A 55,507-nucleotide genomic window follows, 5' to 3' on the forward strand; every position below is an offset into this window, starting at 1 on the left:
ATCCTGCTGGTTGAAGGTTTTCCGCCTTCACATGCCGGGACCATCACCGTGTATGAAGATTCTAAGCCGGGGACGCTGAATGATTTTCTCGGTGCCATGACGGAAGATGATGTCATGCCGGAGGCATTGCGTCGTTTTGAGGAAATGGTGGAAGAAGCGGCACGCAACGCTGAAGCCGCCTCTCAGAGCGCAGCGGCGGCAAAGAAATCCGAAACAGCAGCGGCATCATCGAAGAACGCGGCGAAAACCTCAGAAACGAACGCAGCTAACAGCGCACAGGCGGCAGCGGCCTCACAGACTGCATCGGCAAACTCCGCGACTGCAGCCAAAAAATCAGAAACCAACGCGAAAAACAGTGAGACAGCCGCAAAGACGAGCGAAACCAACGCGAAGTCCAGCCAGACGGCAGCGAAAACCAGCGAAACGAATGCCAAAGCCAGTGAAACTGCGGCGAAAAGCAGTCAGGATGCAGCAGCTGAAAGCGAGAGTGCGGCGGCCGGTTCTGCGACTTCAGCAGCCGGATCAGCAACTGCTGCGGCTAACAGCCAGAAAGCTGCGAAGACGAGTGAAACTAACGCAAAGTCCAGCCAGACAGCAGCGAAGACCAGCGAAACGAATGCCAAAGCCAGCGAAACTGCGGCGAAAAGTAGTCAGGCTGCAGCAGCCGAAAGCGAGAGTGCTGCAGCTGGTTCTGCAAGTGCGGCGGCTGCTTCTGCCACTGCATCAGCTAACAGTCAAAAAGCAGCAAAAACCAGTGAAACCAACGCAAAGGCGAGCGAAACAGCGGCTGCGAACTCAGCGAAAGCATCGGCAGCAAGCCAGACGGCAGCTAAAGCAAGCGAAGATGCAGCCAGAGAGTACGCAAGCCAGGCTGCGGAGCCGTATAAATATGTCTTACAGCCGTTACCTGATGTGTGGATACCGTTTAACGATTCACTGGATATGATTACCGGGTTTGCTCCTGGATATAAGAGCATCACAGTTGGTGACGATGTTATTGCATTGCCGTCTGAAAAGGTTGTTTCATTTACCAGGGCGTCAACTGCAACGTATATAGATAAGTCTGGGTGTTTTGCTGAATCAGCGATAAATGAACCACGTTTTGAAAAAGATGGTCTGCTCATTGAAGGTCAGAGAACGAATACTTTTTCTTATACGAATACACCAGTATCGTGGAACTATGACACTGCTAACTTAACTATTACCACGGGAGTTGATGAGTATGGTTTCAGTTATGGTTTGTTTGGCGTTAAAGAAACATCCACAACTGAAAGGGCGACATTAATTTCTACTGGATATACCAGGGTTATTTCAGTTTCGGCAAATGAATCAGTTACTTTATCCTGCAGAGTTAAAAAAGTAAGTGGGGATGGTATTATCACGTTGCGTCCAAGAATATCATATGTTAACGACGATGGCTCAAGTAACACACTGACCGCTGGCGCATATATTGATTGCGAGACTGGCGATATGTTGAGTTATTCTGGAGGTGAGGCGGCAACTTATAACATATTCAGAGAGTCTAATGGATGGATTCGTGTTGAGTTTACCTACAAATCACCAGAAGCAAAAAATATGTATGGGCGTTTTGAGTTTGGAGCACATCAACGATCAATCAAGTCTGGCGATAAATTAATGTTAACAACCCCTCAATTCGAAAAGGGACTAAACGCGTCATCTTTTATCATCACAACAGAGGTCGGTGCCACGAGAGCAAGTGACCAGGTAATCATACCTATACCTTTCAATTGGGCAACTCCACCAGTTAGTGTTCTCATGGAAGTTAATGTTAATTGGGATTCTGAAATGCCTAATTTAGAAGGCTCTGCGCGTTTGCTTAATATCTCAATTACAGGGGCGACGACTGAAGTTTCTGATGAAAGTTATATGTATTTTGGTTTTACCACTCGTGGTAAAAGGCTAATTATCACCAATGGCAAAGGAACAAAAACAGAATATAAAGCATATGGGAATAGAGAGAAAAGGAAATTTGTTACTGGCTTTAAGTTTACAGAAGATAAACAGTTGCAGGTTGTTGTTGATGGAATTTTAGGTGGCAGCTCCCCGTCTCTGCATACATTGCAACGTTATACTGCCGGTAATATTAATATCGGTGGACAATCATCCAGTGGCAACAGACACCTGTTCGGTCATGTGAAAAATTTACGCATTTGGCATAAAGAATTAACTGAGGCACAAATGGGGGAGAGTATTAAATGAAAGATTTAACACTCAAATTTGCAGACAGGACCGACTTTTCGGCCTTTATGGATAGCACTGGCTATTATGACGAAGAGTCGATGCAGGATGATATTCTTATTGACGTGATAGGTAATGTGTACAAAGAAACCGGAGAACTGACTGAAGATGGCGAACCGGTATGTGTTAAGGAAGATGGATATTTTGTAAACGTACGCATCATTAATGATACGCAAATATCGTCATTATTCGATGAATACGCGGTTGTTGTTGAACATCAACTTCGTGGCTGGATGTGAGGGAGACAAATGGCTACATCGACAGTAATTCCGGGAGATATCACCACGCTGAAGGGAGATGTCAGTAAAGCTAAGGAAGATATTTCCTCAATTAGCGGAAAAGTATCAACGCTTCAGACTGAGATGACCAGTGCAAAGCAGGATATCAGCTCCAGATACACAAAAACTGAAGTGGATAATAAGCTGAAAAACAAACTGGAAGTGAATGCTCTGGAAAGCGGTAATTATGGTGGAGATTTTTACCCGCTGACTGGCCGTGAAGCGTTTTATTTATGGGGATTGGGCACGACTACAGCGGCGGCAAACCTTTATCTTAATCCTGACCCCGCAATTTCGTCTGTGCTGCGGTCAACATCGTCTATCCGCTATAAACATTCAGTAGAGACGATAGATTCAGAGCACGCCGATCTCATTTTCAGGATGCGCCCTGTGTGGTACAGGTCGCAATGCGAAAATGACAGGCGTGACTGGGGATTCTACGGATTGATTGCCGAGGAAGTGGGAGAAATTGCCCCTCAGTTTGTACACTGGCGACCAGCTAACGAGAATGATGCCCCCTGAAGCTATTTCCAGCAATGGCCTTGTTGCCGAAGGCGTAATGTACGAACGTCTGGTTGTTCCACTGATTCACCATATCCAGAAGCTGACTGAAAGAGTTGATGAACTTGAGTCAGAATTAAAGTTGTTATTAACTTCCCGAAGCGATATTGGATAAAGGAGGAGTAATGGATATAACACCTTTCCTTCACGCGCTTTGTGCTGTGGCTGCGCAGGTACTGGTTGGTCTTTTTACCGGGAACTGGGCTTACGGAGCGATAGCCGGTTGTACGTTCTTCATTGCGCGTGAACATACCCAGGCAGAATATCGCTGGATTGAAATGTTCGGGCATGGCAAGCGAATGAATATGCCGTGGTGGGGCGGTTTTGATCCGCGTGCTTGGGATGTGGCAAGCCTGATGGATTTTGCTGTGCCGGTGGTGGCGTGTCTGCTGGTCTGGCTGTTGGTTAATCGTGGGTGAAAAAAGGTGAGCTGTATATGCAACGGAGGAAGAAACCCCGTTGCTGGAAGCCAGGAAAAAGTATCGGGTGTTGCTGTCCTCGGATGTTGTGCTAATTGGGTGATAACAGATCCTGTGTATGGGCGTTTCCCTTTGTGCGTGCGTTGATGCTGGTAACGGTAAACGTCATGATGAACGCGACCGCGAATAAGACGACAATCGTCGGAGCTGGTGCGCTGTCGATAAAAAAGGACAGCCAGACACCGGTCATTGACACTATTACCGATATGCCAGTCGCCAGTAGGAGCGCAATATAAAAGCGTTGTGTCAGGAGTACCGCAATGGCGCCAGGCGCAATGAGCAGAGAAATGGAGAGAATGATACCTACCGCTTTCAGCGTCGCCACAATGGTCAGAGAGACCATGCACAGCAGCCCATAATGCAGCCATCTCGTATGCAAACCGCTTACCTGCGCCTGTTGATAATCAAAGCTGAACAGCAAAAAATCTCGCCATTTTACGCTAATAACAAGTGTAACCAGCCCAGCAATAATCACCGTCTGGATTATATCGCCGATGGTTATCCCGAGCATGTCGCCGAAAAGAATATGGTCAAGATGTACGTCTGGTTTGACTGCAATATACAAAATCAGACCTGCGGCAAACATGCCAGAAAAAACAATCCCCATCACTGTATCTTGCTTGATTCGGCTGTTGTCTTTCAGGTATCCCGTCGCCACCGCGCAGAATACTCCGGCGACGAATGCCCCTGTAGCCAAAGGTAACCCCAGAATCCAGGCAAGCACGATGCCAGGAAAAACCGCATGACTCATCGCGTCACCCATCAGTGCCCAGCCTTTCAGGACCAGAAAGACCGACAGCAGCGCACAGGGTATGGAAACTACCAGTGAAATCAGCAGTGCGTGACTCATAAAGGTGAACTGCAGTGGCTCCAGTAATAATGCCATCATGAGCGATCCTCCAGCGCCTTATGCGCACGCCGACGATTTGCCAAAAGCCCATGGGTGGGCGCAAAGACAAATGCTAAAAGAAACAGCAGTGTCTGCGCCACCACGATGATTCCACCTGTCGCGCCGTCCAGAAAGTAACTGACCCACGCGCCGAGGAAACTGGTTACACTGCCAATAGTTACAGCAATCATGAGCAGGCGGGGAAAACGATCGGTTAACAACCATGCTGTTGCTCCGGGAGTCACCACCAGACAGATCACCAGAAAGGCACCAACCGTTTGCAGCGCCGCAACGGTCGAAACCGACAGCAGGGTGAAGAAGAGGAGTTTTAATCTGCCCGGATGCAATCCAATAGCACGGGCGTGATTCTCGTCGAAAAAGGTCACCATAAGATCTTTCCATTTGAAAAAAAGCACGATGATCGAGAGAATGCCAATGATAGTGAGTTGCAGGATATCCGCCGGATCGATTGCCAGAATATTGCCCAGGACGATGGTCTGAATGTTCACAGATGTCGGGTTCAATGACACCATAAACAGCCCCAGGCCAAAAAAGGACGAGAAGATCAGACCGATGATGGCATCTTCTTTTAAGCGGGTGCGTTGGTTAAGAAACAGCATGCTGCCCGCAGCCAGTCCGCCGGAAAAGAAGGCTCCCAGAGAAAACGGAAGCCCCAGCATATATGCCCCCGCAACACCCGGGACAATAGAGTGCGACAACGCATCGCCAATCAGCGACCAGCCTTTTAGCATCAGATAGCATGACAGGAAAGCGCAGAGACCGCCGACCATCGCCGAGACCCACATCGCATTGAGCATATATTCATAGCTGAAGGGTTCCAGTAGCACGTTCATCTTTCTTCCCTCTGCACCGCTGACGGTCGATGAGCCACAAAAGGGCGTTCATCGTCAGTAATAATGCTTTCTTCCGAGCCGTTAAGTGTGACATGGCGCAGTACGCCGCTAAAAGCCAGCTCTAGGTTCTCGGCTGTAAAAGTGGTGTCTGTCGGCCCGCTTGCCAGGACGGTGCCTTTGACCATGACCGTATAATCGCAAAATGTCGTGACGGATCCGAGATTGTGTGTTGAGACAAGCATCGTTTTGCCTTCCGCGCGTAACTCCCTCAACAGGCTGATGATTTTGGCTTCGGTTTTCACATCAACGCCAGTAAAAGGTTCATCCAGCAGGATCACATCACCCTGCTGTGCAATCGCTCTCGCCAGAAAGACGCGTTTCTTTTGTCCACCGGAAAGCTCGCCGATTTGTCGATGGCGAAAATTCACCATATCGACACGTTCCAGCGCATCGGTGACAATTTGACGATCCCTCTTTTTGGCGATACGCAACATACCCATATGCCCATAGCGGCCCATCATCACCACATCTTCCACCAGTACAGGAAATGACCAGTCAACCTCTTCTGACTGAGGGACGTAGGCAACCAGGTTTTTCTGTAACGCCTGTCGCGTGGGAATACCCAGAACAGATATCTTTCCGCTGGTCAGACGCACAAATCCCATAATCGCTTTAAACAACGTCGATTTTCCGGAACCGTTTACCCCAACCAGAGCGGCAATAGATCCACTTGGTACTGTGAAGGATGCATCGCGCAGTGCTGTGTGCCCGTTATGCCAGGTGACAGCAACATCATTAACGACAATGCCTGCAGATTGCATCATTATTTCTCCCTTTTCCCGGCTTTAATTCCCTGTACCAGCGTACTGGTAGTAACCTTAAGAAGGTCGATATACGTCGGTACCGGGCCGTTTTCTGTGCTCAGGGAATCGACATAGAGCACACCGCCGTAGTGTGCGCCGGTTTCACGCGCAACCTGACGCGCTGGTTTATCGGAAATCGTACTCTCGCTAAAGACTGCCGGGATATGATTTTTCTTAACTATATCAACAACCTTACGTACCTGCTGCGGTGTTCCTTGTTGATCGGCATTAATCGGCCACAGATAAAGCTCTTTTAGCCCCAAATCGCGTGCGAGATAAGAAAAAGCCCCTTCACTGGTGACCATCCATCGCTGATTCTCAGGGAGTTCCGTAATCTGCTTACGCAGGGGGGCAAGGGTTTGGGTAATCTTGGCTTTATAAGTATCGGCATTGCGTTGGTAGGTTTGTGCATTTGCCGGATCGTATTTTATCAACGCATCACGAATATTATCGACGTAAATCAGAGCATTATCTGGCGACATCCATGCATGGGGGTTAGGTTTGCCCTCATAGGGTCCTTCGGTGATCCCTACAGGCGTCACACCCGAAGAGACAATTACTTCTGGAACCCCATTGAGATGCTGGTAAAAGCGTTGGAACCACAATTCCAGATTCATACCATTGGCGAGAATCAGTTGTGCCCCCTGCGCACGTTTAATATCGCCAGGGGTAGGCTGATACTCATGAATTTCTGCACCAGGCTTGGTTATGGATGAGACTTCTGCAGCATCTCCCGCCACGTTTTTGGCCATATCCGCGATGATGGTAAATGTTGTAATGACCTTAAATTTTTCAGTTGCACTTGCCTGAAATGCGATCGAGCAGGTGAGTGCGAGGCCCCCCAAGAGCATGGTTACTTTTTTTATTGAGCGCATAATTTAGTACCTATAGTGAGCAAAATTAGAACAAACATAGCAACGGCTATGTTTTATAGCATAACCTATACAGAATGAAAATGATTATCATTAACATCTTTGAGGCCCAAAACAGGGATTAGTTTGTTTCCTGCTGGATGAAAGGACTCTTGGGATAGCACATGCCGCACGAAGAGCAGCATTACATGATGTTTTGTCGAATGAGCTACGAATCCTGATAGAAATACGAAACAAGCTAGCACATGGACAATGGATCTATCCCTTCAATAATGAAGGAAATACTGTGGACCCTGATAAATATAAATTAATCAATAAAGAAAACTTGCAGTCACTCCAATTCAAATATTCATTAGCACAGCATTTAGTTGACGCTGTACATGATTTGGTTGTAAGTCCTACGACATTCGAACGAGATTTCGAAAGCCATTTTTAAAAATTATATCAAGTACGAACAAACTTAGTGACAAAAGACTACGAAAAATATAAAACAATTTTAGTATTAAGTAGAGAGAAATTTCGTTCTGCTAGGACGCAGCAATAGGTTCATGAGATTCTCTGATACTTGTTACCTTAGTAAGCCTTAAATTTTTAAAAATTCTTTTACGTCCACTCCTCGCTCATAACAGGCATTAACTACATTTATCTTCATTGGCTATGCAAGTCGTAATAAAAGGTGGGACAAAACTGAGACACATAAGCTCTCACAAAGGTCTGCAAGGCCTCACATGTATTGAGATGTTAATAAAATGTAGACTTGTAATTTTGATATAAATGGTAGATAAAACCTTTCCCCAAAATAAAAACGAACGTCAATGAAATCAAATGGTTGAATAAAGTTGATTTTGGCTAATAAAAAAACAATAAAATAATTTTTATTATTAAATATCAATGGCTTAAACTTAATGTTTTTATATACTGCTGCGCCATATGGGCTGGACTGAAGCCGCAGACCTGATTGTTAAAGGTATGGAAGGCGCAATCAACGCCAAGACCGTAACCTATGACTTCGAACGTCTGATGGAAGGCGCTAAACTGCTGAAATGCAGCGAGTTTGGTGACGCGATCATCAAAAATATGTAATTACCACATGTGTTAAATATTATAACGGGCGTATAACACGCCCGTTGTTTTTATAAATATGTTAACCGTTATAAAATAACGTATCAAAAGTCAAGTGAACACATTTCAAATATCAATTTGATCGTATTGGTCTGGTGATTATTTATGGGGAGCAATAAAAAGACAGTATTAATCATCCATAGGGATAGTCTCTGCACTTTTATTTCCATTATGCTAATGCCTTACTGAATTATGAAGCATTTTTTAAGCTCCCAACTTTAGCTAGATTAATGGTTTATTATTTTCTACATCTTCAATATATAAAAGCGTATTATCAATGGCGTAGTAACTGCGTTTGTTATGATTAACATCAGTAACCCACCGGAAAACGCCAGCGCCTGCCAGTGTTGAACAGTATTCCCGAAATGTAGATTTTCCGCGAATATGAAGCAATGCGGCCTCTTTTATTTTAGCTGGGTTCTTGGTCGTACTAACTTTTAACAGGTTCCTGGTTCCTCTTAATAACAAAACCGTGTCATCGTGAGTAATAATTCTGATGTTATCCGTAGCCAGATAATAAATGTAATGTGCAATACGGTGATGTTTTAATTCTGAATAAAACCAGGAGAAGTTTTGCTCTTTTCTCACTTGCTCAAACATCTTTTGAAAAACAACGACCTGATCCATCAGGATAATAACCTCTTGTTAGGTGTGAGACTGCGTAGTGTGCACGATCGGTTTTACCACTTCAATCTGGTCTGTCCTTTGGCTGTGATATGTACAAAGTGTGAAAGGGGGATTACCTGAATTCTCCCGGTGGGCATTTTGCAACGGACCAGCTCCGCTACAAACGCTGTTGTGGGTTCAGATTATAACATTCTGTCTAAGGGGCGGGATAAAGGTGAATTTAGGGGGCATGAAAGATGACTTTATAACCTTGCTCACCCCAGTGTTGTAAAAGTTCGTTTTGCCTTCTCGTTGGTGCCATGCCTGTCCAGACAATCAATGTTTGCGTTGGGAACAGTTCCGGGCGCGGCGATTCAATGGGATCAGCAAGAACAGAAATGTGCCATCCTGACAATGATAAACGCCATGCTTCCAGCCACAATCGTGCTCTCTCTTCAACATTCCACGCCATCAGAATGGCCTCTTTACCGGGCTTACGGCGCATTTCGAAAAGTGAGGCCGCTGCGTATTCAATTAATGCGCCGTCAAACATACTGCTCATAATGCGGGAGGTGTTGTGATCAAGCACGAGACGCTGGCGAACAGGAAGGTAAACATGATTAATCAATTGATCTACTGGGTACTCTCGACCCAGTGAAATAATTCGCGCGCGTAGTTTGGCTGGATTAGCCATACGAAGAATTGACATCATCTCTTCTTGCAGGCGGTTCCAGTCATCTTGCGTATCCTGGCTGGTAGTTTCCAGTAATGCTTTAACTTTGCCTACAGGAACGCCATTACTTATCCAACGCTTAATCTCTTCGATGCGTTGTATGTCTTCTTCATCAAAGAGTCGGTGTCCGCCTTCACTGCGTTGTGGTTTTAACAAACCGTAGCGGCGTTGCCAGGCCCGGAGAGTGACAGGATTAATCCCGCAACGTTCAGCAACATCACCAATGCTGTAATAAGCCACAATTCCTCCTTGCGATCATAAATCTCCGTCGCCTCTACACGACCCAATAATACTTTGTACAATATATGCTAAAATTGTACAAAGTATAAATAAGATTTCAGCTAAATTGGATGAAACATTATTTTTAATGTGGATTAAATTAAAACATAACGTATTCATTTTCACGATGATTTCCAGAAATCATGCGAAATAATGTGCTGAAAATTATTTTTTCTCCGGCCACGCAACTGAAGGGATACCATTCAATTTAGCTTTGGAAAACAGATCTCCCTGAAACATCTCAATTCCTGCAGATTCAAGCCACATCCACTCTTCTGGTGTTGCCACGCCCATAGCAGAGACTTGAATTTCAAGTGATGTACAGCATTTCATGATCGCCTGAATAATTGCCTGCCGTGGTCCGCTTTTATGAACATTGGTAATCAATTCCTGACTGATTTTAATTCTGTCAGGCTGGAAGCGTGACAGGAGTAACAAACCAGCAAAACCTGCGCCAAAATGATCAATTGCTACACTGATACCGGCCGCCTTTAGCGATTTAACCGCTTCGGCAAACTCATCAAACCGAGATATGACTTCACTTTCAGTAAATTCAACGATGATTTGTTCAGGTACCAGAGCATTGGCCTTTATTTCATCAAGTAAAAAAGAGACTGCGTCAGGTTTGTTAACCAGGGTCATAGGTAATAGATTGATTGAAATCATTTTATCACCGAGCTTAAGTGCGTGTGCCATCGCAAATGCAAGCGCCTTACTTTTGAGATCCGCTGTGTAGATTTCCTCGTCTTTACGCTGCCCAACCGCTATAGCTGACGGGCTGTCTTCATTTTTTTGCACAATGGCTTCAAAAGCGATTATCCGCCGCGATAAAGGGTCGACAATAGGATGAAAGGCAAAGTGGTCGTTTATATTTGATGAAAGGGTACAAGAATCAAGTTCTTTATCAGATCCGTCAGCGATAAAAAGCCAGGAGTCTTCAGCAGGAATCTCGAAATAGGTTGATTGTTCAGTTGCAAGGACAAAAGTACGAAAAAATTGTAGCGCTCTGTCATCATAAGTTAGCTGAAATTTTGATGTGCCTTTGTCGAATACGGCCTGTAAAACGTCATCTCGCTCGTGCAGGCGTAAATCAAATAATTCCATTCCTGCTTTGCCAAAACGGCGAGCAGGCGCGTAATCGCACAACAGTTCAACAATATTATAGTGCCGTGGATCCTGGCATATGGCCCGATATATCATTTGAACCTGTTCTTCCGGACCTTCCAGAAGCTGGAAAAAATGAGAACCATTAAACAGTAAGATCCCTGTTACGTCAGACCGCATGTTCCTGCGATTTGCTATCGAAACCATTTCTTCAATTTTTTTGACAGGTTCGTCGCCACGTATATGGCTACGATAAATAAGGGTGGTAAGCATTAACAATCCAGGGTAATGGGCGAGGCGAGAGTAAGACGGTAACAGACATATCTTCTTGTGTCTTTCTTTTAATACCAAAACATAACCGTTTCTTTACATTGATAAAAAGTGGAAAAGGTTGAAGACGGTTTGGCGAAAAAACCTGTATAGGTTGTCATTTAAATGATGCAATATGTTTTATCGTAATGCATTGTTTTATATGAATTAGCACTAATTGCGAAAAATTAATTTATCATTCTGTACACATATTTCGTACAAGTTTGCTATTGTTACCTCACTTAACATTGATTAACATTTTTAACAGAGGCGTAGCATGCATCAAAATTCAGTGACTTCAGATTCTGCAGGAGCAATCACTCGTTACTTTGCAAAAGCTAACTTGCCTACTCAGCAGGAAACTCTCGGGGAAATTGTGACTGAGATTTTGAAAGATGGACGTAATCTGAGTCGAAAGTCGCTTTGTGCCAAACTTCTTTGCCGGCTGGAACAAGCGACAGGGGAAGAGGAACAGAAACATTATAATGCACTAATTGGGTTGCTTTTTGAATAATGCAACAGCCTGATTATTTAACAGGTTAGCTATGAAGTCGTTATGAAGACATCTGATAATGAAAGTATAAAATATGAAATTACTGGCCAGGCGGTGCTCCAGATACTGCGCATGAAGATAAATTTTTCGTTGCAGACTCTTATTAAGCAATTACTCGTAATGAAATCGGCTGAGGAAAATACTTTCCGACGAGATTTAATTGACAGCATAATTCGTGATTTTAGCAACAGTGATACAGGAGGGCCAAACCGAAGAACAGCGATAGCTGACAATAAAAGTATGTTCACTGGTAAGAAAATAAACAGAATACATTAAAATTTCATAAGTAAGATGAGAGGTTACCATGCTTGAAGATACTACTATTCATAATGCAATATCTGATAAAGCGTTATCAAGTTACTTTCGTAGTTCAGGTAATTTGTTAGAAGAAGAGTCTGCTGTGTTAGGGCAGGCTGTGACCAATTTAATGCTTTCAGGCGATAATGTTAATAATAAAAATATTATCTTAAGTCTGATACACTCCCTGGAAACAACAAGTGATATTCTCAAAGCTGATGTGATTAGAAAAACACTGGAAATCGTGTTGCGATACACAGCTGATGATATGTAACTTTTAATTATAAAGTATAAGTTTATAGAAAACTCATTCATCTTATTTTTGTCTGTCGCTTTAGACTATACACAGCATAATTTTATTGGATCACTATTCCTGCGAGGCTGACATGAATAATTCAATCCCAGAGAGATTTATTTTTCAATGTGCTTTGTTTAAAAATCTCGAGAGGGAGGTGTTCATGACACATGGATATGTTGATAGTCATATTATTGCTCAGGCTTTACGCTTGCGTTTAAAAGATGAGACCAGTGTTATTCTTTCTGATCTCTATCTGCAAATCTTGCAGTACATTGAAATGCATAAGACTACACTAACGGATATCATTATTAATGACAGGGAATCTGTGCTCTCTTAAAACTTGAGTAAGGTTTTTGAATAAACATCAGCTGTATCACTATGCTGATGCAAAGTGAGCATTTCAGGCGTTATGCTTTCTTAATATATCCGCAATATCAGAGGGCAAACAGGAATGGAGAGCGCTCGTTTTCCATTCTTGACGCCTGATATCCCGCCTAATTTGTTTAATTCTGCCTACATTGTGCTAAAAAATTAATAGGCTAGATGAAGTTGGAGAAAATTTTATCTTCGGCGTGGATATTTGTGATGCTCTCTACCATGCTCTCTGTAGACCCCAGCGCGAGCGAATGAACGTCTCTTTAGCTTCTACAGACTTATCGATAAAGGCTTTGGGATTTTGATATTTATTCTGTTAATCGCCTGCGCCGCTGCCTTCCTGCTTGATAGGTATTTCAATAAAAGCGCAACGCCTGAAGAGATCCTGCGACGGGCTATAAATAATGGGGAGATCGTCCCTTTTTACCAACCTGTGGTAAATGGTCGGGAAGGGACATTGCGGGGAGTTGAGGTGTTAGCCCGCTGGAAACAACCTCACGGTGGATATATATCACCCGCGGCATTTATTCCACTTGCTGAAAAATGCGGATTAATCGTTCCGCTTACGCAAAGCCTGATGAATCAGGTTGCCAGACAGATGAACGCTATCGCGAGTAAACTGCCGGAAGGTTTTCATATTGGGATTAATTTTAGCGCCTCGCATATTATTTCGCCGACGTTTGTCGACGAGTGCTTAAATTACCGTGACAGTTTTACCCGCCGCGATTTAAACCTTGTTCTGGAAGTCACCGAGCGTGAGCCATTAAATGTTGATGAAAGTCTGGTTCAGCGGTTGAACATTCTGCATGAAAATGGTTTTGTCATCGCGCTGGATGATTTCGATACTGGTTACTCAGGGCTTTCTTATCTGCATGACTTGCATATTGATTATATCAAAATTGATCATAGTTTCGTTGGCCGCGTCAACGCAGACCCAGCATCAACCCGAATTCTGGATTGTGTATTGGATCTGGCGCGTAAACTTTCGATCAGTATCGTCGCTGAAGGTGTCGAAACGAAAGAACAATTTGACTATCTGAACCAAAATAATATCACATTTCAGCAGGGTTATTATTTCTATAAACCTGTTACATACATCGACCTGGTCAAGATTATCCTTTCTAAACCGAAGGTGAAGATTGTGGTTGAGTGAAAATTGATCAGCAAGGCCATGGTGCGGTGTAATTATAGACAGCTAATTAGCTCGTTGCCTCTTGTTACTATTGTTCATTCTTTTGTTTGCTATAATTGTGTGAAAGTTTTGACTGGATTGCCATTAGTAGCATGAACAATAGTAATAATCTGGATTATTTCACTCTCTATATCATCTTTTCCATTGCATTTATGCTGATCACTCTCCTGGTCATCCTTATTGCAAAACCCAGCACCGGGCTGGGAGAAGTGCTTGTGACGATAAATTTGCTTAATGCCCTGGTTTGGCTGGCGATCAATCTGGTTAATCGATTAAGGGAAAGACTCGTCAGCCACCGGGATCAGCACTAATCTTTCAGTTTCTCACTGCCAGTATGCGGCTGAATGGGTTGCTGGCAGTGAACCCCTGGATCATTGAAGGAAAGGAATTATTGCACAAATAGTTGTCAACCCTGGTGTTATCACAGTTGTTTTATATATCAGTGAAATAATTTCCATGGCAACTGTTGATAATTTTGATGTCGAAGAGTTATTTATTAAACAAAATAGTTACCCCAAAGTGATCAATGTCATGAAAATAAGCTAAAAATGATAATGCTGGCTTATTTATTATTTAAATATTGTCGCTGTTTATCTATTTAAATTTCTTGTGCTTTTGTTTTTATCTTTGCCTTCCGTTTTGGTAATCTGAACTCATAGGTTATTTGAGCAGGAATGTTTGTTAATCCAATGAATGGATGGTTAATCTATGAAACTGAAAAAACTCCCCGGATTTAGTTTAGGACTTATTGCTCTGGCGGTGGGTAATGCATATGTAACACAATTGTTGGATATTTATAGTATAATTTCCTATATAACCGATGAAGAATCACCGATTGAAATCAAAAATAATACTTCTACAAGTAATGGGGAGTATCTAATCACTTAAGACGAAAGCCATGCTGTGAAAGTGGATGACGATGTAACTGGATATATACATAATGCCAGTGTGATGACTAGTGGTGATGGATCTTATGGTATTTCTGTTGATAGCCAAAACAAAGTATTATATATAAGCGATAGCAATATTAAGACGCTCTGAAAGCGTATCTGACAAAGAAAATGGAGGGATAACAGCCAGCGCAGTAGTCAGTGAATTTGGTGGCACCATCGTTATGAATGGTGATAATTCAGTCGAGACGAGGGGGCATATTCAGCGGGACTTTTAAGTCAGATTAATGATTCTGGGACTGTGGAAAATAACACCAGTCTTGAAACTACAGATAAAACGAACATTGTTACCTATGGGGAAAAATGCAGTAGGAGTTCTTGCATGTTCAAGTCCTGGAGAGTCTCGAACATGTGTCGATGCTGTAGATGATGAAGTTTGTGATTCTAACAGTTACGAAGTTATTAGCCGTGCTGATTTAAAAATGAATGGTGGTTCCATAACAACTAATGGTATTAATAGCTATGGTGCTTATGCTAATGGGAAAAAAGCATATATTAATTTAGATTATGTGGTACTTGAAACTGTGGCTGATGGAAGTTATGCAGTTGCTATTCGACAAGGTAACATTGATATAAAAAAGTTCTATTACAACAAATGGCACTAAAGCCCCCATTGCAAAAATATACAATGGTAGAGAGTTATTTTTTTCCAATGTCACTTCAGAATCAACAGAAACGTCTACCCCCGTCCTGCGACCCGAAGCTGGCAGTTACGTCGCCAACCTGGCAGCCGCTAACACTCTTTTTGTTATGCGTCTGAACGATCGTGCAGGTGAAACGCGTTACATCGATCCTGTAACTGAACAGGAGCGTTCAAGCCGATTTTGGCTACGTCAAATTGGCGGGCATAATGCCTGGCGTGACAGCAACGGACAGTTGAGAACGACCTCGGCACAGGCCATCTGGATGGGCGTCGATCATAATGTGCACACGGAAGCCAATGGCTCACGTATTGAGAATGACGCAAATAACAATATCCAGAGCCGACTTGGTTTCCACACCTTTATTCGTACTCAGGAGAAAACAGCGGTCCGCACGGTGACGACTTTGAACCTTTTGTTGAAATGAACGGGATCCATAACAGTAAAGATTTTGCTGTCTCAATAAACGGTGTGAAAGTTGAACAAGACGGGGCGCGTAATCTGGGGGAAATGAAACATGGCGTAAATGGCAATCTGAATCCGGCGGCCAGCGTCTGGGGTAATGTGGGCGTGCAGCTGGGTGATAATGGCTACAATGACACCGCAATGATGGTGGGCCTGAAATATAAGTTCTGATCCTGCCCGTTAGCTAAAAAACCGCGTCGAATTCATCGACGCGGTAACATATGAAATATTATTTTTTGCCGATAGCACGCATGGTGTCATCAATTGCCGTGATCAACAGCATTTGCGGATCTTTAGCGCAAACCTGATTCAGTTTTTCTACCACTTTGGCGCTCAGTTCCGGAGATTGCTCAATTTTTAAATCACGGCTGGCAACGCTGGCATTACCCATTACCGCAACAATTTCTGCAACCTGTGCGCTGTCAGTTTTTGCCATTTCGTTGGCTTCTGCGCAAGTAATATAGGTTTCTGATGGCAAACCGTTCTTAATATTGTAGTCCTGCGCCCAGGTCATTGGTGCGAAAACAAACAGACCCGCCAGTAAAGCAAATTTTTTCATCATCATTCCTTATTTCATTTTACCCAGAATTGCACCACCCGTACCGCCAATCACGGCACCTTTAATCGCCCCTTCGAGGCCATTGCCGGTCAGAACGCCAGTGACAGCACCAACGGCGGCACCCACTTTTGCACCTTTACGCGCATTTTTACCGTCGCGGCCTTTTTCTGTTACTGCACCAACACCAGCGCCAACAGCTGCACCTTTCAGTACGCCATTAACACCATTGCCAGTAAGTAAACCAACGCCTGCACCTAGCAATGCACCTTTCGTGGTGCGATTCATATCCGCCATTGCTGGCGTGGAGCAGAACAATGCTGAGATAAGCCCGAAGGCGAGTATTTTTTTCTTCAACTTAGTTGTCCGGTATTAAGTAAGTTGCACACACAATAATTTCGTCTTCAATTAAGATCTGCTTAACTAAAGAACGCTCGCTATTATTCAGATAATTCAAAATGAGCGTGACTGTGATGATAGGAATTATGTTTTTTACGGGAATGAGAATAATCTCAAATGAGAAATAACTCATTGATTGACAATATTTTATTCAAGAAGTGTCATTGGCTGTTAATACAATGTTGTAAAGGTAAGATAATCTGATTTATCAATATTATTGTGTGATTGTTATGTGAGCAGAAGATATTCATTAGCAACGATTACATTAGTCATTTTATTTTGTGGACGGCCTCATTGTCGAAAAATAAGCGTACGACAGTATTATCAGAAAAGAGTGATTTTTTATCCAACAACACTTCAGCGCACTGCGTTTAAAAAATGCCTCTTTCTTATACGGGATATCATCATTTCATCATGATGTCTTTGATGAGCGGTGAACACAATACATTTGCGCTGTCTCTTCAGGATGAAGCCCCTGGTCTGGTGCCTGCGGACTGATGTTGCAGCAGAGCTAAGGTCACTTAGACGCTACTATCATTTATCCAATGCATGGAATCGAAATCAGTCGATACCCGCAGTATATATCGTGAACTGGGCGCAACGCTGAGTTACAACATGCGTCTGGGGAACGGTATGGAAATTGAACCCTGGCTGAAGGCGGCTATGCGCAAAGAATTTGTCGATGATAACCGGGTGAAGGTGAATAGTGACGGTAATTTTGTCAATGATTTGTCGGGCAGACGTGGAATATACCAGGCAGGTATTAAAGCCTCATTCAGCAGTACGTTAAGCGGGCATCTCGGGGTGGGTATAACCGTGGTGCCGGTGTGGAGTCCCCGTGGAATGCGGTGGCCGGTGTGAACTGGTCGTTCTGACCATCAACGATTAAACTGCGTTTCGGCGCTGTTTTTGTTTACCGGGTGCTAAAAGGGAAAATTCTGGGGCAAAAAAAAAGCCCGTCAGTTACGGCGGGAAACCTCATCCTATGGGAGAACAATGAATAATGAAATTGCGGGGTTATCATCTCCCAGAATACCCATGCTAACGATAAGGTTATTTACTCAACCAGGCGTAAACATTTTGTTCTGTGCGTGGGAACAGCCTTAAGGTGTAAAGGGGGAGGGGGAAATAGCAATGAATAGTATCAGCAAGAATACTCGCCGCTTTACCACAACGTGGATGAGAGGGATGAAAAACTCAAGGCAGAGATGACTCTGCCTTGAAGATAAATGCGCTTTTACAGCGGGCTTATTTCAGCTCTTCTGCTTCCGGTAAGGTCACGTTCAGCTCAAGAATAGAAATATCGCCATCTTTTTGCTCAAGCTGTACGGTTACCATCTCAGGATCAATTTGTACATATTTACAAATGACCTCAAGAATATCTTTACGCAACTGCGGCAGATAATGCGGTTCTGCATCGCTGCGACGGCGTTCAGCAACAATAATCTGCAACCGTTCTTTTGCAATGTTGGCTGTGTTTTTCTTCCGCGAGAGAAAGAAATCGAGTAATGCCATAATTTATCCTCCGAACAAGCGTTTGAGGAAGCCTTTCTTCTCTTCTTCAATGAAGCGGAAAGGACGTTCTTCTCCCAACAGACGTTCTACGGTATCTGCGTAGGCTTTACCCGCATCGGCGTTAATGTCGAGAATGACCGGTTCACCCTGGTTAGAGGCGCGCAATACTGATTGATCCTCTGGGATCACGCCGACGAGTTTGATGCGCAGGATCTCCAGCACATCTTCCATGCTCAGCATGTCACCTCTGCTTACGCGGCCTGGGTTATAGCGCGTTAACAGCAGGTGCTCTTTAATCGGCTCTTCGCCATTTTCTGCGCGGCGTGATTTCGACGCCAGAATGCCTAAAATACGGTCAGAGTCGCGTACTGAGGAGACTTCCGGGTTGGTGGTAATAATGGCTTCGTCTGCAAAATAGAGTGCCATTAACGCACCGGTTTCAATCCCTGCCGGGGAGTCACAAACGATAAATTCAAAATCCATCGCTTTCAGATCATCAAGAACTTTGGCGACCCCTTCACGAGTGAGGGCATCTTTATCGCGAGTTTGCGATGCCGGAAGAATATAGAGATTTTCAGTACGTTTATCTTTAATTAACGCCTGGTTTAGCGTTGCATCGCCCTGAATGACGTTGACGAAATCGTAAACGACCCGGCGTTCACAACCCATAATCAGGTCGAGATTACGCAGGCCGATATCAAAATCTATCACGACAGTTTTCTTTCCCTTCTGGGCCAAACCAGTGGCGATGGCCGCGCTGGAGGTTGTCTTACCAACACCCCCTTTGCCCGAAGTAACAACAATAATGCGTGCCATAGAAATTCCTTGTTAAAAAGGGATCAATTTAACGGTTGAACGGTCAAAGCGTTTTCGACTAACTGCAGTCGTGCCGCTTTGCCATAAAATTCTGCTGGGATTTGATCACTCAGCCAGTATTCACCTGCGATGGACACCAGTTCCGCCATCAGGTTCGTACAAAATATTTGCGTTTCCCGGTCACCACTTGCCCCTGCCAGCGCACGACCGCGCATCATGCCATAGACATGAATGTTACCATCGGCAATCAATTCGGCCCCTGCGCTAACGTGGCTTGTAACAATCAGATCACATTGTGGAGCATAAATACGCTGACCGGAACGCACTGGGGTATCAATTAAACGCGTTTTTGTGACCGGCGTTGTATTTTGCGCTGGAGCCTGCGGTGCGGGAGCTGGACGCGGCGCTTTTTCCTTTCCTTCCGTCAGGATAGGCAGCCCCATCTTTTCAATTTCGGCTTTAAGTTGCGCATCTTTGCAGCCACTTACGCCAATAACCCGCAAACCAGTTGCCGAAACCGCCTTATGCATCGCCGACCAGTTTACCGGGTCTTCCAGTGCACTGACGTTGAGTACAACGGGGGCATGTTTTAAAAATGCGGGGGCCTGAGCGATTTTGTCTTCCAGCGCCTGATGAATAACCTTAGGTTCTGCCTCATGCAGATGAACCACAGATAAAGTGAAGCTACTGCCTTTAAGCTCGATTGGCGTGTTTGACATCCTGGCCTTACTCAATTAGCTATTAATCATCGCCAGCGCGCGATGATGTTCCGAAGACTATAAGGCATGTTATAGTCTGGATTATATTGAGGCAAGTCACCCTCCCATTTATTCAGAGTAAAAGTCTATTCTGTGATAAATGGCGCTGATTCATAGCTTAAAAAATACCCTTGTCAATCAACCCATTGCCGTCGTACTTTTGATTGTTCTTATTTACGCTTCCTTTTTCCGCACCCTAATCGTGACAGCATCTTCAGACCTGTTTAAATATCCAGTGTTTAGGCGAGTGTATTTTTTCACCACGCCAGGCTTTCTTAACTTTCCATTTTTTGCAGCATCATTAAAGAACAGATACCCGTTATCTTAATATCCGCCACAGAATTGCTCTATCATAGAAACCGCAGAAGACGTCTGATACTTCTGTCAGGTCATCGTAACTCGTCCAGGTCAGCGGTTTTGATTACGGATTGATGATGAAATGAGCATAAGTGTTGTACGGTTGGATTATCAGGATGTGCTATGAATATGATGCGTATTTTTTATATCGGATTGTCAGGTGTGGGGATGATGTTCTCATCAATGGCGTCTGGAAATGACGCTGGCGGACTTCAATCTCCGGCGTGCGGCGTTGTTTGCGACCCGTATATTTGTGTTAACTCAGATGGCATTTCCCCAGAGTTAACAAGGAAATATCTCGGCGAAAAAGCCGCTGAAAACTTACAATCAGTACAAGGTTACGATCCCAGCGAATTTACATTCTCTAACGGTGTATTTTGCGATGTTAAAGAAAAATTATGTCGTGATGATCGTTATTTTGGTGTGAATGGTAAGCGGAGTGGAAAAATCAATCAAACCACCACAAAGATGTTATTTATGTGTCGTGAGTGATGTCTTGTTTACATTATGTTCTATTCGTCATTAACCTCTTAAGCGACAGAGAGGAGTGGGGCGTTAACGTTTATGACGGGGAGAGTCCCCGTCGGTTGATATTTACTTAATTTGAATATCGACGTTATATTTTTTAGTTTTGTTTTTACGGGCGTCGTTTCGGGTTTGCAGCACTCGCAGCTCATATTTGCCAGAAGCAGGGAGTGAGTATTGTCCGTGACTATCGAGTTCTGGGGAATATCTGGATAAATCAACAGAATCATCGATTCCTGGCCCGAAGAGGTAAGTATCAGCGCCTTCATTAGAGATACTCACGTGCACTTTCTGACCTTTTTTGGCATAGAAGGTATATGTATCGTAATCGTATCCCTTTATTTCGCCGGAGTACTGAGCGCTGCTATGGCCTTTTCTGAACTCAACATTGACATTCTTACCCGCAGCAAAGCTCGTGGAGGTTAGCAGTGCAAGCAACAATACAGCCTTACTGATGCCCTTAATTTTCATTGGTAGTCTCCTGTTCAGAATGAGTACGATGAACTGTTATAATATAACAATCCTTCACGGGAGAATTCCAGTGGCTTTCCTGTGTTCGGTTAAATCCCGGCGCGGCATTTTTGCCGGGGGGATTACTTATAAAGGGGGCATGGACTGAACAAACCGTAGAAATCTACAGCTGGCTGGCTTGTGGCGCGGGTTTCATTGATGTTAGCTTATGCCAAAACCTGGCATCTTAAAGAGTAAAAGTATGTTTTGTGTGATTTATCGAAGCAGCAAGCGTGACCAGACCTATTTATATGTCGAAAAAAAAGACGATTTTTCGCGTGTTCCTGAGGAACTGATGAAAGGTTTTGGTCAGCCTCAGTTAGCGATGATTCTTCCGCTGGATGGGCGGAAGAAACTGGTCAATGCCGATATTGAAAAGGTTAAACAGGCATTAACCGAGCAAGGTTACTATTTGCAGTTACCGCCACCACCCGAAGATTTGCTGAAGCAACATCTTTCCGTCATGGGGCAGAAAACAGACGACACGAACAAATAACCGATATCCGGCGGTGGCATTATCTTTGTCGGCGCGGGTTTTCATATCCACGATAAGGTGAGGGGAACGTTATGTATCAACATCACAACTGGCAAGGTGCGCTGCTGGATTATCCGGTGAGTAAAGTAGTCTGTGTTGGCAGTAACTATGCCAAACATATTAAAGAGATGGGCAGCGCAGTACCCGAAGAGCCAGTGCTGTTTATTAAACCAGAAACGGCACTGTGCGATCTGCGGCAGCCATTGGCGATCCCATCCGATTTCGGTTCAGTTCATCATGAAGTCGAACTGGCGGTGTTGATTGGCGCGACGCTGCGTCAGGCTACGGAAGAGCATGTCCGCAAAGCCATTGCCGGTTACGGCGTGGCGCTCGATCTGACATTGCGTGATGTTCAGGGAAAAATGAAGAAAGCCGGGCAGCCGTGGGAAAAGGCCAAAGCGTTTGATAACTCTTGTCCGCTTTCCGGGTTTATTCCCGCGGCGGAGTTTACCGGCGACCCGCAAAATACAACGCTGGGCCTGAGCGTAAACGGCGAGCAACGCCAGCAAGGTACGACTGCGGACATGATCCATAAAATCGTTCCGCTGATCGCTTATATGAGCAAGTTTTTTACCCTCAAGGCCGGTGACGTTGTGCTGACAGGCACGCCTGATGGTGTCGGCCCGTTGCAAAGCGGTGATGAGCTGACAGTCACTTTCGATGGGCATTCTTTGACAACTCGCGTTTTGTAATACTTTTTGCCGCCTGAAAGCGGCGGCAAAACTTGCATCGCTATGCCAGACTGGTTATAAGGTGCGTTTTAACGTAATGGCGGAACACCTGATGAGCGATGTACCTTTCTGGCAAAGTAAAACCCTGGACGAAATGAGCGATGCGGAATGGGAGTCGTTGTGTGATGGTTGCGGTCAGTGTTGCCTGCATAAACTGATGGATGAAGACACCGACGAAATCTACTTCACTAACGTCGCCTGTCGCCAGCTCAATATTAAAACCTGTCAATGTCGGAACTACGAACGTCGTTTCGAGTTTGAACCCGACTGCATTAAATTAACCCGTGAAAATCTGCCAACATTCGAATGGCTGCCAATGACCTGCGCTTATCGTTTGCTGGCGGAAGGTAAAGGTTTACCTGCGTGGCATCCGCTACTTACTGGTTCGAAAGCGGCAATGCATGGTGAACGTATCTCTGTGCGTCATATCGCAGTAAAAGAATCAGAAGTGATTGACTGGCAGGATCATATCTTAAATAAACCTGACTGGGCGCAGTGATAAATTTAATAGATGTTGATGGGGGCTTTCTTAATATACGTCTGGATGCTCGCCATTTCGTAGCCCTGTTTTTGAAAGCGCTCTGTCATAATGAGAGTTACCCGATACCTTATTATCAACAGGTAACTCTCAATCTTTAAAAAACGTCTGTATTTTTAAATGTGATAAACTTTATACCTTGAGTACATAGAGAGAATAATCGCTTATCAGACTTCAGGTATCTCAAAGAGTGTCTTCTTACCGTGTCTTTTCTGATACTCATTACAGGTGTTAATCATTTTTTTGGCCGCTTACTTTTAGTAAAGAAAGCATTAAATCATCATAATCAACGTAGAATCTGGTTGTTTCAGTTTCCGTTTTTATCACCCCGATGGCGGCTATTTCGGTAGTTAATTTTAATTTGGCGGCATCGATATCTTTATTCGCTTGTTTAACCGTGTTAGACAGGGTGGTAAAGAAACTCTGCGCAGATTTTAACTTGTTCTTCAATTCTGGAATCAGTTTCCCTTCAACTACGCCCGCAGCAATAGAACACAGTTTCTTGATGCCGTCATCCAGTACCTTAATGAGAATGCCTTTCTGGGCGAATGCTTCGATTCTATTTTAAACCAGGTGATATTTTTCCTTTCTGCTGGATGGACGCTGTCGCCAGAAGGCCGCGTGAGCACAGGATAAGAGAACGAAAAATCAGCAGTCTATGCAGCGACAAATATTGATAGCCTGAATCAGTATTGATCTGCTGACAAGAACAGACTACTGTATATAAAAACAGTATAACTTCAGGCAGATTATTATGTTGTTTATCAAGCCTGCGGATCTCCGCGAAATTGTGACTTTTCCGCTATTTAGCGATCTTGTTCAGTGTGGCTTTCCTTCACCGGCCGCAGATTACGTTGAACAGCGCATCGATCTGAATCAACTGTTGATCCAGCATCCCAGCGCGACTTATTTCGTCAAAGCAAGTGGTGATTCTATGATTGATGGTGGGATTAGTGACGGTGATTTACTGATTGTCGATAGCGCTATTACCGCCAGCCATGGTGATATTGTCATCGCTGCTGTTGACGGTGAGTTTACGGTGAAAAAATTGCAACTACGCCCGACGGTACAGCTTACTCCTATGAACAGTGCGTACTCGCCCATTACCATCAGTAGCGAAGATACGCTGGATGTCTTTGGTGTGGTGATCCACGTCGTTAAGGCGATGCGCTGATGTTTGCCCTCTGTGATGTAAACGCGTTTTATGCCAGCTGTGAGACGGTGTTTCGCCCTGATTTATGGGGTAAACCGGTGGTTGTGCTATCGAATAATGACGGTTGCGTTATCGCCCGAAACGCTGAGGCAAAGGCGCTGGGCGTTAAAATGGGCGATCCCTGGTTCAAACAAAAAGATCTGTTTCGTCGCTGTGGCGTGGTTTGCTTTAGCAGCAATTATGAGCTTTACGCAGACATGAGTAATCGGGTGATGTCGACGCTGGAAGAACTATCGCCCCGCGTCGAGATTTACAGTATTGATGAGGCATTCTGCGATCTGACAGGTGTGCATAATTGTCGCGATCTGACTGATTTTGGCAGAGAAATTCGCGCAACGGTGCTACAACGTACCCATCTTACTGTTGGTGTGGGGATCGCCCAGACCAAAACGCTGGCTAAGCTTGCCAATTATGCGGCAAAAAAATGGCAGCGGCAGACGGGCGGGGTGGTGGATTTATCAAATCTGGAACGCCAGCGTAAATTAATGTCTGCTCTCCCCGTGGATGAAGTCTGGGGGATTGGACGGCGGATCAGCAAAAAACTGGACGCGATGGGGATCAAAACCGTTCTCGATTTGGCGGATTCAGATATCCGGTTTATCCGTAAACATTTTAATGTCGTGCTCGAAAGAACGGTGCGTGAACTGCGCGGTGAACCCTGTTTGCAACTGGAAGAGTTTGCACCGACGAAGCAGGAAATTATCTGTTCCCGCTCGTTTGGTGAACGCATCACGGATTATCCGTCGATGCGGCAGGCCATTTGTAGTTACGCTGCCCGGGCGGCGGAAAAACTTCGCAGCGAGCATCAATATTGTCGGTTTATCTCCACGTTTATTAAGACGTCACCATTTGCGTTCAATGAACCTTATTACGGCAATAGCGCATCGGTAAAACTGCTGACGCCCACTCAGGACAGCAGGGATATCATTAACGCCGCTACGCGATCTCTGGATGCCATCTGGCAAGCGGGCCATCGCTACCAAAAAGCGGGCGTGATGCTGGGGGATTTCTTCAGTCAGGGAGTCGCGCAGCTCAATTTATTCGATGACAACGCACCGCGCCCCGGGAGTGAGCAATTGATGGCGGTAATGGATACGCTGAATGCTAAAGAGGGCAGAGGAACACTCTATTTTGCCGGGCAGGGGATCCAGCAACAATGGCAGATGAAGCGTGCCATGCTTTCACCATGTTATACAACGCGAAGTTCTGATTTACTGCGGGTCAAATAAACATAGCGGCAGGAAAAAGCGCTCCCGCAGGAGCGCCGAATGGATTAGCGACCGAACAGGTCACGTTTTTTCGCTTTAAACGGCTGGGAAATCACCACCAGCACCGCGACAATCAGGTAAGCGATAAAAATACCGAGCAGCCACTGCGGCATTTCCAGACCTAAAAATTCCCACTGACGCTCGGCGCAATCGCCAGAGGCGACAAACACTTGCGGCACCCATTTATCCAGCGGCAGCCATTCCGGGAAACGAGCCATAAAATCACAGGTCGCAAACGGCGAAGGATAGAGCTGAAGCATGGTGTGCTCGTAAGTTAACTGCACACCGCGGAACGCACTATACAACCAGATAACCATCGCTACATAACGCAGCGGAGTTTTCGGGGCGATCGCGCCAATCAGCGCAGCACCCAGAACGCCGAATAACGCGCAGCGTTCATAAATACAGAGCACGCAAGGTTTCAGTAACATCACATGCTGGAACCACAGCGCCGTCAGTTCCAGTGCCAGAGCAGTAAACGCCATCAACAGCCATGCGCCCCGGCCTTGTGAACATTGGTTCAAAAATCGCAACATAATCATTTCCCTGCAATATGCATAGAGTGCGCAGTTTAAACCAATTCATTCGCTGCGCCACCAGGAGGCAGCAAAAATAGGACGCAATTGGACAATTATCGGGCGAAAAGGCAAGCCGGGCATTTATATGCCCGGTAAGTTGTTATCAAAGCGTTGCTATCCAGCCCATTTGCATAAACCATTCGGTTACAGGAGCAAGCGTAAACTCGACGCAGAGCAGCCCGACGAGTGTCAGGACGAGGGTGTAAGGCAGGGCCATCCACACCATGCGGCCATAAGAGAGACGAATCAATGGCGCGAGTGCAGAGGTCAGCAGGAACAGGAACGCAGCCTGACCGTTCGGCGTAGCGACGGAGGGCAGATTGGTACCGGTATTAATGGCGACCGCCAGCAGCTCATATTGCTTCAACGTGATAGCGCCACTTTCCATTGCCGCTTTCGCTTCGTTGATATAAATCGTCCCCACGAAGACGTTATCCGAAATGGATGACAGCAGACCGTTGAAAATATAGAACAACGACAGCTGAGCATGTTCAGATGCCTGCAACACAAACTGAATAATCGGCGAAAACAGTTGTTGGTCGATAATCACCGCGACTACTGAGAAAAACACCGTCAACAGTGCGGTGAATGGCAGAGATTCGGTGAAGGCTTTACCGATAGCATGTTCATCGGTAACACCGGTCAATGATGTCGCCAGAATAATGACTGACAAACCAATCAAACCAACTTCCGCCAGATGCAGTGCCAGCGCAGTCACCAGCCAGACGCCGATAATCGCCTGGACAATCAGACGGATTTTATCCTGACGTGTACGCTGGAGACGGCTTTGATCGTCAAACTGTTGCAGTACTTCGCGGACTTTCTCCGGCAGCGTTTCACCGTAGCCAAACCAACGCAGCTTCTCTACCAGCAGGCAGGTTAACAGGCCACAAATCAGAACCGGGACGGTCACCGGCGACATGCGCAGGAAGAAATCGCCAAAATGCCAGCCAGCCGCTTTAGCGATGATCAGGTTCTGTGGTTCGCCCACCATGGTCATCACGCCGCCTAATGCGGTGCCGACACCGGCATGCATCATCAGACTACGCAGAAAGCCACGGAACTGTTCCAGAACCACTTTGTAATGCTTGTCGATATGACTATCGTCTTGCAGGTCGGTATCTTCGGCACGGGAAGAGGCTACGCGATGATAAATACCATAAAAACCGACTGCAACGCTGATCACCACCGCCACGACGGTTAAGGCATCGAGGAACGCGGAGAGGAACGCCGCCGCCACGCAAAAAGAGAGCGACAGTAGCATTTTGGAGCGAATGCTTAACAGCAAACGGGTAAATATGAACAACAACAGCTGTTTCATAAAATAGATACCCGCCACCATAAACATCAGTAACAGCAAGACTTCAAGATTTGCCGCCACTTCTTCACGAACATGTTCCGCGCTGGTCATGCCGATGAATACCGCTTCGATAGCCAACAGACCACCGGGGAGCAGCGGGTAGCATTTCAGGGCCATCGCCAGAGTGAAAATAAATTCCGCTACCAGCAACCAGCCAGCGACGAAAGGGCTGATGAGGAAAATTAACGGATTTACGATTAAGAAAATGATGAGGGCGAGTTTGTACCAGTCGGGGGACTGGCCCAAAAAATTGCGCCATAGTGCGCGGCCCCAGGAGATCTCCATGATGGTTTCCCTTACCTTAGAAATAATCAATGATGTTTTTATGTTTAAACGCAAAGCTTAACGGTCAGACAGGAGTGAGGCAAGTCTTGATAGTCAAGGGGAAAGAGATGCAGAAAATGAAGCCTTGATCCCTTTTTTCTTCTTTTTGTCTTCTATCAGCGTAGTTAGCCCTCTGGTATGATGAGTCCAACTTTGTTTTGCTGTGTTATGGAAATCTCACTATGGTCATTAAGGCGCAAAGCCCGGCGGGTTTCGCGGAAGAGTACATTATTGAAAGTATCTGGAATAACCGCTTCCCTCCCGGGACTATTTTGCCCGCAGAACGTGAACTTTCAGAATTAATTGGCGTAACGCGTACTACGTTACGTGAAGTGTTACAACGTCTGGCACGAGATGGCTGGTTGACCATTCAACACGGCAAGCCGACGAAGGTGAATAATTTCTGGGAAACCTCTGGTTTAAATATCCTTGAAACACTGGCGCGACTGGACCACGAAAGTGTGCCGCAACTTATTGATAATTTGCTGTCGGTGCGTACCAATATTTCAACTATTTTTATTCGCACCGCGTTTCGTCAACATCCCGATAAAGCGCAGGAAGTGCTGGCAACCGCTAATGAAGTGGCCGATCACGCCGACGCCTTTGCCGAGCTGGATTACAACATTTTCCGCGGCCTGGCGTTTGCTTCCGGCAACCCGATTTACGGTCTGATCCTTAACGGGATGAAAGGGCTGTATACGCGCATTGGTCGTCACTATTTCGCCAATCCGGAAGCGCGCAGTCTGGCGCTGGGCTTCTATCACAAACTGTCGGCGTTGTGCAGTGAAGGCGCACACGATCAGGTATACGAAACAGTGCGTCGCTATGGGCATGAGAGTGGCGAGATTTGGCACCGGATGCAGAAAAATCTGCCGGGTGATTTAGCCATTCAGGGACGATAATCCTTCCAGACGGATGACAAACGTATAATTGCCTGATGCGCTACGCTTATCAGGCCTACGTGTTTTTTTGCAATGTATTGAATTTGCGATACTTTGTAGGCCGGATAAGGCATTTACGCCGCATCCGGCAAAAATGAGTCCTCCTCAAACGAGGAGGACTATTTACAGATTTCCCATTCTCGGCGGGCAACGTTCCAGCAACTCGACGCTGCCGTCTTCGTTTTGCTGTTCCAGCATCACATCAAATCCCCACAGGCGATGCACATGCTTCAGCACTTCTTTGCGCCCCCGATCCAGCGGTGCGCGATTATGTGGAATGTAACGCAGCGTCAGCGAACGGTCGCCGCGCAAATCCACGTTCCAGATCTGAATATTCGGCTCCAGATTACTTAAGTTATATTGCGACGATAACCGGTTACGGATTTCCCGATAACCTTCTTCATTATGAATAGCGGAAATCTCCAGATAATTATGCCGATCATCATCCAGCACGGTGAAGAAGCGGAAATCACGCATCACTTTCGGTGACAGGAACTGGCTGATAAAACTCTCATCTTTGAAATCACGCATCGCGAAATGCAGCGTTTCCAGCCAGTCGGAACCGGCGATATCCGGGAACCAGTATTTGTCTTCTTCCGTTGGCGACTGACAAATCCGTTTAATATCCTGGAACATGGCAAACCCGAGGGCATACGGGTTGATGCCGCTGTACCACGGGCTGTTATAGGGCGGCTGGAAGACCACATTGGTGTGGCTGTGCAAAAACTCCAGCATAAAACGTTCCGTTACTTTCCCTTCATCATACAGATGGTTAAGGATGGTGTAGTGCCAGAAGGTCGCCCAGCCTTCGTTCATCACCTGAGTCTGTTTTTGCGGATAAAAATACTGGCTCACCTTACGCACAATACGCAGGATTTCACGCTGCCATGATTCCAGCAGTGGCGCATTTTTCTCCATAAAATAGAGCAGGTTTTCTTGTGGTTCGGACGGATAGCGGCGCGCTTCAGCAACCGTTTTCTCTTCCTCGCGCTTCGGCAGGGTACGCCAGAGCATATTGACCTGACTTTGCAGATACTCTTCGCGACTCTTCTGCCGGGCTTTCTCTTCTTGCAGCGAGATTTTTTGCGGGCGTTTGTACCGGTCCACGCCGTAGTTCATCAGCGCGTGGCACGAGTCCAGAAGCCGTTCTACTTCATCAACGCCATAACGCTCTTCGCACTCGGTAATATATTTACGGGCAAAAATCAGATAATCGACAATCGAACTGGCGTCGGTCCAGCTACGGAATAAGTAATTGTTTTTGAAGAAAGAGTTATGCCCATAGCAGGCATGAGCCATCACCAGCGCTTGCATGGTAATGGTGTTCTCTTCCATCAGGTAAGCGATACACGGGTTAGAGTTAATGACGATTTCATAGGCCAGTCCTTGCTGACCGTGCTTATACAGCCGTTCAGTCTCGATAAACTTTTTACCGAATGACCAGTGCGGATAGTTAATTGGCATGCCGACGCTGGAGTAGGCATCCATCATCTGTTCTGAGGTTATCACTTCAATCTGGTGCGGGTAGGTATCCAGCCGGTAGAGTTTCGCCACCCGGTCTATCTCTGCCAGATAAACATCCAGCAGGTCGAACGTCCAGTCGGGTCCATCGCTCAAACGTGTGGTGTCCTTATTCATAGAATCGATCGTCGCCATACGCGCACCTCATTGTTGTCGGCGCTCTCTGTGTGGAGCACCTCATTTCAAGCATAGAACACCTGTTAAAAACCGCGTCGCCGGAGAATTTTTTTCTTTGCGATTTCTTATTATCAGAGTGCCACTAATCCGCTTCTGAACGGAATTTTATGCTGGATAAAAAGGGCGTTCAGCAGGAGATACTAAAGACGCCATATTGCCGCAGAGTCAGGGAGATGTGAGCCAGCTCACCATAAAAAAGCCGTATGTTGAATAATATTTTCAACTGAGTTATCAAGATGTAATTAGATTATTATTCTTTTACTGTATCTACCGTTATCGGAGTGGCTATGCGAGTTGTCATACTGGGAAGTGGTGTGGTAGGCGTTGCCAGCGCCTGGTACTTAAATCAGGCAGGACATGAGGTCACCGTCATTGATCGGGAGCCGGGGGCCGCCCTGGAAACCAGTGCCGCGAATGCCGGGCAAATCTCCCCCGGATATGCTGCACCGTGGGCGGCACCAGGTGTGCCTTTAAAAGCGATTAAATGGATGTTCCAGCGCCATGCGCCGCTGGCGGTTCGTCTCGACGGTACGCAGTTCCAGTTGAAATGGATGTGGCAAATGTTACGTAACTGCGACACCAGCCACTACATGGAAAACAAAGGGCGGATGGTACGTCTGGCGGAATACAGCCGTGATTGCCTGAAAGCATTGCGCGCCGAAACCAATATTCAGTATGAAGGGCGTCAGGGTGGGACGCTGCAACTGTTCCGTACTGAACAACAGTATGAAAACGCGACCCGCGATATCGCCGTGCTGGAAGATGCTGGCGTACCGTATCAGCTGCTGGAATCCAGCCGCCTGGCGGAAGTGGAGCCCGCGCTGGCAGAAGTGGCGCACAAACTGACGGGCGGCCTGCAACTGCCCAATGATGAAACCGGAGACTGCCAGCTGTTTACCCAGAATCTGGCGCGGATGGCGGAGCAGGCGGGGGTTAAATTCCACTTTAATACGCCCGTTGACCAACTGCTTTGCGACGGCGAGCAAATCTACGGCGTGAAGTGTGGTGATGAAGTGATTAAGGCCGATGCGTATGTGATGGCGTTTGGTTCTTACTCGACGGCGATGCTCAAAGGCATTGTTGATATTCCGGTGTATCCGCTGAAAGGCTACTCGCTGACTATTCCGATTGCGCAGGAAGATGGTGCGCCGGTGTCTACTATCCTTGATGAAACCTACAAAATCGCCATTACCCGTTTCGATAACCGCATTCGTGTTGGCGGAATGGCGGAAATTGTTGGCTTTAACACCGAGCTGTTGCAACCGCGTCGTGAAACGCTGGAGATGGTGGTTCGCGATCTCTATCCACGCGGCGGTCATGTTGAGCAGGCGACTTTCTGGACTGGCCTGCGCCCGATGACGCCAGACGGCACGCCGGTTGTCGGGCGTACACGCTTTAAAAATCTGTGGCTGAATACCGGTCACGGCACGCTCGGCTGGACGATGGCTTGCGGTTCCGGTCAGTTGTTAAGCGATCTGCTCTCGGGGCGCACGCCAGCGATCCCGTATGAAGATCTAAGCGTAGCGCGCTACAGCCGTGGATTTACGCCATTACGCCCGGGCCATTTACATGGCGCACACAGCTAAGGAAACGAGATGACCCGTCCGATACAGGCCAGCCTCGATCTGCAGGCATTAAAACAGAATCTGTCCATTGTCCGCCAGGCCGCGCCGCGCGCGCGCGTCTGGTCGGTGGTAAAAGCGAACGCTTACGGGCACGGTATTGAGCGTATCTGGAGCGCGATCGGGGCTACCGATGGCTTTGCATTGCTTAACCTGGAAGAGGCAATAACGTTACGTGAGCGCGGCTGGAAAGGACCGATCCTGATGCTGGAAGGATTTTTCCATGCTCAGGATCTGGAGATTTATGACCAGCACCGCCTGACCACCTGCGTACACAGCAACTGGCAGCTCAAAGCACTGCAAAATGCGCGGCTAAAAGCACCGTTGGATATTTATCTTAAAGTGAACAGTGGAATGAATCGGTTGGGCTTCCAGCCCGATCGCGTGCTTACCGTCTGGCAGCAGTTGCGGGCGATGGCGAATGTTGGCGAAATGACCCTGATGTCACATTTTGCCGAAGCGGAACATCCTGATGGAATTTCCGGCGCGATGGCGCGTATTGAGCAGGCGGCGGAAGGGCTGGAGTGTCGGCGTTCGTTGTCCAATTCGGCGGCGACTCTGTGGCACCCGGAAGCGCATTTTGACTGGGTTCGGCCTGGCATTATTTTGTATGGCGCTTCGCCGTCCGGTCAGTGGCGTGATATCGCCAATACCGGATTACGTCCGGTGATGACGCTAAGCAGTGAGATTATTGGTGTCCAGACGCTAAAAGCGGGCGAGCGTGTGGGCTACGGCGGTCGCTATACTGCGCGCGATGAACAGCGAATCGGCATTGTCGCCGCAGGATACGCCGACGGTTATCCGCGCCACGCGCCTACCGGTACCCCTGTTTTAGTGGACGGCGTTCGCACCATGACGGTGGGGACAGTCTCGATGGATATGCTGGCGGTCGATTTAACGCCTTGCCCGCAAGCGGGTATTGGTACGCCAGTTGAGCTGTGGGGCAAGGAGATCAAAATTGATGATGTCGCCGCCGCTGCCGGAACGGTAGGCTATGAGTTGATGTGCGCGCTGGCGTTACGCGTCCCGGTTGTGACGGTGTAACTTGTTATCGCTGGATGCGACCAGCGTCGTATCCAGCGTTACAAAACACATTAAACTTAAGATTCGGCTTCTTCCTCCGCTACCCGAACACCAATCTTCAACACTTCATTATCTTCTTTCTCGGCCACCGTCCAGATCATCCCGGCAAACTCTACCTGGTCACCGACAACCGGTGCTGCGCCTAACAACTGCTGGACGATTTCACCCAGCGTTTGCTGCTTATCGCGATATTCTCGCCCGTCTTCCAGGCCATATATCAGCGCCACATCAGCATATTTGGCGCTGGCTTCGAGAATGAAGTCACCAAAGAAGCGTTGATCCAGCGCGACCGGCGGCGACTGGCTGAACAGTTTACCGAGCGCCGGGAGATCGCGTTCCCGACCAATTACACACAACACATCGCCTTCGCGCAGTCGGGTGCTGCCGGTGGGATGAAGCAACTGGTTATCACGAAACAGTGCCGCAATACGCGTCTCTTTTGGCATATGCAAATCACGCAGTGCCGCGCCCACGCACCATTTATCGGCACTCAATTGATAAACAAACTGCTCCCACGGATTTTCCGGATGAATATCCAGGCCAACGCGTGACACCGGACGTCCCACTGGCGGAACGACCACTTTGGCTTTTTTCGCCGCCCACGAGAGTGATGTTCCCTGCAATAGCAGTGAAACCAGGACCACAAAGAAGGCGACATTAAAGAACAGTCGCGCATTCTCCAGCCCCGCCATCATCGGGAACACAGCCAGAATAATCGGCACCGCGCCGCGTAATCCTACCCAGCTGATAAACACGCGCTCACGCAGATTGAAGCCACGGAACGGTAGCAATCCGGCAAATACCGAAAGAGGACGGGCGAAGAAAATCATCCATGCGGACAAAATGAGCGCCGGAATGGCAATAGGCAGCAGATCGCTTGGGTTAACCAATAGCCCCAGCACCAGGAACATGGCGATTTGCGCCAGCCAGGCGAGGCCGTCGAAATTTTGCAGGATGCCGTAGCGGTTGCGAATCGGCCGATTACCCAGCAGAAAACCGCACAGATAAACAGCCAGAATACCGCTGCCTTCCAGCGCCGTGGTTAAAGCAAAAATTAAAATACCGCCGCTTAATGCCAGCAATGGATATAATCCGGTGGGCAGGGCGATGCGATTAATCATTTGCAGCAGTAAATAACCACCGCCAAGCCCGATGACAATCCCGAGGCCAAATTGCTGCAGAATATCGACCACGAACATCCAACTGACACTGCTTTCATGTTGCTGGATCATCGCAATCAGGGTAATCGTCAGAAAGACCGCCATTGGATCATTACTGCCGGATTCAATTTCCAGCGTCGAGCCAACACGTTCGTTAAGCCCCTTACCACCCAGCAGAGAAAAGACCGCTGCAGCATCGGTGGAGCCGACGATAGCGCCGATTAATAATCCTTCAATCAAATCAAGATTAAACAGCCACGCCGCCATCATGCCGGTTAAACCAGAGGTGATAAGCACGCCCAGCGTCGCCAGCGACAGTGCCGGTCCTAACGCCACACGAAAGGAACTGGCCTGAGTACGCATCCCGCCGTCGAGCAAAATAATCGCCAGCGCCAGGTTACTTACCATGTAGGCGAAGGGGTAATTATCAAACGGGATACCGCCGACGCCATCAACCCCCGCCAGCATGCCGATCGCCAGAAAAATAACCAGAATGGGAATACCAAGACGGGAAGAAAATGAACTAAGTAATATACTGCTGGTGACAAGGATGGATCCTAAGATGAAAAGGCTAATTATTGTTGTGGCATCCAACGGTCGGTTACTCCTGATTACGCTGTCTCTTATATAAACCCTACCATATTAGCGGCAGAGACAGCGTTTTACTTAGCCCTGAAGCGTGATTTTTTTACATTTTAAGAACAGGATGACCGCTAATCGTCAACTGGGTGCCTTCCTGGGTGTTATTAAGAATGGCATGTGCGCCCAACGGCAGTGTAACCGTGCGTTGTTCATGACCAAAATCGAGGCCGGTAATGAGTGGAATCGACAGGCGGGAACGCAAAAACGCGTACACTGACTCCAGGTTGTAACCTGCGTCATAATCATTAGGCGTGCTGCCGCTAAAGCTACCGAGAATAATCGCCTTCTGACGTGGCAAAATTCCAGCATGATAGAGCTGCAACAGCATACGTTCGACGCGGAAAGGGTGCTCGTTAATATCTTCCAGCACCAGAATACCGTTCTCAATTTTTGGCATCCACGGTGTACCAATCAGTGAAATCAGCATCGCAAGATTGCCTCCCCACAGCGTGCCTTCGGTCTGACATGTCGGGCCTTCCCCTTGCCATTCAATGGTGAACGTTTTATTGCGTAACGCCAGCCAGAAGTGGTGCTCGGTAAAGGCATTTAGTTCATCCGCGCCAAAGTTTGCTACCAGCATGGGGCCGCTAAAGGTGATGACATTGCCTTGCGCCAGAAGACCGCACTGAATGGCGGTAAAATCGCTATGTCCGCAAATGAGTAACGGGTCATGTTGTTGGCGAGCCACCAGTGCCTGCCAGTCAATATCTGCCAGTAAACGACTGGCACCGTAACCGCCGCGTACAGACAGCACGATGGTGTTGGGGGTAGTCAGTCTGGCAAGAGAATTGAGATCTTCCAGACGCTCCGTTTCCGTACCCGCAAAACGCTCACAACGACGGGCAATAACCTCGACGTTATTGACCTGATGCCCCGCGTCGGTAAGGCGCTGGATACCACGCAGCGCGGCGTGCTGTTTAATGCAGTAACCCGATGGGGCAATTAAGTGAAACAGAGACATGGCAATTCCTTGCTGACAACAGAAACGAAATGTATATCATGCCGCTTAGGTGTGCCGTTGTCACCTCAACGGCGATTCCAGGCTATAAGGACAGAAGAAGTGAAATTGAGATGGTTTGCCTTTTTGATTGTGTTATTAGCGGGTTGTTCATCAAAGCATGACTATACGAACCCGCCGTGGAACGCGAAAGTTCCGGTGCAACGTGCGATGCAGTGGATGCCAATAAGCCAGAAAGCCGGTGCAGCCTGGGGCGTCGATCCACAATTGATCACGGCGATTATCGCTATCGAATCGGGTGGTAATCCGAACGCGGTGAGTAAATCGAATGCCATTGGTTTGATGCAGATAAAAGCTTCAACCTCCGGACGTGATGTATATCGTCGTATGGGCTGGAGCGGTGAGCCGACGACCAGCGAGCTGAAAAATCCGGAGCGTAATATTTCAATGGGGGCGGCTTACCTGAATATTCTGGAAACCGGCCCGCTGGCAGGCATTGAAGATCCGAAGGTACTGCAATATGCGCTGGTGGTGTCATACGCTAACGGGGCAGGTGCGCTGCTACGGACTTTCTCGTCAGATCGGAAAAAGGCGATCAGCAAAATCAACGATCTGGATGCTGATGAGTTCCTCGATCACGTAGCGCGAAATCATCCTGCGCCGCAGGCTCCGCGCTATATCTACAAACTTGAGCAGGCACTGGACGCGATGTAAATCAGTCGCGCACATTGTCCGCTTTTTTCCGGGCTTCTCGCTCGAGAGAGAAAATAATCCGCTGTAATTGCCGCTCCACCGTCGGGCTGACGTTAAGAAAACGGAAGCTCAGACGGGGAGTGGTGATGGTTTCATTTTTGCCATCAATCACTTTGCGCTCGCTGATGGAGATTAACTGGGCGTCAAAGTGAAAAACACCCCATTGCCCCATGTTGACTTCAATCTGAGCGAAGCGCATGCCTTCGTGTAATTCGGCAGGCTTTGCTGTTTCCAGTAATGCGCCCATGCCGCCTAACGACAAATCATACAGGCGGAAACGTAACGTACTGTTATCCGCCAGTTTGGTCTGGCAAAAATAAGGCGGATGGAGTGGGGCGGTGATGCGGAAATATCGGCGTCGTTGTACAAACCATAAGGTGGGAGGCGGTACGGTAATAAATGCCGGAAGCTGCAAGTATTCACTCTGCTGTAGTTGTTCAACAGTAAACTCGACTTTCGCACCCTGAGTTTCGGCGGTAATGGTAATGTGCTGCGCCTTTAGCACGGCGATGTTGTCTTCGGCCTGGCTGCCGAAATCCAGCACCAGTTTATCCGGAGTTATTGCCAGTATTTTGCTGATCAGCTGCCCGCCATTCCAGCTGATACGCAAAGGAATTGCGGCTTTGTGCAAATCGCGTAACACGCCCAGGACGGCTAACGGATTTTGTTTCAGGAACTGCTCATGGTAATGACTCACGCGGAAAAACTCCTGACTGACAAACTGTCTTTGGTTTATCGGTCGCAGTTAACAAAACTTAATACAAATGCGCGAATATTTTTTACATGTTGTTCTTAAATCAGCCGACATACGCCCAGCATCGATCCCGCCCTTGCCTATACTTAGAGCGTTGACGTAAGCATTTCTTGCGTCCGATTCATCGAAACGAGGGCCTGAACATGGGAATTATTGCCTGGATTATTTTTGGCCTGATAGCCGGTATTATCGCCAAGCTAATCATGCCGGGGCGTGATGGTGGTGGATTTTTCCTGACCTGTATTCTTGGGATAGTCGGTGCGGTGGTCGGCGGCTGGCTGGCGACCATGTTTGGCATTGGCGGCTCCATCAGCGGTTTTAATTTGCACAGCTTCCTGGTGGCGGTGGTGGGCGCTATCCTGGTGCTGGGCGTATTCCGCCTCCTGCGAAGAGAATAAGATTTTCATAAGGCGGATAGCGATACAGATGCCGCTATCCGCTTTCACATCAGAACGTATACTCGATACCAGCCCAGAAATTGCGACCTTCTTCAATAAACCCTTCACTGTAGGCATATTTGGTATCAAACAGGTTATTGACCGACGCATTAACGCTGAAGCCATGACCTAAGGTGTAATCGGCTCGAATGTGGGTCACCGCAAAACCGGCGGCTTTTTGTGAACCGTCACTGTTGCTGTAGCTGGAGGAACGCGCCTCTTCCGACAGCGTTACGCTTAACGGCTCCCACGGTTTGAGAGTCATCCATGCGGTCATTGTCTGCGTTGGCAGATCGGTTATCTTGCCGATGTCTTTACGTTTGGCATCAGCGTGGATCAGGGCGTAGCTCAATCCTACATCCAGTATATTGCTGATTTTCCCCTTAATACCGGCATCCAGACCGCTGTAATCCACCGTGCCGCTGTTCTGATTTTGAATGGTATCGGCATCGATATTGTGCGAGAGGATGGCATCACTCACCCGGTTATAGTAAACGCTGACCTCAAATCCCCAGTCGTGCGTGAAGGCACCATTCCAGGTTAAATCCACCCCGCGCGCGCGTTCCGGCTTGAGCTGCGGGTTAACAATCGCTATCTGGTTATACGCAGGTTTGGACGTGGTATAGCGTTCTTTCAGCGTCGGAAAGCGTGTGCGGTCATAGTACGAAAGCGCCAGCGTGTCTTCATTGGCAAAGTGGTATTTCCCCATCACCTGCCAGTTAAAAGCTGACTGATTGTTGTCGTCATAATGGGTGATACTGCCATCTTTCTCATGTTTTTTCGCTTCTACGCTATCGCGCCAGTCATAGCTGATTCCAGCCACGACATCGACATTATCGGCAGCAGCCCATTGATATTCACTGGCGAGCGACCAGGTACGATCTTCATAGCGATCGTAAGCGGCGTGCGGCGCACCTTTTTCCCGGTGTACGTCATCTTTCCAGTTAACGGCAAACGACAGCAGATCGTTTTCACGCACATCGGCTGCCAGTTGTAACCCGGCACCGTCGCTGTAATCGGAATAATGGCTGTAGCTGCCTTTTTTATTTTTCAAATCAGCCAGCGAGTTGTACATCATTAGCGTATTTTCAAAGGTGTCGCGATACAGCCGACTTTTCAGGGTAAAACGATCGTTTAGTTGGGTCGTTCCCTGATAATAAAAACTTTCTTTGTCATACTCTGGCCACTGCCAGTAGCGTGATTTCTGACCACTATTTCCACTGTATGGCGGGTTATCTTTTTCACCATCCTGCTTAATGTAAGTCAATGTGTATTCATCGTTTTCGCGTGGTGTAAAACCGAGCTTCACAATGCCGCGTTTATCATCAGCCGATGAATTAATCATCTTGCCGTGTTTGCCTGCAATATCATTATTTACACCATGCGGCAGGCCGAGAAAATCCTGCTTTAGCTGGCTACCGCTGACTTGCAAATACCCCAGATCGCTGCTGGCGGCAAATGAAGCATGCATATCGTAGGCATTGTCATGGCTACGGCTCCATCCCTGGCGATATCCCAGATTTGCTTCCAGAGGTTTTGTTGGCTTCTGGGTGGTGATATTAATGGCTCCGCCCATCTGATTAGGCCCCTGAAGCAGCGACGAATACCCTTTGGAAACTTCAACTGCCCCCAAATTGTTGGTCAGAATCCGCGCCAGATCGAGGTTGCCGTCATAGGGAACATAAATGGGCACACCGTCGAAATAGACCGGCACCTGACGACTATCAAAGCCACGAACTTTGACCTGTTCTTCGTTGCGGCTACCTGACTTTTGCAGCACCACGCCGGGGACGACACTTAATGCCTGAGCGACATTCTGTTTATCCAGGGCCTTCATGGTGGGTTGATCGAGAACGGTGGTCGTCGTTGATGATACCGGACTGGACCATACGGTCAGCGTGTCGCTCTCCTGAGCCGCTACGGCCTGCTGGGTAAAGGCAAGTGATAATACTGTGCAGAGATAACGTTTTTTGAGTCTCATAGAATAAATTCCGTTTAACAAAGAATTAAATAGAGGCTGCGGGTTGCAGACTGACTTTAATGTCAGCAGGTGCCGCGTAATAAGGCGCGGAGGTAATAAAAAGGCGAATGCCGCAGTCGAGGTAATTTTTGAGTGTTGTCAGATTAATTCCGCCGGTCAGAGCCAGCGTGCAGTGGGGAGCCAGCGACGGTGCTATTTGCGCAATTTCAGTTGCCTGTTGCGGACTAAATTTGTCGAGCTGAAGTACGTCTGGTTGCGCGCGTAACGCGGCGATTGCCTCTTTCGGCGTGTCGGCTTCAACAACTATTTTCTTCTCGGGTGCGTGGCGACGTAACTGATTGATTGCGCCTGACCAGTCCTGATTGTCATGAAGAAAATGGCGGTGGTTGGCAAACAATAATATGGTTTCCGCACATCCGGCACGATGAATCAGTCCTCCGGCAGCCAGAATTGCCTGCGAGGCCAGTAAGCGGGTGCCCGGAATTGCTTTTCGGGTGCAGGCGATATTGCCATCAGGGTAACGTTCACGAAGTAACGCCAGCATTTGAGCGAGATAATCAGAAACACCGCAACTCCACTCCAGCACATTCTGGACTGCCTTCCATCCCTGATGAAGTGCTGCGGCATTACCTTGCGCACTGATTAGCCGCTGACCCGCGTTCGCTTGTGAACCGTCGCTGACCGCGTCATCAATAGTTAATCCCAGCGTAGTTAACATCTTACACGCGACAGAAATTCCGCTGACGCAGCCGCCCTGACGGAGAAAAAACTCTATATAGCCATGCTGGTGTCCAATATTTAATGCTCGCGTGGTCAGGTCACCGCCCTGGATATCTTCCAGCAGTAACGCATCGATTTGTGCCTGAGAAAGGAAAATCATCGCAGTGTCTCCTGCGGTACGCTATCCCACCAGATGAGCGCCCAGTCGCGGCTGGCAGGGGCGAGGGCACGAGCATCTTGTTGTTGATACCAGCGATATAACCGCTCACGCTCATCGTCGTTAAGCGCGCCCAGACTCCAGCTGACGTTCTGCTCAAAACGTTCCCAGGTGCTGTTATCCTGTTGGCAATTTTGTCCACGGATAAAATCAACGTGAGCATAAATTCCCATCTGATACAGGACGTTGAGTGCAAAGATATAGTTGGGTAATTCGATCACTTCCCGACCAGCCGCCCGCTGAATGGCTGGAGAGACGAACGAGGTGCTGACCAGATGAGTCGTATAGACGCGAAGCCGTGCCTGATTATTCAGTTTGCTCATTGCCTGGCGCATATCAGCCACCAGAGTGGAGCGGGAAGCCACGGCAATATCGCAGCGTGGTAGGTCACTCCAGTCCTCTTCCCAGGCGCGCTGGATCCAGTGGACATTGTCTGCCTTTAGCGCGGCGGCGCGACGGGCGGCAACGTTCAGCATCCCCTGACTGTAATCAACGCCATAAATCGTCGTGAGTTTGTCCGCCAGCGCCAGCGATACGGTACCCGGTCCGCAGCCCATATCGAATAAGGTTTGCGCGCCTTGCAGGTCAATTTTTGAGGTCAGTTGTTGCAGGTAGCTGTCCGTAGGCGAGGCGCAATTTTCCGCCATTTTTTCCGCCCGTTGATCCCAGTGATCCGGCGTTTTTTCTGTGCGATGGGCCAGCCTGAGTTGCTGAAGGTAAAGGTCTGCAAAATCAATATCGTCAATGAGCATGATTTTTCCTTAGTGCTTAATTGCAGAGAGGTGATGGTGAATCTGGTCGGCAGAAACCCGGTACAGGGCAGCCAGTTTTTTCGTTGTTAACTGTTCGGTCGGTAAGCCTTGTGTTACTCGTCCATCTGGCTCTACCTGGATAATGCTGTCGGCAATGGCGTTGGCATGGAGCGGATGATGAGTCGACATTAACATTGTCATGCCGTTATTTTTGAGCTGCGCCAGCGTGTCCAGAAGTTGGATCTGATGACCGAAATCGAGGCTGGAGGCAGGCTCATCCAGTAATAACAAGCGCGGTTGCTGGACGAGTGCACGGGCGATTAAAGCCAGCTGACGTTCACCGCCGCTAAGCGTATTCCAGCGTCGTGCCGCCAGATGCAAAATGCCCAGCTTTTCCAGTTGCTCCGTTGCTTTCAGGCGTTCTTGCTTACCGGGAACGGAAAAAGCGCCTATGGTGGGGGCCAGGCCCATCAACACCATATCCAGCACACTAAAAGCAAAAATGCCGTCGTGCGCCTGCGGCACCCAGGCAATAGCCTGCGCGCGCTGGCGATGGCTGAGTGTCTGCACAGGGAGGCTATCCAGTAAGATCTCGCCTTTTAATAACGGTATAACGCCAAGAATGGAGCGCATGAGTGTGGTTTTGCCGCAACCATTGGCTCCTAACAGACAACAAATTGTTCCTTGCGACAGGGTGAAGGACACGTCGCGTAGCACCGGATGGCGGGAGTAACCCAGAGACGCATGACGGACGGCAAGCAAAGTCACTGGCGACCTCCGCGTAACAACAAAAACAGGAAAAACGGTGCACCAACAAAAGCGGTCAGAATGCCAAGTGGGATTTCTGTTGTTCCAATGCTGCGTGCCAGCGTATCGGTAAGCAGGAGCAGAATCGCGCCAGTACACATTGCCATGGGCAACAGCTGCTGATGGTTATGACCGGTCAACAAGCGGGCAATGTGCGGAACGACCAGGCCGACCCAACCAATTATGCCCGCTATTGCTACCGTGCTGGCGGTGATGAGTGTGGCGCAGAAAATTAATCCAAAGCGCAGACGTGTCACGTTCAGTCCCAGCGAACGGGCTTCGTCGTCGGAAAGCGTGAGTAAATTCATGCGCCAGCGGAGAAAAAACAGGGGCAAGGAGCCTATGAGAATGATCGGTGCAGCATAGCAGAGATCGCGTAAGGTCACGGTGGACAGCCCCCCCAGCAACCAGAAGGTAATTGACGGTAACTGGGTGTAAGGATCGGCCAGCGTTTTTATTAGCGATATCCCCGCTCCGCACAACGTTCCTAACGCAATGCCTACCAGCACCAGGGTTAAGATCGGATCGTGGCGGGTCACCCGACGCGTAATCAACCAGACGCCCGCGACCACCATCAGCCCGCCGCAAAATGCGTACAGCTGGATGTAAACAATGGATAATCCCCACAGGATTGCCGCGCAGGCACCAAGTCCGGCACCGGCGGAGACGCCTAAAATATCCGGTGACACTAAGGGATTACGGAACATTCCCTGATAGGTGGTTCCGGCCCCTGCCAGCGCCGCGCCCAGAAACAGCGCAGCAAGAATACGCGGCACGCGGATTTGCCAGAAGACAATTTGTTCTTGCACAGGAACATTTTCTTGACGAAGAATGAGCGCCAGCAGTTGCTGCATATCGAGATGATAAGCCCCACTTACGGCGGCAAAAGTGATACTGATAGCTGCCAGCAGCAAAATACATCCGTTTACGGTTCTCATTAGCTCGCCACCAATTTTTGATAGTCGGCGTCACTGAGTGAACAATGCCAGAACAGTTGGGCATAATGCTGCATGTCACTTTTAAACTGGCGATTGATGGCGGGATCCAGCCAGGCGTGAAGTCTGCGTAATCCCAGAAGACGGTTGATTCCCGGCGGGGCATCCAGCCAGCCAAAGGGCAGGCCACTTAAAAATAAGATGCGTTGTTCCGCAACCGCTTTCACGCCCTGCCAGAGAGGATCACGACGAATAAAATCTGCAGTAACGGCCTCCTGAACCAGAATAATATCCGGCTGCCAGCGCAGGAGATTTTCCATGGAAACCTGTGTCAGACCGTGGCGATCGGCTATTTGCGCGACGTTATGCAAACCTAATAATTCCGCCGCCTCGGTATGCAACGAACCCTGTAAGCCCGTTTCCAGCCCTCGAGGACCGCGCGCAGCATAAAAGCTGAGGTTAGCGGCGGGTGAGGTGGCGAATGCCTGAGCTTCACCAACGAAGCGGCTGGCGAGATTGGCTTGTTCTGCGGCGCGGTGCTCTTCGCCTAACGTTTTGCCAAGCGTTGTTAACTGTTCTGCTGATTGTTCCAGTTTCCCGTTAAGCAATAACCAGGGTATTTGTGTCTGTTCGCTAACCTGCCGTGCCTGGGAGATCCAGGTTTCATCCGTATTGCCGCAATCAACGACCAAATCGGGATGTAACGCCATAAGCCCTTCCAGCGAGAGTGTGCTGGCGCGCCCGGCGAGTCGTCCCAGCCTGGGGAACTGGCGAATGTGCTCTGGCAATGGAATTAATGCCTGACGGGCAAAATCAAAAGAGGAAAAACCGACCATTTTTTCTGGCGCGACAGCCAGCAATAGTAAATCGGCGGGCGCGCCTGCGCTGACGATGCGTGTAATGTTTTGGGCTTCGGGAAGCGTCAGTGAGGCCCAGAATTTGACTGATTGTGCAAAGGACGGCAGATGATGCAGGAACAATGTCGACGCAAGAATCTGTGTAAACCTCCGTCTGGTTAGTGACATAAGTAATATCCTGATAATTAAAACCGCTATATACTTACACATATAGCGAAAAAGATCATGTTTGATGTCAAAATTTGTCTAAAGAGACAGAATGATTTGCTTGTTTCTTAAATAACACTTTGTTCCACAAGAAAATTGTCAGGGAGAATGGGGAGTGGGGGAAAATATAAATAGAGGTGTAATGATTAACAAGTTGATAAAATAAAATTAAAATCTTCTCTAATAAAAGAAAATAAAGGCATAGACCGTAGAAAGAGTGGTATTTGGTATTTCGTGATGAAGAAAGAGCAATGCCAATTTTATGCACGTAATGGCATTGCTCGATATACAGTAAAGTTAAGGCGTAGGTTCCGCCTCTTTTTGTTTTAGCGGCTGTGTTGTTGATTCACTGAGTGGACGCGTCGCCGGAACATTGTCACACGGTTGCTCTTTCGGGCAGATCAAATCCAGCATTTTCAGCGTCACGCCATTGGTCCAGCCAAAGCCATCCTGTAATGGATATTCGCCACCGCCGCCCCCTGTTCCGGTGGTGCTGACATCATATTTTTCCACCAGCTTTTTCTCCCGGTCATAGGTGTGCTGAACATTGGTCAGGAAGTGCCAGCTAATGTCCATCGCTACCTCTTTTTGCCCGTAGTTTTGTAATCCTTCTGTCGCGACCCACTGCAACGGTGCCCAGCCGTTTGGCGCATCCCATTGTTGCCCACTTTTCACCGACGTGGTGTTCAGGCCGCCGGGTTGCAGCAGATGTGTTTTCGTCGCCGTCGCCATTTTGCTGGCGCGATCTTTCGCTGCCGCATTGACGTACAGCGGGAACAGGGCGGCCGCGGTTAACTGATTGCGCACTTTATGACTTTTCAGGTCGTAATCGGCATACCAGCCTTGTTGATCGTTCCACAGGTATTTTTCGATCCCTTTTTGACGGGCATTTGCCAGCGTTTCGTACTGGTTTGCCATCGCGTTATCTCCGGCAGCTTTGCTGGCGCGGGCGAGGATTTTTTCCATTTTGAACATCAAGCTGTTCAGATCGACCGGTACGATGCTGGTGGTGCGTAAGGTGTTTAACTGCTGCGGATTGTCCATCCAGCGCGAGCTGAAATCCCAGCCAGACGCAGCGGCAGAGCGCAGGTCGCGGTAAATTTCAGTGGCAGGTCGATTCGGATTGCTTTTGGCAGTGGCAATATCTTCCACCCATGACTCTGGTCGTGGCGTATCGCGATCGTCCCAGTAGCGGTTGAGAAGGGTACCATCCTGAAGTTTTACAACGCGTTTTTCCTGTTGTCCGGCTTGCAGGTTTTCAACACCGTCCATCCAGTAAGCATATTCTTTTTGCATTTGCGGCAGGTATTGTTTCAACGCGGCGTCGCCTTCATGCTGCGCCAGTAACTCTACCATCAGGGCAAAGAAGGGCGGCTGCGAGCGGCTTAAATAGTAACTGCGGTTGCCGTTGGGAATATGACCGTAAGTGTCTATTTCATGAGCAAAATTGGCCACCATATCCGCGACTTTATCCCAGTGACCGCTTTCGGCAAGTCCTAACATGGTGAAGTAACTGTCCCAGTAATATACCTCGCGAAAACGTCCGCCTGGCACGACATAAGGTTTTGGCAGCGGTAATAGAGAATCCCATTTTTCGGTGTTTTCGGTAGAACGCGTTAATACCGGCCAAAGTCCGTCAATATGTTCGCGCAGTGATTGCCCCTCTGGCGGAACATATTTCTCGCCCTCTTTCGGCAGGGTGAAATTGACGTTAACGAAATGGCGTAGATCAAATCCGCTCTGGTTTTGCTGCATCCGATAATCAGCAAGGATCATCAGCGGATCGCTGTTCGGCACGGCATCGGCAAAGGTTTTTTGGTCCGGAAAAAGTTTGGCGTTTTGCACATCATTAAACAGCGGCCCTAATAAAATATCAGGCGGTTGTGGTGTTACCGATGTTTCTTCTGCCTGCACCGATAGCGCAGCGAAACACAAAAAGATGCAGGCTGGAATTAACGCCATTTTTTGCGGGCGAGAAGGTGCGGGGGATTTCATCAATCATTCTCCTTTGGCGAAACCTAATAAAACGGTATTCAAGTATCAGAAAACCTTAGTTCAGGATCGCACTAGCTGCATGATCGAAATCACATTCTGCGAACTGACAGACATTTTAGAAAAGGGAGTTAAAGGGATAAATAACGGCGAAATAGAGTGATAAAATAACATCTGTTTATTAGTCAGCCAGCGACGTTGGGTTCGCGATTAGCGAAGAAAAATCATCATAATTTGGTGAAAAATATAACAGGTAGTTAAAAAACATCAGTGCAGAGTAAATTGCCGGATGACATCAGAATGATGCCATCCGAACGGTGGTTTAACCCTGATGGTTGAAACGTTGCGTTTTAACGTCCAGCGTTAGCGTTTCTTCTGGTTGTATCGCATACAGTTTCTCACCCTGCTGGCAAATCCAGCCAATTCCCAGTTCACGGGCGATTAGGGCACTGTGGGATAGCGGACTTCCGGCGCTAAGGCAGATACCTTTTACAACCGCTGGATCCAGTTGCAGTACTGTGGAGGGATAAATGTTCTCCGCCAGTAGAATAGTTGGCGAGTTAAACTGCGGGAGTTCTTCTTTCGTTTGGGTCAGGTGGACCAGGGTGCGATGCAGAAGATCGTCCACATCGATATAGCGAGCCTGTAGATATTCATCATCCAGCTGTTGGTATTGCTGGCTAAGTTCTTTAAGAACTTGCTGCCAGGCATATTCCGCCGTGCAATGTTCATGCTGAAGGAGTTCGCTTGCCGCCGCCTGCAGTTCCGGATCATCTAACAGTGTATGGTGACCAGAAAAGATTGCGGCAATATCGTCAAGCCCACTGGTTTCTGCTTTCGCTGTTAACGTCATCAGATCTAATAACGTGAAGTCAATGGCCTGGCGTAATCGTTCTTGTTCTTCTTCCACGGTCAGGGTTGATTTTGCCTGTACCGTACATAAAACAGGTTGATAATAAAAGGCTTTACCCGAAACAGGCGGAACGGGACGCAGAGTAGGTGGAGCAACTTCCTCCGTTTCACCAAAGTTATCTTCAGCCAGCTGACGGAAAGCGATCAGTGCCTCTTCAGCTTCTGGTCCTTTCGCAATCAGGCGCAGCGTATCGTTATAGCGAACTTGTAGTAACGCAATCTGGTTAATACTCTCCGGTGTAACGCATTTGCCGTTTTTCTCCAGCAACATATCGGCATTAAATGTCGATAAGGTATAAACCAGCCGGGAGGCCGGACGTACATGCAGGCCGTTACGGTTTTTTATGACCACCGACAGAGAACGGGCTTCTTCATCGTACGGAGGACATGTGTCAGAGATTTCAGTGTCGGAGGACGGTAAACCCAGTTGTTCACGTTTGGCTTCCAGCGCATGCATGGCGTCAAAGATAACTTTGTCGATATCCGCTCCCGAGGCCGCGCTGACCGTTGCTGCCAGTGTACCTTCGACCAACGGCGCAGCACACAAACGTACTTTTGCGGCGATCTCGGGAGCCAGCAATTCCAGCGCAGTTTCAGCACTCAATAATGCGCTACCCATATCCATCATGACCAGCACATGGTCGGCATCGGCAACAGATTCGATGGCCTCCATCACTTTGACGGCATCGGTACCAATGGGATTTTGTGGATCGTCAATTCCCGCGGCAATGGCGATTTTACAATTATCACTCATTAACATCTGACGGGCTAATTCACCGACACCTTCTCCCAGTCGGCTGCTATGTGAAACTATGACCAGGTTTACCATCACCAATTCCTTACTCTTTTGCGGCTAACGCCAACATTTGCATCATAAACATCACCGAGGTCGCGCCGGGATCCTGGTGACCAATACTGCGTTCACCGAGATAACTGGCGCGGCCTTTGCGGGCTTGCATCGTAATCGTACTTTGTGCAGCGGATTCGGCGATGCTACTGGCAGCGTCGAGCGCCGCCGGAACAGGGAGATTTTGCTCGCAGGACTGACGTAACGATTCCACCACCGGCACCCACACATCACACATGGTTTTATCGCCAGGTTCGGCTTTCCCGCGACTGATTACGCCGTCCGCGCCATCGCGGAACATCTGATAAAGCTCTTCCAGCGTCAGGCTTTGCCGTGCCTGGGTTGTCTGTGCGGCGCGGATAAAGAAGGTACCGAACAGCGGACCACTGGCACCTCCGACGCTGGAAAGTAGCGTCATGCCGGTATTCTTGAGAATGAAACCGATATCTTTATCTGCGATAGCAGGGAGTTTTTCCACCACTTTGCTAAAGCCTCGATTCATATTTAGCCCGTGGTCAGCGTCGCCAATCTCGCGATCCAGTCCAGTAAGATACTCGCTCTTGGTGCTGAAAATATCGCCACAACGAGTGAGCCAGTTAACAATTTGAGTTCTGCTCAGTGACATTGCTTTCTCCTTATTTACCCCAGTTAAGGGCCGGGGTGTGGACCGGGGCGTCCCAGAGTGCCAGCGTTTCGTCATCAACTTTCAGTAAGGTGATTGAGAAACCGGTCATATCCAGTGAGGTGCAGTACGCGCCAATTAAATTACGCTCGATAGTCAATCCCGCTTGCTGGCAACGTGTGGTCAGGCGGTTATAGACGCCGTACAGCTCAGAAAGCGGAGTTGCGCCAAGATTGTTAACCAGCGCAATCACCCGATCGCCAGACTGGAGCGGTTGTTTGGTTTGTGGTTCTTCCTGCCAGCTGCCCTGTTGATAATCCCAGAAACGCAAAGTGCGATGGTATGAGCCATTTTCCAGCAGGGTGTCGAACATTTCATCGACGGTTTGATCAAGGGAAGAGAAGGGGCGGCGGTCAATACCTGGCTCACCATGAATGCCGACGCCAAACTCCATCTCATTATCCGCCAGGGTAAAAGAAGGTTTGCCCGCGGCAGGAACGGTACAGGCACCGAGAGCGATACCTATTGAATGGCCTTGATTATTCAACTTACGCCCCAGTTCCGCACAGGCGTCCAGTGAGTCGCCACGCTCTGCCGCTGCACCTACGAGTTTTTCAATTAATACGGTGTTGGCAACGCCGCGCCGCCCGGCGGTATAAAGACTGTCTTTTACTGCAACGTCGTCATCAATGACCACAGTGGTCACTTTTACGCCGCTATCGTGCAGTAACTCGGTTGCTGTTTCGAAGTTAAGAATATCGCCGGTGTAATTTTTGATAATCAACAGTACACCTTCGCCGCCATCAATTTGCATGGCGCATTCAAAGATTTTATCGGGCGTCGGTGAGGTGAAAATTTCGCCCGGACAGGCCCCAGAAAGCATCCCCTGACCGATATAGCCACAGTGCATCGGCTCGTGTCCGCTGCCGCCACCCGACAGCAGGGCGACTTTCCCTGCAACGGGGGCATCAGCTCGGGTGACATACACCGGATCCTGATGCAGTGTCAGCGATGGATGCGCCTTCGCCAGTCCTGCCAGTTGTTCGTCCAGTACGTCTTGCACATCATTGATCAATTTTTTCATTATTTTGCTCCAGCAATTACGGTAGGGCATGGATGATGTTCAACGACACGGCGACCACTGACTGCCGATGAATCCATTGTGCATCAGGCAAGGGAAAAGAAAATTAGCCCAAATTATGTTTCATAGTGAAACATATTCTTTAATGAATGTTCCATATTGAAACTTTTACGTGTATTAATACTTAAAATTGCGAGCCGGAACACCTTTTGTCATAAGGGATGCGGGATATGAGTGGCGCTTTTAACAACGATGGTCGGGACATATCTCCCTTAATTGCAACCTCCTGGGAGCGATGCATTAAGCTGATGAAACGGGAGACATGGAACGTACCACACCAGGCCCAGGGCGTGACATTTGCTTCTATTTATCGGCGTAAGAAAGCGATGCTGACGCTCGGGCAGGCTGCGCTGGAAGATGCCTGGGAATACATGGCACCGCGAGCGTGTGCGCTGCTTATCCTCGATGAAACCGCCTGCATTCTCAGCCGTAATGGCGATCCGCAAACCTTGCAGCAGCTAAGTGCACTGGGATTCAATGACGGCACGTATTGCGCCGAGGGAATTATTGGTACTTGTGCGCTATCATTAGCGGCTATCTCTGGTCAGGCCGTGAAAACGATGGCCGATCAACATTTCAAACAGGCACTCTGGAACTGGGCCTTTTGTGCAACGCCGTTGTTTGACAGCAAGGGCCGATTGACGGGAACAATAGCGCTGGCGTGTCCGGTTGAGCAAACTACCGCAGCTGATTTGCCGTTGACGTTGGCAATCGCACGCGAGGTCGGAAATTTACTGCTGACGGACAGTTTGCTCGCTGAAACTAACCGCCATTTAAATCAACTTAATGCCCTGTTAGAAAGTATGGATGATGGCGTGATTAGCTGGGACGAGCAGGGTAATTTGCAATTTATCAATGCCCAGGCGGCGCGGGTCTTGCGCCTTGACGCGACGGCAAGTCAGGGAAGGGCGATCACTGAACTCTTAACGTTACCCGCCGTATTGCAACAAGCAATAAAACAGTCACATCCGCTCAAACACGTAGAAGCCACCTTTGAAAGTCAGCATCAGTTTATTGATGCGGTGATAACCCTTAAACCGATAATAGAAACGCAGGGAACCAGCTTTATTTTATTGCTCCATCCTGTGGAACAGATGCGGCAGTTAATGACCAGTCAATTAGGAAAAGTCAGCCATACCTTCGCTCATATGCCACAGGACGATCCGCAAACCCGCCGCTTGATTCATTTTGGTCGCCAGGCGGCACGCAGTAGCTTTCCTGTCCTGCTTTGTGGAGAAGAGGGCGTGGGCAAGGCACTGCTAAGTCAGGCAATTCATAATGAAAGCGAGCGTGCAGCGGGGCCTTATATCGCCGTCAATTGTGAGTTATATGGTGATGCGGCGCTGGCGGAAGAATTTATTGGTGGCGATCGCACGGATAGTGAAAATGGCCGTCTGAGTCGGCTGGAACTGGCGCACGGCGGCACGCTGTTTCTTGAAAAGATTGAATATCTGGCGGTGGAGTTACAGTCTGCCTTGCTTCAGGTTATCAAGCAGGGGGTTATCACGCGACTGGATGCGCGGCGTTTAATACCCATTGATGTCAAAGTGATTGCCACAACGACCGCGGACCTCGCAATGCTGGTGGAACAAAATCGTTTTAGTCGCCAGCTGTATTACGCGCTGCATGCATTTGAAATTACCATCCCGCCACTGCGTATGCGGCGTGGCAGCATTCCGGCGCTGGTGAATAACAAATTACGCAGCCTTGAAAAACGCTTCTCTACGCGGCTGAAAATTGATGACGATGCCCTCGCTCGCCTGGTTTCCTGTGCATGGCCTGGCAACGATTTTGAACTTTACAGCGTCATCGAGAATCTTGCTCTGAGTAGTGATAATGGGCGCATTCGCGTCAGTGATTTGCCGGAACATCTGTTTACCGAGCAGGCGACAGATGATGTCAGCGCCACCCGCCTTTCCACCAGTCTGTCATTTGCGGAAGTTGAAAAAGAGGCAATTATTAACGCAGCCCAGGTCACAGGCGGTCGCATTCAGGAAATGTCGGCTTTACTTGGGATCGGCCGCACTACGCTGTGGCGGAAAATGAAGCAACATGGCATTGATGCAGGGCAGTTTAAGCGCCGTGGATAGCGGGAGAGTATGTACTTTCCCGCTATGAATTGCTAATTAATAGCGACCATGACTGCCGTGATTTGGTCCACCATTTGAAGGTGGCATTGGCTTACCTGAGGGCGCAGGACCACGAGGGCCATCGCTGTGGCGGTGATGATGGTGGGGAACACAAGCACTCAACAGGCTTGCAAAGACAATTGCTAACAGGCTGAAGGTAAATGTTTTTTTCATGACAAACTCTTGAACGGTTAATGCACTGTGATTGTTATCACATAAAAGCTGCATTGTTAATATTGTCAGGAGTCTGATTATGAGTTTTGGTAACTCAGAATTGAAAGAAGACGCGTAGCAGGCGTAAAAAAGCCATTACGTGCAACTCACATAATGGCTCGTTATTAACCGCCAGGGTAGTATTAGCGGAATTAGACGTTGAACAGGAAGTTCATCACATCGCCATCTTTAACGATGTAATCTTTGCCTTCTGCACGCATTTTGCCTGCTTCTTTCGCGCCTTGTTCACCTTTGTAAGTGATGAAATCTTCAAACGAGATGGTTTGTGCACGGATAAAGCCTTTTTCAAAATCAGTATGGATTTTGCCCGCTGCCTGCGGCGCGGTTGCACCAACCGGAATGGTCCATGCACGCACTTCTTTCACCCCAGCGGTGAAGTAAGTTTGCAGGTTCAGCAGCTTATAACCGGCACGGATCACACGGTTCAGGCCCGGCTCTTCCAGCCCAAGCTCCTGCATAAACTCGTCACGCTCTTCGTCGTCCAGTTCGGCAATGTCTGCTTCAACAGCAGCACAAACCGGAACTACAACAGAACCTTCTTTCGCTGCGATTTCACGCACCTGGTCAAGATACGGGTTGTTTTCAAAACCGTCTTCGTTGACGTTGGCGATGTACATTGTTGGTTTTAGCGTCAGGAAGCTCAGGTAACGAACAGCCGCTTTCTCTTCAGCGCTTAAATCCAGCGCACGCAGCATACCTGCGTTTTCCAGCTGGGGCAGGCATTTTTCCAGTACCGCCAGCTCGGCTTTCGCGTCTTTATCGCCACCTTTGGCTTTCTTCTGTACGCGATGAATCGCACGTTCACAGGTGTCGAGATCCGCCAGCGCCAGTTCGGTGTTGATAACTTCAATATCATCCGCCGGGTTAACTTTGCCGGAAACGTGAATGATGTTGTCATTTTCAAAGCAGCGAACAACGTGACCGATCGCTTCGGTTTCACGGATGTTGGTCAGGAACTGGTTACCCAGACCTTCGCCTTTCGATGCGCCTTTTACCAGACCGGCGATATCGACAAATTCCATGGTCGTGGGAAGTGTACGCTGCGGTTTTACGATTTCAGCCAGTTGATCCAGGCGAGGGTCAGGCATTGGTACGACGCCCGTGTTCGGCTCGATGGTGCAGAATGGAAAGTTGGCCGCTTCAATACCGGCTTTGGTCAGCGCGTTGAACAGGGTAGATTTCCCGACGTTGGGCAAACCGACGATACCGCATTTGAATCCCATGATTTAAATCACCTTAATATCTTAATAATCAACCTGTTATTGCTAACAGATTGCAGAAATGGAAATAACTTTGCCTATTATACACGGCACTCGGCAAAAATGCCGCAGACAACGACTTATTGCGCTTTAAAGGCGTGCAATCGGTTCGTTGCTTTGGTCAAGCCATCTGTAAACCACATTTCAGTACAACGCGCCGCTTCGTCGATGGCTTCATCAATTAACTTCTGTTCACTAACAGGCGGTTTGCCTAACACAAAACCGACAACTTTATTTTTATCGCCCGGATGACCGATTCCGATGCGTAAACGGTGAAAGTTAGGGTTATTACCCAATTTACTGATGATGTCTTTCAGTCCATTGTGACCACCATGACCGCCACCCAACTTAAATTTGGCGACGCCAGGAGGCAGATCCAGTTCGTCGTGGGCCACCAGAATTTCGTCCGGATTAATGCGGAAAAAACTGGCCATCGCCGCAACGGCTTTGCCGCTGAGATTCATAAATGTAGTCGGGACTAACAGGCGGACATCTTCGCCTCCAAGGGTGACTCGCGAAGTATAACCAAAGAATTTAGCCTCTTCGCGCAGCGGAGCGCGCAATCGCTCTGCCAGTAAGTCAACGAACCAGGCACCAGCATTATGTCGCGTTGCGGCGTATTCAGCACCGGGGTTCGCCAGGCCGACAATCAATTTAATCGTCACGTTTTTTTGTCCTGAGTGTGTACATAACTGGCGCGTAGTTTACTGGTTGCGGCCCCGCTTGACAAAAAACTGCGTATCAAATGCAGATAATGCAATTATTGCCTGAGTGGACTATTAGAAAGTCAAGGTGTTCAGGCGTTTATTTGTAAAGTTTTGTTGAAATAAGGGTTGTAATTGTGATCACACCCGCACATAACCTACAGGGTGTTGTCTATACTTTACACATAAGGAAGAGGGGTATTCCCTGTTACAACCCAGAAAGTTCCGGAGGTGACATATGAAACGCAAAAACGCTTCGTTACTCGGTAACGTGCTCATGGGGTTGGGTCTGGTGGTAATGGTGGTCGGCGTGGGGTATTCAATCCTCAACCAGTTACCACAGTTTAATATGCCCCAGTATTTCGCACATGGTGCTGTGCTAAGTATTTTCGTCGGTGCGATTCTCTGGCTGGCGGGTGCCCGTGTTGGCGGGCATGAACAGGTGTGCGACCGTTACTGGTGGGTTCGCCACTATGACAAACGTTGCCGCCGTAGCGACAATCGCCGTCATAGCTAACAAATAATGCAGTTTGCTGACCAGTCAGTTTGCGCTGACTGGTCAATCTCGTACTTATAAATCCGCCATCGCCGCGCGACGATTCGGGAAGAATGCGAGGCGTCCCGGGATCGGTTGAATGCCTGCGCGAGCCATAGTGCGCAGTGGCTGGAATTCCAGGTTGCACACGCGCAGTTCACATCCTTCGGGCAGACGCTTCACAAAACGCTGGAACGCATCAAGACCACCAGCATCAAGTACCGGAACGGCATCCCACTTCAGAATCACAATCCGTTTGCCTTCAAGACGTGACTCCAGGTCCGTGAATAAGCCTTCAGCGGCAGCAAAAAACAGCGGGCCAATAACGCGCAGAACCAGGACATCGTCTGGAACGTCTACGACTACCGGTGCCAGGCGAGTCATACGTGCGATACGACGCATAAACAGCAGCGATGCCAGCACGATCCCCACGCTGATGGCAATAACCATATCGAACAGCACGGTCAGCGACATGCACAGCAGCATGACGATGATGTCATCTTTCGGTGCATGACGCAGCAAGTCGACCACTTTGTGCGCTTCACTCATGTTCCACGCCACCATCAACAGCAGGGCTGCCATGGCGGAAAGCGGCAGCCAGGAGAGCAGCGGTGCCAGTACCAGCAGGGCAAGAATAACCAGAATA

Annotated in this window: 60 protein-coding genes and 7 pseudogenes (2 of these 67 running past the window's edge); 31 read left to right on the forward strand and 36 right to left on the reverse strand. The window is 48.2% G+C overall.

Annotation, left to right across the window (positions count from 1 at the left end):
• From ACJHYO_RS09080 to ACJHYO_RS09100, 5 genes and pseudogenes are all read left to right on the forward strand, one after another.
• Positions 1-184, forward strand: a pseudogene (locus tag ACJHYO_RS09080) (prophage tail fiber N-terminal domain-containing protein) (its annotated part extends 180 nt beyond the left edge of the window); the annotation flags it as partial.
• A 432-nt stretch (positions 185-616) separates the two neighbouring features.
• Complete coding sequence (locus tag ACJHYO_RS09085) at positions 617-946, forward strand: phage tail protein (RefSeq protein ID WP_307722351.1); 330 nt, start codon at positions 617-619, stop codon at positions 944-946.
• Positions 947-2,216: 1,270 nt separating this feature from the next.
• The gene (locus ACJHYO_RS09090; RefSeq protein WP_022296425.1) at positions 2,217-2,498 is read left to right on the forward strand and encodes a hypothetical protein; all 282 of its coding nucleotides are present in this window, start codon (positions 2,217-2,219) and stop codon (positions 2,496-2,498) included.
• A gap of 9 nt (positions 2,499-2,507) precedes the next feature.
• A pseudogene (locus ACJHYO_RS09095) lies at positions 2,508-3,213 on the forward strand (tail fiber domain-containing protein).
• Positions 3,214-3,223: 10 nt separating this feature from the next.
• A complete protein-coding gene (locus ACJHYO_RS09100; RefSeq protein WP_000355609.1) occupies positions 3,224-3,517 on the forward strand; it encodes a hypothetical protein in 294 nt (97 codons plus the stop codon).
• A 91-nt stretch (positions 3,518-3,608) separates the two neighbouring features.
• Here the strand turns inward: ACJHYO_RS09100 and sitD are convergent, their stop codons facing one another.
• From sitD to sitA, 4 genes are read right to left on the reverse strand one after another with little or no spacing between them, the layout of a single operon-like run.
• Positions 3,609-4,466: an iron/manganese ABC transporter permease subunit SitD gene (sitD, locus tag ACJHYO_RS09105; protein WP_022296427.1), complete on the reverse strand. Its 858-nt coding sequence runs from the start codon at positions 4,464-4,466 to the stop codon at positions 3,609-3,611.
• On the reverse strand, positions 4,463-5,320 hold the full coding sequence (sitC, locus tag ACJHYO_RS09110; protein WP_001101732.1) for an iron/manganese ABC transporter permease subunit SitC: 858 nt from the start codon (positions 5,318-5,320) through the stop codon (positions 4,463-4,465). The genes sitD and sitC overlap by 4 nt, the downstream gene beginning before the upstream one ends.
• The gene (sitB, locus tag ACJHYO_RS09115) at positions 5,317-6,144 is read right to left on the reverse strand and encodes an iron/manganese ABC transporter ATP-binding protein SitB (protein ID WP_000983701.1); all 828 of its coding nucleotides are present in this window, start codon (positions 6,142-6,144) and stop codon (positions 5,317-5,319) included. The genes sitC and sitB overlap by 4 nt, the downstream gene beginning before the upstream one ends.
• Positions 6,144-7,058 carry an iron/manganese ABC transporter substrate-binding protein SitA gene (gene sitA, locus ACJHYO_RS09120; protein WP_001256622.1) on the reverse strand — a complete coding sequence of 305 codons (915 nt, stop codon included), beginning with the start codon at positions 7,056-7,058 and terminating at the stop codon, positions 6,144-6,146. The genes sitB and sitA overlap by 1 nt, the downstream gene beginning before the upstream one ends.
• Before the next feature lie 912 nt (positions 7,059-7,970).
• Here sitA and ACJHYO_RS09125 point away from each other — a divergent pair.
• Positions 7,971-8,138, forward strand: a pseudogene (locus ACJHYO_RS09125) (isocitrate/isopropylmalate family dehydrogenase); the annotation flags it as partial.
• An 83-nt stretch (positions 8,139-8,221) separates the two neighbouring features.
• Here the strand turns inward: ACJHYO_RS09125 and ACJHYO_RS09130 are convergent.
• The 4 genes from ACJHYO_RS09130 to bluF form a co-directional block, all read right to left on the reverse strand.
• Entirely contained in the window at positions 8,222-8,347 is a 126-nt protein-coding gene (locus tag ACJHYO_RS09130) for a hypothetical protein (RefSeq protein ID WP_001445545.1), read from the reverse strand.
• A 52-nt stretch (positions 8,348-8,399) separates the two neighbouring features.
• Positions 8,400-8,804 carry a DUF1398 domain-containing protein gene (locus ACJHYO_RS09135; protein WP_000373104.1) on the reverse strand — a complete coding sequence of 135 codons (405 nt, stop codon included), beginning with the start codon at positions 8,802-8,804 and terminating at the stop codon, positions 8,400-8,402.
• 220 nt (positions 8,805-9,024) lie between these two features.
• Complete coding sequence (gene bluR / locus ACJHYO_RS09140; RefSeq protein WP_000332310.1) at positions 9,025-9,756, reverse strand: DNA-binding transcriptional repressor BluR; 732 nt, start codon at positions 9,754-9,756, stop codon at positions 9,025-9,027.
• Between the two features lie 204 nt (positions 9,757-9,960).
• The gene (gene bluF / locus ACJHYO_RS09145) at positions 9,961-11,172 is read right to left on the reverse strand and encodes a blue light-responsive regulator BluF (RefSeq protein ID WP_001298110.1); all 1,212 of its coding nucleotides are present in this window, start codon (positions 11,170-11,172) and stop codon (positions 9,961-9,963) included.
• Positions 11,173-11,485: 313 nt separating this feature from the next.
• On the opposite strand from bluF, the gene ycgZ reads away from it, so the two are divergent.
• The 9 genes and pseudogenes from ycgZ to ACJHYO_RS09190 all read left to right on the forward strand — a co-directional run.
• A complete protein-coding gene (gene ycgZ, locus ACJHYO_RS09150; protein WP_000554153.1) occupies positions 11,486-11,722 on the forward strand; it encodes a regulatory protein YcgZ in 237 nt (78 codons plus the stop codon).
• 42 nt (positions 11,723-11,764) lie between these two features.
• The gene (locus ACJHYO_RS09155) at positions 11,765-12,037 is read left to right on the forward strand and encodes a hypothetical protein (RefSeq protein ID WP_000858013.1); all 273 of its coding nucleotides are present in this window, start codon (positions 11,765-11,767) and stop codon (positions 12,035-12,037) included.
• Positions 12,038-12,065: 28 nt separating this feature from the next.
• The gene (gene ariR / locus ACJHYO_RS09160) at positions 12,066-12,332 is read left to right on the forward strand and encodes a biofilm/acid-resistance regulator AriR (RefSeq protein ID WP_000888771.1); all 267 of its coding nucleotides are present in this window, start codon (positions 12,066-12,068) and stop codon (positions 12,330-12,332) included.
• 112 nt (positions 12,333-12,444) lie between these two features.
• Complete coding sequence (gene ymgC, locus ACJHYO_RS09165) at positions 12,445-12,693, forward strand: protein YmgC (protein ID WP_001065750.1); 249 nt, start codon at positions 12,445-12,447, stop codon at positions 12,691-12,693.
• 297 nt (positions 12,694-12,990) lie between these two features.
• Positions 12,991-13,884, forward strand: a pseudogene (locus ACJHYO_RS09170) (cyclic diguanylate phosphodiesterase); the annotation flags it as partial.
• 131 nt (positions 13,885-14,015) lie between these two features.
• Positions 14,016-14,234, forward strand: a complete 219-nt coding sequence (gene ymgF / locus ACJHYO_RS09175) for a cell division-associated protein YmgF (RefSeq protein ID WP_001065862.1) — start codon at positions 14,016-14,018, stop codon at positions 14,232-14,234.
• Positions 14,235-14,631: 397 nt separating this feature from the next.
• Positions 14,632-14,811, forward strand: coding sequence for a hypothetical protein (locus ACJHYO_RS09180; protein ID WP_001304450.1), 180 nt, complete (start codon positions 14,632-14,634; stop codon positions 14,809-14,811).
• Between the two features lie 289 nt (positions 14,812-15,100).
• A complete protein-coding gene (locus tag ACJHYO_RS09185) occupies positions 15,101-15,478 on the forward strand; it encodes a hypothetical protein (protein ID WP_374122206.1) in 378 nt (125 codons plus the stop codon).
• 43 nt (positions 15,479-15,521) lie between these two features.
• Positions 15,522-16,150: pseudogene (locus tag ACJHYO_RS09190) on the forward strand (autotransporter outer membrane beta-barrel domain-containing protein); the annotation flags it as partial.
• A gap of 58 nt (positions 16,151-16,208) precedes the next feature.
• Here the strand turns inward: ACJHYO_RS09190 and ACJHYO_RS09195 are convergent.
• From ACJHYO_RS09195 to ACJHYO_RS09205, 3 genes are read right to left on the reverse strand one after another with little or no spacing between them, the layout of a single operon-like run.
• A complete protein-coding gene (locus ACJHYO_RS09195) occupies positions 16,209-16,544 on the reverse strand; it encodes a YmgD family protein (protein ID WP_000979977.1) in 336 nt (111 codons plus the stop codon).
• Positions 16,545-16,547: 3 nt separating this feature from the next.
• On the reverse strand, positions 16,548-16,892 hold the full coding sequence (locus tag ACJHYO_RS09200; protein ID WP_000726974.1) for a YMGG-like glycine zipper-containing protein: 345 nt from the start codon (positions 16,890-16,892) through the stop codon (positions 16,548-16,550).
• A gap of 1 nt (position 16,893) precedes the next feature.
• Complete coding sequence (locus tag ACJHYO_RS09205) at positions 16,894-17,067, reverse strand: hypothetical protein (protein WP_000120100.1); 174 nt, start codon at positions 17,065-17,067, stop codon at positions 16,894-16,896.
• 99 nt (positions 17,068-17,166) lie between these two features.
• On the opposite strand from ACJHYO_RS09205, the gene ACJHYO_RS09210 reads away from it, so the two are divergent.
• The 3 genes and pseudogenes from ACJHYO_RS09210 to ACJHYO_RS09220 form a co-directional block, all read left to right on the forward strand.
• Positions 17,167-17,352: a hypothetical protein gene (locus tag ACJHYO_RS09210; RefSeq protein ID WP_001334509.1), complete on the forward strand. Its 186-nt coding sequence runs from the start codon at positions 17,167-17,169 to the stop codon at positions 17,350-17,352.
• A complete protein-coding gene (locus tag ACJHYO_RS09215; RefSeq protein ID WP_001131454.1) occupies positions 17,313-17,432 on the forward strand; it encodes a hypothetical protein in 120 nt (39 codons plus the stop codon). The genes ACJHYO_RS09210 and ACJHYO_RS09215 overlap by 40 nt, the downstream gene beginning before the upstream one ends.
• A gap of 34 nt (positions 17,433-17,466) precedes the next feature.
• Positions 17,467-17,809: pseudogene (locus ACJHYO_RS09220) on the forward strand (autotransporter outer membrane beta-barrel domain-containing protein); the annotation flags it as partial.
• A 373-nt stretch (positions 17,810-18,182) separates the two neighbouring features.
• On the opposite strand, the gene minE reads toward ACJHYO_RS09220, so the two are convergent.
• From minE to minC, 3 genes are read right to left on the reverse strand one after another with little or no spacing between them, the layout of a single operon-like run.
• On the reverse strand, positions 18,183-18,449 hold the full coding sequence (minE, locus tag ACJHYO_RS09225) for a cell division topological specificity factor MinE (protein ID WP_001185665.1): 267 nt from the start codon (positions 18,447-18,449) through the stop codon (positions 18,183-18,185).
• A 3-nt stretch (positions 18,450-18,452) separates the two neighbouring features.
• On the reverse strand, positions 18,453-19,265 hold the full coding sequence (gene minD, locus ACJHYO_RS09230; protein WP_000101055.1) for a septum site-determining protein MinD: 813 nt from the start codon (positions 19,263-19,265) through the stop codon (positions 18,453-18,455).
• Positions 19,266-19,288: 23 nt separating this feature from the next.
• Positions 19,289-19,984 carry a septum site-determining protein MinC gene (gene minC, locus ACJHYO_RS09235; RefSeq protein ID WP_000072536.1) on the reverse strand — a complete coding sequence of 232 codons (696 nt, stop codon included), beginning with the start codon at positions 19,982-19,984 and terminating at the stop codon, positions 19,289-19,291.
• A 519-nt stretch (positions 19,985-20,503) separates the two neighbouring features.
• Between minC and ACJHYO_RS09240 the strand changes: the two genes are divergently transcribed.
• Positions 20,504-20,872 carry a YcgJ family protein gene (locus ACJHYO_RS09240; RefSeq protein WP_001056847.1) on the forward strand — a complete coding sequence of 123 codons (369 nt, stop codon included), beginning with the start codon at positions 20,504-20,506 and terminating at the stop codon, positions 20,870-20,872.
• Between the two features lie 102 nt (positions 20,873-20,974).
• Here ACJHYO_RS09240 and pliG read toward each other — a convergent pair whose 3' ends face one another.
• Complete coding sequence (gene pliG / locus ACJHYO_RS09245) at positions 20,975-21,376, reverse strand: g-type lysoyme inhibitor PliG (RefSeq protein ID WP_000693755.1); 402 nt, start codon at positions 21,374-21,376, stop codon at positions 20,975-20,977.
• A gap of 241 nt (positions 21,377-21,617) precedes the next feature.
• On the opposite strand from pliG, the gene ACJHYO_RS09250 reads away from it, so the two are divergent.
• The 3 genes from ACJHYO_RS09250 (at position 21,618) to ACJHYO_RS09260 (ending at position 23,180) form a co-directional block, all read left to right on the forward strand.
• Positions 21,618-21,911 (forward strand): YcgL domain-containing protein, encoded by a 294-nt coding sequence (locus tag ACJHYO_RS09250; protein ID WP_001295992.1) that lies wholly within the window; start codon positions 21,618-21,620, stop codon positions 21,909-21,911.
• 71 nt (positions 21,912-21,982) lie between these two features.
• Positions 21,983-22,642, forward strand: a complete 660-nt coding sequence (locus ACJHYO_RS09255) for a fumarylacetoacetate hydrolase family protein (protein WP_000284277.1) — start codon at positions 21,983-21,985, stop codon at positions 22,640-22,642.
• Positions 22,643-22,733: 91 nt separating this feature from the next.
• Positions 22,734-23,180: a YcgN family cysteine cluster protein gene (locus tag ACJHYO_RS09260; protein WP_001339583.1), complete on the forward strand. Its 447-nt coding sequence runs from the start codon at positions 22,734-22,736 to the stop codon at positions 23,178-23,180.
• 206 nt (positions 23,181-23,386) lie between these two features.
• Here ACJHYO_RS09260 and hlyE read toward each other — a convergent pair.
• A pseudogene (hlyE, locus tag ACJHYO_RS09265) lies at positions 23,387-23,714 on the reverse strand (hemolysin HlyE); the annotation flags it as partial.
• A gap of 259 nt (positions 23,715-23,973) precedes the next feature.
• On the opposite strand from hlyE, the gene ACJHYO_RS09270 reads away from it, so the two are divergent.
• Complete coding sequence (locus ACJHYO_RS09270) at positions 23,974-24,393, forward strand: translesion error-prone DNA polymerase V autoproteolytic subunit (RefSeq protein WP_000897380.1); 420 nt, start codon at positions 23,974-23,976, stop codon at positions 24,391-24,393.
• On the forward strand, positions 24,393-25,661 hold the full coding sequence (gene umuC, locus ACJHYO_RS09275) for a DNA polymerase V catalytic protein (protein ID WP_000457597.1): 1,269 nt from the start codon (positions 24,393-24,395) through the stop codon (positions 25,659-25,661). The genes ACJHYO_RS09270 and umuC overlap by 1 nt, the downstream gene beginning before the upstream one ends.
• Positions 25,662-25,705: 44 nt before the next feature.
• Here umuC and dsbB read toward each other — a convergent pair whose 3' ends face one another.
• Together dsbB and nhaB are read right to left on the reverse strand one after the other, a co-directional pair.
• Positions 25,706-26,236: a disulfide bond formation protein DsbB gene (gene dsbB / locus ACJHYO_RS09280; protein WP_000943452.1), complete on the reverse strand. Its 531-nt coding sequence runs from the start codon at positions 26,234-26,236 to the stop codon at positions 25,706-25,708.
• Positions 26,237-26,381: 145 nt separating this feature from the next.
• The gene (nhaB, locus tag ACJHYO_RS09285; protein ID WP_001357456.1) at positions 26,382-27,923 is read right to left on the reverse strand and encodes a Na(+)/H(+) antiporter NhaB; all 1,542 of its coding nucleotides are present in this window, start codon (positions 27,921-27,923) and stop codon (positions 26,382-26,384) included.
• A gap of 221 nt (positions 27,924-28,144) precedes the next feature.
• On the opposite strand from nhaB, the gene fadR reads away from it, so the two are divergent.
• Complete coding sequence (gene fadR / locus ACJHYO_RS09290) at positions 28,145-28,864, forward strand: fatty acid metabolism transcriptional regulator FadR (RefSeq protein ID WP_000234823.1); 720 nt, start codon at positions 28,145-28,147, stop codon at positions 28,862-28,864.
• Between the two features lie 162 nt (positions 28,865-29,026).
• Here the strand turns inward: fadR and ACJHYO_RS09295 are convergent, their stop codons facing one another.
• Positions 29,027-30,559 (reverse strand): SpoVR family protein, encoded by a 1,533-nt coding sequence (locus tag ACJHYO_RS09295; protein WP_000190855.1) that lies wholly within the window; start codon positions 30,557-30,559, stop codon positions 29,027-29,029.
• 329 nt (positions 30,560-30,888) lie between these two features.
• Between ACJHYO_RS09295 and dadA the strand changes: the two genes are divergently transcribed.
• Both dadA and dadX read left to right on the forward strand, forming a co-directional pair.
• Positions 30,889-32,187, forward strand: coding sequence for a D-amino acid dehydrogenase (dadA, locus tag ACJHYO_RS09300; protein ID WP_021520668.1), 1,299 nt, complete (start codon positions 30,889-30,891; stop codon positions 32,185-32,187).
• A gap of 9 nt (positions 32,188-32,196) precedes the next feature.
• Positions 32,197-33,267: a catabolic alanine racemase DadX gene (dadX, locus tag ACJHYO_RS09305; RefSeq protein ID WP_000197868.1), complete on the forward strand. Its 1,071-nt coding sequence runs from the start codon at positions 32,197-32,199 to the stop codon at positions 33,265-33,267.
• A gap of 56 nt (positions 33,268-33,323) precedes the next feature.
• Here the strand turns inward: dadX and ACJHYO_RS09310 are convergent, their stop codons facing one another.
• Positions 33,324-35,060 carry a potassium/proton antiporter gene (locus tag ACJHYO_RS09310; RefSeq protein WP_000340216.1) on the reverse strand — a complete coding sequence of 579 codons (1,737 nt, stop codon included), beginning with the start codon at positions 35,058-35,060 and terminating at the stop codon, positions 33,324-33,326.
• A 94-nt stretch (positions 35,061-35,154) separates the two neighbouring features.
• A complete protein-coding gene (gene ldcA, locus ACJHYO_RS09315; RefSeq protein ID WP_000051575.1) occupies positions 35,155-36,069 on the reverse strand; it encodes a muramoyltetrapeptide carboxypeptidase in 915 nt (304 codons plus the stop codon).
• A gap of 99 nt (positions 36,070-36,168) precedes the next feature.
• Here ldcA and emtA point away from each other — a divergent pair, with 99 nt between their 5' ends.
• Positions 36,169-36,780 (forward strand): membrane-bound lytic murein transglycosylase EmtA, encoded by a 612-nt coding sequence (gene emtA / locus ACJHYO_RS09320; protein ID WP_001295994.1) that lies wholly within the window; start codon positions 36,169-36,171, stop codon positions 36,778-36,780.
• Position 36,781: 1 nt separating this feature from the next.
• On the opposite strand, the gene ACJHYO_RS09325 is transcribed toward emtA, so the two are convergent.
• Positions 36,782-37,516, reverse strand: coding sequence for a flagellar brake protein (locus ACJHYO_RS09325; protein WP_000020131.1), 735 nt, complete (start codon positions 37,514-37,516; stop codon positions 36,782-36,784).
• Between the two features lie 200 nt (positions 37,517-37,716).
• Here ACJHYO_RS09325 and ACJHYO_RS09330 point away from each other — a divergent pair, with 200 nt between their 5' ends.
• Positions 37,717-37,971 (forward strand): GlsB/YeaQ/YmgE family stress response membrane protein, encoded by a 255-nt coding sequence (locus ACJHYO_RS09330; protein ID WP_000511315.1) that lies wholly within the window; start codon positions 37,717-37,719, stop codon positions 37,969-37,971.
• Positions 37,972-38,020: 49 nt separating this feature from the next.
• On the opposite strand, the gene ACJHYO_RS09335 is transcribed toward ACJHYO_RS09330, so the two are convergent.
• From ACJHYO_RS09335 to dhaK, 10 genes are all read right to left on the reverse strand, one after another.
• Entirely contained in the window at positions 38,021-39,991 is a 1,971-nt protein-coding gene (locus tag ACJHYO_RS09335) for a TonB-dependent receptor plug domain-containing protein (protein ID WP_001337959.1), read from the reverse strand.
• 25 nt (positions 39,992-40,016) lie between these two features.
• Positions 40,017-40,871, reverse strand: a complete 855-nt coding sequence (modD, locus tag ACJHYO_RS09340; protein ID WP_000576832.1) for a ModD protein — start codon at positions 40,869-40,871, stop codon at positions 40,017-40,019.
• Positions 40,868-41,680: a class I SAM-dependent methyltransferase gene (locus ACJHYO_RS09345; RefSeq protein ID WP_000904011.1), complete on the reverse strand. Its 813-nt coding sequence runs from the start codon at positions 41,678-41,680 to the stop codon at positions 40,868-40,870. Before ACJHYO_RS09345 ends, modD begins: the two co-directional genes overlap by 4 nt.
• A 9-nt stretch (positions 41,681-41,689) precedes the next feature.
• Positions 41,690-42,448 (reverse strand): ABC transporter ATP-binding protein, encoded by a 759-nt coding sequence (locus ACJHYO_RS09350; RefSeq protein WP_000173308.1) that lies wholly within the window; start codon positions 42,446-42,448, stop codon positions 41,690-41,692.
• Positions 42,445-43,425 carry a FecCD family ABC transporter permease gene (locus tag ACJHYO_RS09355; protein WP_001261262.1) on the reverse strand — a complete coding sequence of 327 codons (981 nt, stop codon included), beginning with the start codon at positions 43,423-43,425 and terminating at the stop codon, positions 42,445-42,447. The genes ACJHYO_RS09350 and ACJHYO_RS09355 overlap by 4 nt, the downstream gene beginning before the upstream one ends.
• Positions 43,425-44,447 carry an iron ABC transporter substrate-binding protein gene (locus tag ACJHYO_RS09360; protein ID WP_000060136.1) on the reverse strand — a complete coding sequence of 341 codons (1,023 nt, stop codon included), beginning with the start codon at positions 44,445-44,447 and terminating at the stop codon, positions 43,425-43,427. Before ACJHYO_RS09360 ends, ACJHYO_RS09355 begins: the two co-directional genes overlap by 1 nt.
• Positions 44,448-44,783: 336 nt before the next feature.
• Positions 44,784-46,481, reverse strand: coding sequence for an alpha,alpha-trehalase (gene treA / locus ACJHYO_RS09365; RefSeq protein ID WP_000841743.1), 1,698 nt, complete (start codon positions 46,479-46,481; stop codon positions 44,784-44,786).
• 319 nt (positions 46,482-46,800) lie between these two features.
• On the reverse strand, positions 46,801-48,219 hold the full coding sequence (gene dhaM, locus ACJHYO_RS09370) for a dihydroxyacetone kinase phosphoryl donor subunit DhaM (RefSeq protein WP_001313765.1): 1,419 nt from the start codon (positions 48,217-48,219) through the stop codon (positions 46,801-46,803).
• A gap of 10 nt (positions 48,220-48,229) precedes the next feature.
• Positions 48,230-48,862, reverse strand: coding sequence for a dihydroxyacetone kinase subunit DhaL (gene dhaL, locus ACJHYO_RS09375; RefSeq protein ID WP_085455321.1), 633 nt, complete (start codon positions 48,860-48,862; stop codon positions 48,230-48,232).
• Positions 48,863-48,872: 10 nt separating this feature from the next.
• The gene (gene dhaK / locus ACJHYO_RS09380) at positions 48,873-49,943 is read right to left on the reverse strand and encodes a dihydroxyacetone kinase subunit DhaK (RefSeq protein WP_000733694.1); all 1,071 of its coding nucleotides are present in this window, start codon (positions 49,941-49,943) and stop codon (positions 48,873-48,875) included.
• A 218-nt stretch (positions 49,944-50,161) separates the two neighbouring features.
• On the opposite strand from dhaK, the gene dhaR reads away from it, so the two are divergent.
• Positions 50,162-52,090, forward strand: coding sequence for a dihydroxyacetone kinase operon transcriptional regulator DhaR (gene dhaR, locus ACJHYO_RS09385; RefSeq protein WP_170988245.1), 1,929 nt, complete (start codon positions 50,162-50,164; stop codon positions 52,088-52,090).
• Positions 52,091-52,126: 36 nt separating this feature from the next.
• Here dhaR and ACJHYO_RS09390 read toward each other — a convergent pair whose 3' ends face one another.
• From ACJHYO_RS09390 to pth, 3 genes are all read right to left on the reverse strand, one after another.
• Positions 52,127-52,303, reverse strand: coding sequence for a hypothetical protein (locus ACJHYO_RS09390; protein WP_001311636.1), 177 nt, complete (start codon positions 52,301-52,303; stop codon positions 52,127-52,129).
• Positions 52,304-52,494: 191 nt separating this feature from the next.
• Positions 52,495-53,586 (reverse strand): redox-regulated ATPase YchF, encoded by a 1,092-nt coding sequence (gene ychF / locus ACJHYO_RS09395; RefSeq protein WP_000505872.1) that lies wholly within the window; start codon positions 53,584-53,586, stop codon positions 52,495-52,497.
• Between the two features lie 116 nt (positions 53,587-53,702).
• Entirely contained in the window at positions 53,703-54,287 is a 585-nt protein-coding gene (gene pth, locus ACJHYO_RS09400; RefSeq protein ID WP_000152933.1) for an aminoacyl-tRNA hydrolase, read from the reverse strand.
• Between the two features lie 277 nt (positions 54,288-54,564).
• Between pth and ychH the strand changes: the two genes are divergently transcribed.
• Complete coding sequence (ychH, locus tag ACJHYO_RS09405; protein WP_000823885.1) at positions 54,565-54,843, forward strand: stress-induced protein YchH; 279 nt, start codon at positions 54,565-54,567, stop codon at positions 54,841-54,843.
• Between the two features lie 54 nt (positions 54,844-54,897).
• Here ychH and dauA read toward each other — a convergent pair whose 3' ends face one another.
• Positions 54,898-55,507: the end of a C4-dicarboxylic acid transporter DauA gene (gene dauA / locus ACJHYO_RS09410; protein ID WP_001033350.1), read on the reverse strand. 1,070 nt of this gene lie beyond the right edge of the window; 610 of the gene's 1,680 nt are visible here — the last part of the coding sequence; its start codon lies off the right edge, out of view — the gene reads right to left on this strand; it ends in the stop codon at positions 54,898-54,900.

The sequence above is a fragment of the Escherichia sp. WS1118 genome, assembly GCF_046487695.1.
Taxonomy (GTDB): domain Bacteria; phylum Pseudomonadota; class Gammaproteobacteria; order Enterobacterales; family Enterobacteriaceae; genus Escherichia; species Escherichia coli.

What these genes read in the sequence shown, in the direction of transcription:
- ACJHYO_RS09355 (WP_001261262.1), bottom strand. Translation starts at nt 43,425, where the DNA reads ATGAGAACCGTAAACGGATGTATTTTGCTGCTGGCAGCTATCAGTATC.
- ACJHYO_RS09240 (WP_001056847.1), top strand. Translation starts at nt 20,504, where the DNA reads ATGAATATGATGCGTATTTTTTATATCGGATTGTCAGGTGTGGGGATG.
- ACJHYO_RS09260 (WP_001339583.1), top strand. Translation starts at nt 22,734, where the DNA reads ATGAGCGATGTACCTTTCTGGCAAAGTAAAACCCTGGACGAAATGAGC.
- ycgZ (WP_000554153.1), top strand. Translation starts at nt 11,486, where the DNA reads ATGCATCAAAATTCAGTGACTTCAGATTCTGCAGGAGCAATCACTCGT.
- minD (WP_000101055.1), bottom strand. Translation starts at nt 19,265, where the DNA reads ATGGCACGCATTATTGTTGTTACTTCGGGCAAAGGGGGTGTTGGTAAG.
- ACJHYO_RS09100 (WP_000355609.1), top strand. Translation starts at nt 3,224, where the DNA reads ATGGATATAACACCTTTCCTTCACGCGCTTTGTGCTGTGGCTGCGCAG.
- dadX (WP_000197868.1), top strand. Translation starts at nt 32,197, where the DNA reads ATGACCCGTCCGATACAGGCCAGCCTCGATCTGCAGGCATTAAAACAG.
- ACJHYO_RS09335 (WP_001337959.1), bottom strand. Translation starts at nt 39,991, where the DNA reads ATGAGACTCAAAAAACGTTATCTCTGCACAGTATTATCACTTGCCTTT.
- dhaL (WP_085455321.1), bottom strand. Translation starts at nt 48,862, where the DNA reads ATGTCACTGAGCAGAACTCAAATTGTTAACTGGCTCACTCGTTGTGGC.
- nhaB (WP_001357456.1), bottom strand. Translation starts at nt 27,923, where the DNA reads ATGGAGATCTCCTGGGGCCGCGCACTATGGCGCAATTTTTTGGGCCAG.
- pliG (WP_000693755.1), bottom strand. Translation starts at nt 21,376, where the DNA reads ATGAAAATTAAGGGCATCAGTAAGGCTGTATTGTTGCTTGCACTGCTA.
- ACJHYO_RS09130 (WP_001445545.1), bottom strand. Translation starts at nt 8,347, where the DNA reads ATGGAAATAAAAGTGCAGAGACTATCCCTATGGATGATTAATACTGTC.
- ychH (WP_000823885.1), top strand. Translation starts at nt 54,565, where the DNA reads ATGAAACGCAAAAACGCTTCGTTACTCGGTAACGTGCTCATGGGGTTG.
- sitA (WP_001256622.1), bottom strand. Translation starts at nt 7,058, where the DNA reads ATGCGCTCAATAAAAAAAGTAACCATGCTCTTGGGGGGCCTCGCACTC.
- bluF (WP_001298110.1), bottom strand. Translation starts at nt 11,172, where the DNA reads ATGCTTACCACCCTTATTTATCGTAGCCATATACGTGGCGACGAACCT.
- fadR (WP_000234823.1), top strand. Translation starts at nt 28,145, where the DNA reads ATGGTCATTAAGGCGCAAAGCCCGGCGGGTTTCGCGGAAGAGTACATT.
- sitC (WP_001101732.1), bottom strand. Translation starts at nt 5,320, where the DNA reads ATGAACGTGCTACTGGAACCCTTCAGCTATGAATATATGCTCAATGCG.
- dhaR (WP_170988245.1), top strand. Translation starts at nt 50,162, where the DNA reads ATGCGGGATATGAGTGGCGCTTTTAACAACGATGGTCGGGACATATCT.
- umuC (WP_000457597.1), top strand. Translation starts at nt 24,393, where the DNA reads ATGTTTGCCCTCTGTGATGTAAACGCGTTTTATGCCAGCTGTGAGACG.
- ACJHYO_RS09255 (WP_000284277.1), top strand. Translation starts at nt 21,983, where the DNA reads ATGTATCAACATCACAACTGGCAAGGTGCGCTGCTGGATTATCCGGTG.
- minE (WP_001185665.1), bottom strand. Translation starts at nt 18,449, where the DNA reads ATGGCATTACTCGATTTCTTTCTCTCGCGGAAGAAAAACACAGCCAAC.
- sitD (WP_022296427.1), bottom strand. Translation starts at nt 4,466, where the DNA reads ATGATGGCATTATTACTGGAGCCACTGCAGTTCACCTTTATGAGTCAC.
- ldcA (WP_000051575.1), bottom strand. Translation starts at nt 36,069, where the DNA reads ATGTCTCTGTTTCACTTAATTGCCCCATCGGGTTACTGCATTAAACAG.
- ACJHYO_RS09250 (WP_001295992.1), top strand. Translation starts at nt 21,618, where the DNA reads ATGTTTTGTGTGATTTATCGAAGCAGCAAGCGTGACCAGACCTATTTA.
- ACJHYO_RS09155 (WP_000858013.1), top strand. Translation starts at nt 11,765, where the DNA reads ATGAAGACATCTGATAATGAAAGTATAAAATATGAAATTACTGGCCAG.
- ACJHYO_RS09270 (WP_000897380.1), top strand. Translation starts at nt 23,974, where the DNA reads ATGTTGTTTATCAAGCCTGCGGATCTCCGCGAAATTGTGACTTTTCCG.
- dhaK (WP_000733694.1), bottom strand. Translation starts at nt 49,943, where the DNA reads ATGAAAAAATTGATCAATGATGTGCAAGACGTACTGGACGAACAACTG.
- ACJHYO_RS09360 (WP_000060136.1), bottom strand. Translation starts at nt 44,447, where the DNA reads ATGTCACTAACCAGACGGAGGTTTACACAGATTCTTGCGTCGACATTG.
- minC (WP_000072536.1), bottom strand. Translation starts at nt 19,984, where the DNA reads ATGTCAAACACGCCAATCGAGCTTAAAGGCAGTAGCTTCACTTTATCT.
- ymgC (WP_001065750.1), top strand. Translation starts at nt 12,445, where the DNA reads ATGAATAATTCAATCCCAGAGAGATTTATTTTTCAATGTGCTTTGTTT.
- ACJHYO_RS09295 (WP_000190855.1), bottom strand. Translation starts at nt 30,559, where the DNA reads ATGGCGACGATCGATTCTATGAATAAGGACACCACACGTTTGAGCGAT.
- ACJHYO_RS09330 (WP_000511315.1), top strand. Translation starts at nt 37,717, where the DNA reads ATGGGAATTATTGCCTGGATTATTTTTGGCCTGATAGCCGGTATTATC.
- ACJHYO_RS09215 (WP_001131454.1), top strand. Translation starts at nt 17,313, where the DNA reads ATGCCTCTTTCTTATACGGGATATCATCATTTCATCATGATGTCTTTG.
- dadA (WP_021520668.1), top strand. Translation starts at nt 30,889, where the DNA reads ATGCGAGTTGTCATACTGGGAAGTGGTGTGGTAGGCGTTGCCAGCGCC.
- ACJHYO_RS09135 (WP_000373104.1), bottom strand. Translation starts at nt 8,804, where the DNA reads ATGGATCAGGTCGTTGTTTTTCAAAAGATGTTTGAGCAAGTGAGAAAA.
- ACJHYO_RS09090 (WP_022296425.1), top strand. Translation starts at nt 2,217, where the DNA reads ATGAAAGATTTAACACTCAAATTTGCAGACAGGACCGACTTTTCGGCC.
- ACJHYO_RS09085 (WP_307722351.1), top strand. Translation starts at nt 617, where the DNA reads ATGCCAAAGCCAGCGAAACTGCGGCGAAAAGTAGTCAGGCTGCAGCAG.
- ACJHYO_RS09205 (WP_000120100.1), bottom strand. Translation starts at nt 17,067, where the DNA reads ATGAGTTATTTCTCATTTGAGATTATTCTCATTCCCGTAAAAAACATA.
- dsbB (WP_000943452.1), bottom strand. Translation starts at nt 26,236, where the DNA reads ATGTTGCGATTTTTGAACCAATGTTCACAAGGCCGGGGCGCATGGCTG.
- treA (WP_000841743.1), bottom strand. Translation starts at nt 46,481, where the DNA reads ATGAAATCCCCCGCACCTTCTCGCCCGCAAAAAATGGCGTTAATTCCA.
- ACJHYO_RS09185 (WP_374122206.1), top strand. Translation starts at nt 15,101, where the DNA reads ATGATTCTGGGACTGTGGAAAATAACACCAGTCTTGAAACTACAGATA.
- ACJHYO_RS09180 (WP_001304450.1), top strand. Translation starts at nt 14,632, where the DNA reads ATGAAACTGAAAAAACTCCCCGGATTTAGTTTAGGACTTATTGCTCTG.
- sitB (WP_000983701.1), bottom strand. Translation starts at nt 6,144, where the DNA reads ATGATGCAATCTGCAGGCATTGTCGTTAATGATGTTGCTGTCACCTGG.
- ACJHYO_RS09390 (WP_001311636.1), bottom strand. Translation starts at nt 52,303, where the DNA reads ATGAAAAAAACATTTACCTTCAGCCTGTTAGCAATTGTCTTTGCAAGC.
- modD (WP_000576832.1), bottom strand. Translation starts at nt 40,871, where the DNA reads ATGATTTTCCTTTCTCAGGCACAAATCGATGCGTTACTGCTGGAAGAT.
- ACJHYO_RS09195 (WP_000979977.1), bottom strand. Translation starts at nt 16,544, where the DNA reads ATGATGATGAAAAAATTTGCTTTACTGGCGGGTCTGTTTGTTTTCGCA.
- dhaM (WP_001313765.1), bottom strand. Translation starts at nt 48,219, where the DNA reads ATGGTAAACCTGGTCATAGTTTCACATAGCAGCCGACTGGGAGAAGGT.
- ychF (WP_000505872.1), bottom strand. Translation starts at nt 53,586, where the DNA reads ATGGGATTCAAATGCGGTATCGTCGGTTTGCCCAACGTCGGGAAATCT.
- ymgF (WP_001065862.1), top strand. Translation starts at nt 14,016, where the DNA reads ATGAACAATAGTAATAATCTGGATTATTTCACTCTCTATATCATCTTT.
- ariR (WP_000888771.1), top strand. Translation starts at nt 12,066, where the DNA reads ATGCTTGAAGATACTACTATTCATAATGCAATATCTGATAAAGCGTTA.
- ACJHYO_RS09345 (WP_000904011.1), bottom strand. Translation starts at nt 41,680, where the DNA reads ATGCTCATTGACGATATTGATTTTGCAGACCTTTACCTTCAGCAACTC.